We start from the raw sequence: 57177 nt of genomic DNA, 5'->3' as shown, positions 1-57177 counted from the left end.
GCCGGTCGCCGAGAAGGCGCAGCGCGGCGTGATGGAGATGCTGCTGCTCAACCACCCGCTGGACTGCCCGGTCTGCGACAAGGGCGGCGAGTGCCCGCTGCAGAACCAGGCCATGTCCAACGGGCAGGGCGAATCCCGCTTCCAGGAGCAGAAGCGCACCTTCCCCAAGCCGATCCCGCTCTCCACCGAGGTGCTGCTGGACCGGGAACGCTGCGTGCAGTGCGCCCGCTGCCTGCGCTTCTCCGACCAGATCGCCGGTGACCCGTTCATCGAGTTCTTCGAGCGCGGCGCCAAGGAGCAGGTCGCGGTCGCCGAGGGCGAGCCGTTCCAGTCCTACTTCTCCGGCAACACCATCCAGATCTGCCCGGTGGGAGCGCTCACCGGCGCGGCCTACCGGTTCCAGTCGCGGCCGTTCGACCTGGTCTCCACGCCCAGCGCGTGCGAGCACTGCGCCTCCGGCTGCTCGCTGCGCACCGACCACCGCCGCGGCAAGGTCACCCGCCGCCTGGCCGGGGACGACCCGCAGGTCAACGAGGAGTGGAACTGCGACAAGGGCCGGTGGGCGTTCACCTACGCCACCGAGCCCGACCGGCTGCGCACCCCGCTGGTCCGCAACGCCGACGGCGTGCTCGTCCCGGCCTCCTGGCCGGAGGCCCTGTCGGTGGCCGCCGCCGGTCTGGCCGGTCGCCGCGCGGGCGTGCTGGTCGGCGGCCGGGTCACGGTCGAGGACGCGTACGCCTACAGCAAGTTCGCCCGGGTCGCCCTCGGCACCAACGACATCGACTTCCGGGCCAGGCCGCACTCCGCCGAGGAAGCCGAATTCCTGGCCCACGCGGTGGCCGGGAAGGGCATCGAGATCTCCTACGCCGACCTGGAGAGCGCGCCCGCCGTGCTGCTGGCCGGGTTCGAGCCGGAGGAGGAGTCGCCGATCGTCTTCCTGCGGCTCAGGAAGGCGCACCAGAAGAAGGGGCTGCGCGTGTACGCGCTGGCCCCCTTCGCCACGCCCGGCCTGGCCAAGATGGGCGGCACCCTGATCAGGACCGTCCCCGGCGAAGAGGCCGAGGTGATCGGCGAGCTGACCAACAGCGGCGGCACGATCCCCGAGGGCGCGATCATCCTGGTCGGCGAGCGGCTCGCCGGAACCCGCGGCGCGCTGTCGGCGCTGCTCCGGCTGGCCCGCTCGACCAGCGCCAGGATCGCCTGGGTGCCCCGGCGGGCGGGCGAGCGCGGCGCGCTCGAAGCGGGCGCGCTGCCCAACCTGCTGCCGATAGGGCGTCCGGTCGGCGACGCCAACGCCCGCGCCGAAGTGGCCAGGGCCTGGAACGTCACGTCGCTCCCGGAAACCCCCGGACGCGACACCTCCGGCATCCTGCGCGCCGCCCTCGACGAGGAGCTGGACGCGCTGATCGTCGCGGGCGTCGACCCCGACGACCTGCCCGACCCCGACCTCGCGCTGCGGGCCCTGGAGAACACCCCGTTCATCGTCAGCCTGGAGATCCGGGCCAGCGCGGTCACCGACCGCGCCGACGTGGTGTTCCCGGTGGCCGCGGTCGCCGAGAAGGCCGGGACGTTCGTGGACTGGGAGGGGCGCGGGCGCTCCTTCGAGGCCGCCGTCCCCCAGCCCGGCGGGATGAGCGACCTGCGGGCCATCGTCGCGCTGGCCGACCACATGGACGTGCACCTGGCCCTGCCCGACGTCGCCGCGGTCCGCCGCGAGCTGGGCGGGCTCGGCGCCTGGAAGGGCTCCCGGCAGGCCGCGCCCGTCCTGATCGGCGGGTCCGGCGCGGTCCCGCGGGCCGGGCAGGCGGTGCTGGCCACCTGGCGGCTGCTGCTCGACGACGGGAAGCTCCAGGACGGCGAGCCGTATCTGGCGGGCACCGCCCGCGAGGCGGTCGCGCTGCTGTCGGAGGCCACCGCCGCCGAGATCGGCGCCCAGGACAAGGTCACGGTCAACGGCGTGACGCTGCCGGTGCGCGTCGCCGACCTGCCGGACCGGGTGGTCTGGGTGCCCGCGAACTCGGGCGGCGTCTCGGCCACCCGCGACCTGCGGGCCGCGGCCGGGGACCTCGTTACCATCATCGGCCAACAGGAGCGGCCATGACCTTCCTAGTCAGCCCGGCGTCCACGAGCCCCGGGCCCACGCTGGCGGACTTCGGCCACGATCCGTTGTGGATCAGCATCATCAAGGCCGTGTTCATCTTCGCCGTCCTGATGCTCGGCGTGCTGTTCGGCGTGTGGACCGAGCGCAAGCTCATCTCGCGCATGCAGCACCGCTACGGCCCCAACCGGGCGGGCAAGTTCGGTCTGCTGCAGACCGTCGCCGACGGCCTGAAGATGGGGCTGAAGGAAGACCTGATGCCGCGCAAGGTCGACAAGGTGATCTACTTCCTGGCGCCGGTGATCATCGCGGTGCCGGCCTTCCTGGCGTTCTCCGTGATCCCGTTCGGGCCGGTCGTGTCCATGTTCGGGGAGAAGACGCCGCTGCAGCTGACCGACCTGCCGGTGGCGGTGCTGCTCATCCTGGCCATGGCCTCGATCGGGGTGTACGGGATCGTGCTCGCGGGGTGGGCGTCGCGCTCGCCGTACGCGATCCTGGGTGGGTTGCGGTCCAGCGCGCAGGTGGTCTCGTACGAGATCGCGATGGGCCTGTCCTTCGTGGCCGTCTTCCTCTACGCGGGCACCCTGTCCACCTCGGAGATCGTCGCCAAGCAGGCCGACGGCGGCACGTTCCCCCTCGGCAGCCTGGAGATCCCGCTGCCGTCCTGGTACGCGATCCTGCTGCTCCCGTCCTTCCTGATCTACGCGCTGACCATGCTCGGCGAGACCAACCGGGTCCCGTTCGACCTGCCGGAAGGCGAGGGCGAGCTGGTCGGCGGCTTCCACACCGAGTACTCCTCCTCGCTGAAGTTCGCCATGTTCATGCTGGCCGAGTACGTGAACGTGTTCGTCGTCTCCGGCGTCGCGACCACGCTGTTCCTCGGCGGCTGGCGGGCCCCCTGGCCGATCTCGCTGTGGGACGGCGCCAACGTCGGCTGGTGGCCGATGCTCTGGTTCTTCATCAAGATGGTGCTGATCTTCTGCTTCTTCATCTGGGTCCGCGCCTCGCTGCCCCGGGTCCGCTACGACCAGCTGATGCACTTCGGCTGGAAGGTCCTGATCCCGCTGAACCTGGCCTGGATCCTCGCGGTCGCCAGCTTCCGCGCGCTGCGGGTGGACAACAGCCCGCTGGTGATCACGGTGATGGCGGTCGTGGTGGTGGGCGCGATGATCGTCTACTTCCGGTTCGACACCGTGCTGCAGCGGCGGCGCGAGGAGCGGGCCGCGCAGGTGGAGGAGGAGTTCGAGCGCCTTCGGGACCGGCCGGAAGCCGGCGGGTTCCCGGTGCCGGCTCTGGACCTGCCGCATTACCACGGGGCTAATCGCAAGGAGGTCCCCAGTGTCTAAGTTCTTCGACTTCCTGAATCCGGTCAAAGGGTTCGGTGTCACCTTCCATCACATCTTCAAGAAGCCGATCACGGTCAACTACCCGGAGGAGAAGCGCCCCACGGCGCCCCGCTTCCACGGGCGGCACCAGCTCAACCGCTGGCCGGACGGCCTGGAGAAGTGCGTCGGCTGCGAGCTGTGCGCCTGGGCCTGCCCGGCCGACGCCATCTTCGTGGAGGGCGGCGACAACACCGACGAGGAACGCTACTCGCCGGGCGAGCGGTATGGCCGGACCTACCAGATCAACTACCTGCGGTGCATCCTGTGCGGCCTGTGCATCGAAGCGTGCCCGACCCGGGCGCTCACGATGACCAACGAGTACGAGCTGGCCGACACCACCCGCGAGTCGCTCATCTACACCAAGGAGATGCTGCTCGCCCCGCTGATGGCCGGCATGGAGCAGCCGCCGCATCCGATGCGCCTCGGGGAGACCGAAGAGGACTACTACCGGTTGGGACGCGACAATGGGTGAGACGGTCACGTTCTGGGTGCTGGCGGTGGTCTCCGTCGCCGCCGCGCTCGGGCTCGTCTTCAGCCGCAAGGCGGTCTACTCCGCGCTGATGCTCGGCGTGGTGATGCTCTCGCTGGCGGTGCTCTACGCGGTGCAGGACGCGCCGTTCCTGGCGGCGGTGCAGATCATCGTCTACACCGGCGCGGTCATGATGCTGTTCCTGTTCGTGCTCATGCTGGTCGGCGTGGACTCCTCGGACTCGCTGGTGGAGACCCTGCGCGGCCAGCGCTTCTGGGCCTTCATCGCCGGCCTCGGCTTCGCGGCGCTGCTCGCGCTCGGCTTCGGCAACGTGGTCTTCGCCGCGCCGAAGGGCCTGGGCGCGGTCAACCAGGTCGGCAATGTGCCCTCCCTCGCCGAGTCCATCTTCACGCGGTACGTCTTCGCGTTCGAGGTCACCTCGGCGCTGCTGATCACGGCGGCGCTGGGGGCGATGGTGCTCGCGCACCGGGAGCGCGCCGAGCCGAAGGCGACCCAGAAGGACCTGTCCCGCGCCCGGTTCGCGGCGTTCGGCGAGACCGGCGCCAACCCGGCCCCGCTGCCTGGCCCCGGCACGTACGCCCGGCACAACGCCATCGACATGCCCGCGCTGCTTCCTGACGGCACGATCTCCAAGCTGTCGGTCAACCGGCACCTGACGCGGCACACGGAGGAACCCATCGAGGCCGAGGCTCCCGTCGCGGAGATCACGGAAGGGGAGAACTCCAAGTGACCACCCATTACCTGGTCCTGTCCGCGCTGCTGTTCGCGATCGGCGGCATCGGCGTGCTGACCCGGCGCAACGCCATCGTGGTCTTCATGTGCGTGGAGCTCATGCTCAACGCCTGCAACCTGGCGTTCGTCACCTTCGCCCGCCAGCACGGGAACATCGAGGGCCAGGTCATCGCCTTCTTCGTGATGATCGTGGCGGCCGCCGAGGTCGTCGTGGGGCTGGCCATCATCGTGACGATCTTCCGAACCCGCAGGTCCGCGTCCGTCGACGACGCCAGCCTGCTGAAGCACTAAGAGGTGACCGTGGAACCCGCTGAGATCATCTCGAACCCGGGCGGTGTGATCGGGGTCGGCTGGCTCATGATCGCGCTGCCGCTGCTCGGGGCCGCGGTCCTGCTGCTGGGCGGTCGCCGTACCAACAAGTTCGGCCACTACTTCGGCGTGCTGATGGTCTTGGCGTCGTTCGTGGTGGCGGTGCTGGCGTTCGTCCAGATGCTGGGGTTCGCGCCCGGGGAGCGCCGTCGCGGCGTGTCGCTGTATGAGTTCATTCCCGGCGTGGCCGACATGGGGCTGCTGATCGACCCGCTGTCGATCTCGTTCGCGTTGCTGATCACCGGGGTCGGCGCGCTGATCCACATCTACTCGATCGGCTACATGTCGCACGACCTGGACCGGCGCAGGTTCTTCGGTTACCTGAACCTGTTCGTGGCGGCCATGCTGCTGCTCGTGCTGGCCGACAACTACGTCGCCCTGTTCGTCGGCTGGGAGGGCGTCGGCCTGGCGTCGTACCTGCTGATCGGGTTCTGGCAGTTCAAGCCGAGCGCGGCGACGGCGGCCAAGAAGGCCTTCGTGGTGAACCGGGTCGGCGACTTCGGCCTGCTCATCGCGATCTTCATCATCTTCACCTCGTTCGGTTCCGTCGCCTTCGGCGAGGTCTTCGCCAAGGCCGGTGGGGCCTCGGAGGGCACGGTCACCGCGATCGGGCTGCTGCTCCTGCTCGGCGCGTGCGGCAAGTCGGCCCAGCTGCCCCTGCAGTCCTGGTTGCTGGACGCGATGGAGGGCCCGACCCCGGTCTCCGCCCTCATCCACGCCGCCACCATGGTCACCGCGGGCGTCTACCTGGTGGTCCGCTCCGGCGCGGCCTTCTTCCCGGGCGACGGCACGGCCTCCCTGGTCGTGACCATCGTCGGCGTGGCCACGCTGCTCGCCGGTGCGATCATCGGTACCGCCAAGGACGACATCAAGAAGGCCCTCGCCGGGTCCACGATGTCGCAGATCGGCTACATGATGCTCGCCGCCGGCCTGGGCCCCGTCGGCTACGCCTTCGCCATCGCGCACCTGATCACGCACGGCTTCTTCAAGGCCAACCTGTTCCTCGGCGCCGGCTCGGTCATGCACGGCATGAACGACCAGGTCGACATGCGCAAGTACGGCGGCCTCCGCACGTTCATGCCGATCACCTTCCTCACCTTCGTGATCGGCTACCTGGCGATCATCGGGTTCCCGCTGCTGTCCGGCTACTTCACCAAGGACGGCATCATCGAGACCGCGATGGAGCACAACGCGATCCTCGGCTGGCTGGCCGTCGTCGGCGCCGGCATCACCGGCTTCTACATGTCCCGGGTGGTCTTCATGACCTTCTTCGGGGAGCGCCGCTGGGAGGAGGGCGTCAAGCCGCACGAGTCCCCGGCCGTGATGACCTGGCCGCTGATCCTGCTCGCCATCGGCTCGGCCGGGCTGGGCGCCTTCCTGATCGTGGGCAACAATTTCATGATCTTCCTCGGGCCGGCGGTGGGCCAGCCTGACAGGCTGCCCGCCTTCCACCTGTTCACCCCGGTCGGCCTGGCCACCCTCGCGCTGGTCGCCGTCGGCGCCGGCTACGCCTGGCTTAAGTACGGCCGCCAGGAGGTTCCCGCCCTCGCCCCGCGCGGCTCGTTCCTCACCACCTTCGCCCGCCGCGACCTGTACGGCGACGCCCTCAACGAGGCGCTGTTCATGCGGCCGGGCCAGTGGCTGACCCGGCTCGCCGTCTGGTTCGACAACCGCGGCGTGGACGGCCTGGTGAACGGCCTGGCGGCGACCATCGGCGGCTCGTCAGGGCGGCTGCGCCGGATCCAGACCGGCTACGTCCGCTCGTACGCGCTGTCCATTTTCGTCGGCGCCGCCATCCTGGCCGGTGCCTGGTTCGTCGTAGGGACCTTGTGATGCCCTGGCTCTCCATATTGATGGGCGTGTCCGCGCTGGGCGCGCTGGGCGTGGCGTTCGTCAAGAACGACAAGCTCGCCAAGCAGGCCACCCTCGCGGTGTCGCTGGTCGTGATGGTGCTCACCATCGTCATGACCGTGCAGTTCAGCCCGAACGGCGACCGCTTCCAGTTCATAGAGACCTACGACTGGATCCCCGCCTTCGGCGTGCACTACGGGGTCGCCGTGGACGGGGTCGCGCTGGTGCTGATCCTGCTGTCGGCCATCCTGGTGCCGGTCGTGGTGCTGGCCTCCTGGCATGACGCCGAGGCGGGCAAGCGGTCGGTCCGGACGTACTTCTCGCTGCTGCTGGTGCTGGAAGCGATGATGATCGGCGTCTTCGCGGCGACCGACATCTTCCTCTTCTACGTGTTCTTCGAAGCCATGCTGATCCCGATGTACTTCATGATCGGGTCGTATGGCGGGGCGCAGCGGTCGTACGCGGCGGTCAAGTTCCTGCTCTACTCGCTGTTCGGCGGCCTGCTGATGCTGGTGGCGGTGATCGCGCTCTACGTGATCGCCGGCAAGGGCACCTTCATGTTCCCCGAGCTGATCGGCGCGATCACGGACCCGACCACGCAGAAGTGGCTGTTCCTCGGCTTCTTCATCGCCTTCGCGATCAAGGCGCCGCTGTGGCCGTTCCACACCTGGCTCCCCGACGCGGCCGCGCAGGCCCCGGCGGGCGCCGCGGTGCTGCTGGTCGGCGTGCTGGACAAGGTCGGCACCTACGGCATGCTGCGCTTCTGCCTCGAGCTCTTCCCCGAGGCCTCGAAGTGGGCGACTCCGGTCGTGATCGCGCTGGCCGTGATCGGCATCGTGTACGGCGCCATCGTGGCCATCGGGCAGACCGATATCAAGCGGCTCATCGCGTACACCTCGATCTCGCACTTCGGCTTCATCGCGATGGGCGTCTTCGCGATGACCCAGAACGGCGCCGCCGGGTCGGCCCTCTACATGGTCAACCACGGCTTCGCCACCGGCGCGCTGTTCCTCATCGCCGGGTTCCTGATCTACCGGCGCGGTTCGGCGTTCATCGCCGACTACGGCGGCGTGCAGAAGGTCGCGCCCATCCTGGCGGGCGCCTTCCTGGTGGCCGGGCTCTCCGGCCTCTCGCTGCCCGGGCTCAGCCCGTTCGTCAGCGAGTTCCTGGTGCTGCTGGGGACCTATGAGGTCTACGCCGTGCCGGCCATCATCGGCGCCACCGGCGTGGTGCTGGCCGCGATCTACATTCTGTGGATGTACCAGCGGACCATGAACGGCCCGACCGCGGAATCCGTCCGGGGCATGTCGGATCTGAACATCAGGGAACGCCTGGTGGTCGGCCCGCTGATCGCCCTCATCATCGTGCTCGGCTTCTTCCCCAAGCCGCTGCTCGACGTCATCAACCCGTCGGTCAAGGAGACGATCCACAACGTCTCGGTGGCCGACCCGGCCTCGGCCGTCGCCAAGGAGGGCCAGTGAACGCTCCCACTATCGAGTACCTCCAGCTCGCGCCGCTGCTGACCGTCTTCGGCGCGGCCATCCTGGGCGTGCTCGTGGAGGCGTTCGCCCCGCGCTACCTGCGCCGGGCGATGCACATCCCGATCACCCTGCTCTCCCTGGCGGGCGCGTTCGCGCTCGTCATCGTGCAGACGGTCAAGGGCGTGCCGACCAAGCCGTCGGCCATGGGCGCGGTCGCCGTGGACGGCCCCACGCTGTTCATCTGGGGCACCATCCTGGTGCTGGCCTTCGTCAGCGTGCTGCTCCTCAACGACGAGGACCACTTCGTTCCCGCCGCCTCGGCCGTGCCCGGCTCCGCCGAGGAGGAGCGCGCCCTCATCGAGGGCAACGTGCACACCGAGGTCTACCCGCTGGCCCTGTTCGCCATCGGCGGCATGCTCCTGTTCCCGGCCTCGAACGACCTGCTCATCATGTTCGTCGCCCTGGAGGTCATGTCCCTCCCGCTCTACCTGCTCTGCGGCCTGGCCCGCCGTCGCCGCCTCCTGTCCCAGGAGTCGGCGATGAAGTACTTCCTGCTCGGCGCCTTCTCCTCGGCCTTCTTCCTGTACGGCACCGCCCTGCTGTACGGCTTCGCCGGCTCGGTCGACCTGGCGAAGATCGGCACCGCGCTCGGCGCGGTCGGCGGCCAGGACGCCCTGCTCTACACCGGCGCCGCCCTGCTCGGCGTCGGCCTGCTCTTCAAGATCGGCGCAGCTCCCTTCCAGTCCTGGAAGCCCGACGTCTACCAGGGCGCGCCCACCCCGGTCACCGCCCTGATGGCCTCCGGCACCCTGGTCGCCGCCTTCGGCGCGCTGCTGCGGGTGTTCTGGATCGCCCTGGGCAACCTGGACTGGGACTGGAGCGGGATCATGTGGGGGGTGGCCATCCTGACGATGGTCGCCGGCGCGATCCTGGCCATCACCCAGACCGACATCAAGCGCATGCTCGCCTACTCCTCGATCGCGCACGCCGGCTTCCTGCTGGTGGGCGTGGTGGCCATCACCGCCGACCCCAAGCAGAACGCGCTCGCGCTCAGCGCGATCCTGTTCTACCTGGCCGTCTACGGCATCACCACGATCGGCGCGTTCGCCATCGTGACCATGGTCCGCGACGCGGGCGGCGAGGCGTGGCACCTGTCCCGCTGGGCCGGGCTGGGCAAACGTTCGCCCAAGCTGGCCGGTCTTTTCGCCTTCTTCCTGCTGGCCTTCGCCGGGATCCCGCTCACCAGCGGCTTCTTCGGCAAGTACGCGGTGTTCCAGGCGGCCGTCTCCGGCGGCGCGCTGCCGCTCGTGGTGGTCGGCGTGGTCTCCTCGGCCATCGCCGCGTTCTTCTACGTCCGGGTCATCGTCCTGATGTTCTTCAGCGACCCCGCCCCTGACGGTCCCTCGGTGGTTCTGCCGTCCTGGGGAACCGCGAGCGTCGTCGGCTTCGCCGCGTTGGCTACCGTAGTGCTGGGGGTCTTCCCGCAGCCTGTCCTTGACCTCGCTCAGTCGGCCGCGGGCTCGTTGTTCGTTCATTAAGGAGCTTTACCCATGGCCGCGCCGCCCGTTGTTGATCTGCCTGTTGTGGACGAGCGGCTGGCCGAGGAGCTGGTCACCGGCCTGGCCGCGGTGGAGCGCCTGCTGCGGACCTGCGTGGAGAGCGAGGACGCCTTCGTCACGGAGGCGTCCAAGCATCTCATCGAGGCCGGGGGCAAACGGTTCCGGGCCATGCTGGTGCTGCTCGCCGCCCAGTTCGGCGATCCCGCGTCCGCGGGGGTCGTGCCGGGGGCGGTGGTGATGGAGCTCACCCATCTGGCGACGCTCTATCACGACGATGTGATGGATGAGGCCGTCGTACGCCGGGGTTCGGCTTCGGCCAACGCGCGGTGGAACAACACCGTCGCCATCCTCACCGGGGACTACCTGTTCGCGCAGGCGGCCGACCTTCTCGCCGATCTGGGTCCTGAGGCCGTGCGCATCCAGGCCAGGACCTTCTCCCGGCTGGTTCGCGGCCAGATCAGGGAGACCATCGGCCCGGCCGCCGGTGTCGATCCCATCGCCCACTACCTGAGCGTTCTCGCCGACAAGACCGGCTCCCTGATCGCCACTTCTGGCCGCTTCGGGGCGCTGCTGTCGGGTGCCTCCGACGACGTCATCACCCGGGTGACCGCCGCTTGCGAGGCCATCGGGGTGGCGTGGCAGCTTGGCGACGACCTGATCGACGTGGCCTCCGACACGCTCGGCTCCGGCAAGACGCCGGGGACCGATTTGCGGGAGGGGATCCGTACCCTGCCCGTGTTGTACGCCCTGGGGTCGACCTCGCCCGCGGAAGCCCGGCTGCGGGCGCTGATTTCCGCTCCCGTGGCCGAGTCCGACGTGGATGAGGCGCTGTTATTGCTGCGCGACAGCGAAGCTCTCAAGCAGGCACGGGGGGAGTTGCTGCGCTGGGCGGATCGTGGCAAGTCGGAGCTGGAGGGCTTGCCCGACATCCCGGCCAGAACCGCCCTGATCAGCCTGTGCGACTACGTGGTCGAACGCTCCGGCTGACCGACCGGGACCAGCTCGCGCTCGACCCGCGCGGCGGGCGCGAGGCCGTTGCGCAGGCTGTCCCAGGTGAAGACGCACAGCGCCAGCCAGACGACCAGGAATCCCGCCCAGCGGCTGGCGGGCATCGATTCGTGGGCGATCAGCACGCCGACGAGGAACTGGAGCACGGGCGCGATGTACTGCAGCATGCCGACGATGCTCATCGGGACCCGGATCGCCGCCGCCGTGAACGCCAGCAACGGCACCGCCGTGACAATGCCTCCTCCCACCAGCAGCAGGGCGTGCCCGGTGCCCTGTGTCCCGAAGGTGTTCTCCTCGCCGAGCATCGCCAGGTAGGCGAGTGCGGGGACCAGCAGGACCACGGTCTCCACCGTCAGGCTCTCGGCCGCGCCCACGTTGGCGGACTTCTTGAGCAGGCCGTACAGGCCGAAGCTGAAGGCCAGGGTCAGCGCGATCCAGGGCAGGCGGCCGTACGCCACGGTCAGGATGACCACCGCGAAGCTGCCGAGACCGACGGCCACCCACTGCCAGCGGCGCAGCCGTTCCCGGAACACGACCACGCCGAACAGGATGTTGACGAGCGGGCTGATGAAGTATCCGAGCGCGCTTTCCACCACATGTCCGGTGTTGACGGCGTAGATGTAGGTTCCCCAGTTTGCGGAGATCAGTATGGCCGCGAGGGTGAGCAGGGCCAGCTGGCGTTTCGTCAGCTGGCGGATCCATGTCCAGTGGCGCCGTACCAGCAGGACGGCCACCACCGCCACGAGCGACCACACCATCCGATGCGCCAGGATCTCCACCGCCGAGGACGGCTTCAGCAGCGGCCAGTAGAGCGGAAAGAGCCCCCACATGGCATAGGCCGCAACCCCATACCAAAGACCCCGACGTGTTTCAGGCATGTGACCCAGTTTGACTGCTTACGACCTTTACCACAAATAAGCAAACCTCCTATGACTCTTAAGCACGGCTAACCCATGGAACAAACCGCCGGGTGCCACGGTTTCCCCCGTAGGACCTAAGGAGGACCCCAATGGGCTGGATCTTCGGCACCAACAAGATCACCATGATCACCCCCCAGGACGCACTCCCCGGCCGCTCCACCAGCATGCCGGTAGCACCCCGCCACCTGGTCCTGGACGCCCCCCTGGCACCCCCGTATCCCCCAGGCTCCGAAATAGCCGACTTCGGCCTCGGCTGCTTCTGGGGCGCCGAACGCAAGTTCTGGCAGACCCCCGGCGTCATCACCACCGCCGTCGGCTACCAGGGCGGCTACACCCCCAACCCCACCTACGAAGAGGTCTGCTCCGGCCGCACCGGCCACACCGAAGCCGTCCGCGTCGTCTACGACCCCACCCGCGTCTCCTACGAGGAACTCCTCAAGGTCTTCTGGGAATCCCACGACCCCACCCAGGGCATGCGCCAGGGCAACGACGTCGGCACCCAGTACCGCTCCGCCATCTACACCCACACCCCCGCCCAGGAAAAGTCCGCCCAAGCCTCCAAGGACGCCTACCAATCCGTCCTCACCAACGCGGACTACAACACCATCACCACCGAAATAGCCCCCGCCCCCGACTTCTACTACGCCGAGAACTACCACCAGCAGTACCTCGAAAAAAACCCCAACGGCTACTGCGGCATCGGCGGGACCGGCGTCGCGTGTCCTATCGGTCTGACGTCCGGTGAGGCGTGACCTGGGAGAGACGTCGTTAGGTTGGGGTGACTTGTCCGGTCGGATTGGCCGCGGCCTCAGACGAGTAGATCGCCATCCCGGGTCTCTGTCCCACCCGGCAAGGCTTATGGTGCTTCGGCAAGGCGTGGACGCATCCACGGGTATGGATCGGAGAGTGGCTCGCGCCTTGCTCGACGGCTCTCTCGTATTAGCTGAAGCGGCTTGCCAGCTGTATAGAAGCGTCCTCTTCCATTGCCGTGTGGAACAAGGAGTCCGGCGCCGGCAAGAGCTGCCAGGTCGCGAGTAGCGGTCTGGTCCTCGACGCCAGTGCGCTTCAGATAGCTGGCGCGCCGTACCCGGTAGCCCAACACGGCCTCGAACATGGCATCGATCGCGCGTTCGGGGAGCGCGTGCTCTGCGATGAGGGCGTCGAGTTCGGTCCAGGTGGTTCCAGCCTCCTGCACTCGTTGAGCCACAGTCTGGGCCTGCATGTGGTGAGCACGTAGATTGAATGAGATCCAAAGATGCGCATCATCACGAGGCCGCCATGAACCGCAGCCGGTGAGCGCCAGGGCGGCGTAATAATCATCAGTGTTTGCCCCAAGCCACTCTTCGATGCTCGAGAATTCGGGTTCGCCGATGTCCGATCTTGTGAGGACGGATGTGGCGAGGGCGCGAGCCATGCGCCCGTTCCCATCGCGGAAGGGGTGAATCATCACCAGATTCAGGTGGGCCATCGCGGAGCGCACCACAGGATCGACCTCTGGTTTCGAATGCAGGCTTTCGACGAGCGCATCCATGAGTGCAGGCACATCGGCGGCATCGGGACCCTCGTATACCACCAGATCCGAACGTTCATCATGTACGAAGACCGGGCCTTTGCGGTAGCGGCCGGGTGACTTCGCCGGTTCGTGCCTCAGCATCATGTAGTGCATTGCGCGAATCTCGGTGGCGTCGAAGGTTGAATAGTCCTCCTCACCCATTGCCAGCACGTAGCCCAGAGCGTGACGGTAGCCCTGGATCTCCAGAAAGGTTCGTTGATCAGCACCGATTGGCTCGTCATCATCGAGAGCCGCAGCGGCGTCGTCTTCGGCGACTCGATAGCCTTCGATGCTGTTGGATCCTCGGATGGCTCGGGCCAGAGCGGATCGACGCAAGCCGCCTTCCCAACGCTTGGGCGTTCGCAGCACATGGCGAAGTCTCTTGCGCATCTGGTGGATCTCGGCCAGGACTCCGCGATCCTCGGTAGTCAAGGGGGGTGTGTCGTAGATTGGGGAGTGTTGCGATGATGTCTTCATCTAGACATCCTACCCGGAACTTGACTACTTGAACTAAACATCGCCTCAAAGCTACTGTTGCTCGAGCTGTAGGAAAGACGGGCGGCCGCTCGTGCGGCTGGCCGACATGGCCACCGCTGGATCAGTACGGGATCTAGTACAGCGCGTCCCAGATAGATGACTCTTCGCTGGTGCCTTCATTTGGGATAGGGGGATGGCCGAACCAGTTGTATCCGTTGACCCAGTCGTCGAACCACTGGGCTAGTGATGGGGCGATGGTCACGATTCCCACCTCAGGTGACTGCTCCTCATGGTCCCATCCGTCGTCATCCCAGAGGCAGACGGGGTTGCCGGGTTGAGTGAGCGACATATACCAGTACATCGAGCATCCAGCGGCCACGAGAGGGAACCCCAGTATGTTGCTGACCTCTGGTTGTTCTTCGTATGTCTCGAGCGCGTCCAGACCGATCTCGTATTCCCGGTGGCCACCGGGCGGAAGACCCAGGAGATCATAGGAGGGACCGAAGCCGCCGTTGCTCACCTCGGTATAGACCCTGCGAAGGAGTTCGGGTATTTCGTGGCCGATGCGCTTCTCACAGGCCAGCAGTTCCGCGTGGGAGATCGGTGGGTATGGGGGCTCGTGTGGAGCATCGCTGAAGTACCTGGCGGCTTCGGGAGCCCCGGCCTCCAAGGCCGCATCTAGGAGATGGTCCTGAGGCTCTGGGCTCCAATAAGATTCGCCGGGCGGGACCCGTGACTTGTAGCTGTTAATGCGATTTGTGATGTTGTCACCATATTCACGCTTGAGCCAGTCCAGGGGGACGTAGACCAGGTCATGTCGGCGTGCTGGGTCCCAGGCCCGCTCTCGAATGCGCTGGATCAGATCATCGTGTGACATGGCTGACAGGATGCCAGCGATGGGTTACACAATCTTGCACGGGTTGGGACGGGCGTGGCCTGCCCGGTGGGACCGTCTGGCGAGGTGTAGACCTGCGGAGATAGCTAGATCCTGGCCCTTGATCAGTTGGTCACAGGGTGCGCCAGAAGGTGCCGTTGGCCGAGGGGTCGTCGGGGTCGCCCTGTGGCACCGTGAAGCCTGCCCCCCATACCGCCGCCGTTCCCGGTCTGCGCGCGATTGAGAACAGTACGGCGTCGGTACCGGCCTTGCGGGGGAGCGGGGTGCTTGTCCAAGCCGAACCTCTGATGTGCCACAGGGTGGAGTTCCAGTGGCTCTGCACGACCCACACGCCGCCCTTGCCGTCGGGTTCCACCTTTGTGTACGGCTGTGCGTTGGTGGCACCGATCGTGGCGATCCAGGAGTTGCCGTTCCAGCGCATCAGCAGGGTGCGGGTGAAGGTCACATCGTCGCCCTCGTCGTTGGCCCCCTCCCAGGTGACGCCGCCGACGGCCCACACGTTGCGTGGGCCCAGCACCGCGATGTCGATGATGGACGCGATGGCGTCAGGAGCGGGAAGTTTGAGGGCGGGTGTGGGCACCAGTGCCCAGGACTTCCCGTTCCACCGCATGACCGCGGGGCGGTTGCCTTTGGTTCCGGCTGCCCAAACGTCACCGGTCTTGTACGCGTCGACGGTGCTTGCGCGGCCCGGCAGTTGGAAACTCTTCCACGAGGACCCGTTCCAGTGCCTCGCTGAGGCTGCGGATCCGGCGACCGCCCAGATGTCCTTCGTGCCCGTTCCGTCGGCGTCGCTTGCCGAGAAGCTGCTGCCCAGTGAGGTGCTGGTCCACGTCCGGCCGTTCCACCGCGCGGCCTTGCCGTTACCGAAGACCCACACGTTCCTGTTGGAGGTGGCTGTTACGGCGTTCAGCTCGTAGGGCGGGCTGTTCGGGATCACTTTCCAGGACCCGCCGTCGAACCACTGAACCAGACCTCGCTGCTGCCCGTTCACAACCCGATGACCAGCCGCCCACACCGAGCCGTTGCCCAAAACGGTCACATCATTGAGGACGTCATCCCCGGGCAGCGTGTTTACCCTGGTCAACTTCCACGCCGACGCGGCCCCCTCGCCCTGGTGAGCCACACCGGCCGCTGGCATGGCCGGTACGCACGCCAGCCCGAGCACGGTCATCCCTGAGACGAATACGCTGCGCATAATCCGCTCCCTCCGTTCACTCTTACGACGCCTGGTGGAGAGGCTTCGTTCACAGAGAGACGGACCCGACGCCGGGGGTTCACTGCAGGGCTTGGGTGAGTGGGGCCAATTGTTGGCTGAGTTTGAGGACGGCCTGGATCGTTTGGGGGTCGAGGCTGGGGCGGAAGGGTGGGGTGGGGTGGGCGTTGGGGCCGATGACTAGGCCGGTTTGGTTGTTGAGTGAGGGGTCGGTTGCGGCGAGGAGTGAGGGGCGGGCGGCTGCTGAGGCGGGGCCGGAGGTGGCGCGTTCGAAGGTTCGGCGGACTAGGGGCCAGAGTAGGCGTAGGGCGGGGGAGACGATCTTGGGGGAGCGCATGGTGCCGTTGGTCATGGTGGTGGCGGCGCCGCCGGGGTCGGCTGCGAAGACCGAGATGCCGGTGCCGCGTAGTCGTTCGGCCAGGTCCAGGGTGTAGGCGAGGTTGGCGAGCTTTGCGCGGCCGTACCAGTGGAAGCCGTAGTAGCCGCCCGGTGGTTCGACGGCGTCGAAGGTGCGCTTGGCGACGCGGACCGAGCCGGAGGTGACGTTCACGATCCGGCTTGGGCTTCCGGCCCGGAGCGGTTCCAGCAGTAGTTCGGTGAGTAGGTATGGGGAGAGGTGGTTGACGGCGAATGTCGCCTCGATCTGGTCGGTTGTCTGTTGCCGGTCCGCGAACATTGCTCCGACGTTGTTGATTAGGACGTGCAGTGGGCCCTCCGCCGACAGTTGGGCGGCCAGGGCTCGTACGGCATCGAGCGATGCGAGGTCGGCCGCGACGAACCTCGCCTCTGCTCCCATCGCGCTGATCCGCTGGACCGCATGGGTGCCGCGCTCGGCGTTTCGGCCGACCACGGTAACGGCGTAACCGGCCGCGGCCAGGCCTATCGCGGTTTCGAGGCCGATTCCTCCGGTTCCCGCCGTCACCACCGCGCGTTGGCTCATGGCTTCCCCTTCCTAAGCGGATGACTATCCGGTTCCATGGGCGTACCGTACCACAATCGGATAGTTATCCGGTTTCAGCGTGGGGGGCGCAGGCCCTCGAGGAGGACGTTGAGGTAGAGCTCGGCGTATTTGGGGTTTCCGTCGCCGGTGTGGACTGCATGCACGATGCCGCAGAGTAGGCGGCGGACGTCGTCCGCTTCGATGTCATGTCGGACGACGCCGGCGTGGCGGGCACGATCAAGCAGGTCCGTGACGGCGCGCTCAAGTTCGGCCTTCATCACCGAGGTTCGTGCCTCGGCGTCGCTGGCGGATTCCAGCACAGCCGCGAATCCGGCATCGTCCAGCGCGCGTCCGAGGGCGAAACGCAGCAAACGGTGCAGACCGGTGAGGGCATTTTCGTCGGCCGCCGCGGCCTGCGCTTCGCTGACGAGTTGCTGGAAGCGTTCCACCGACAGCGCTTCCAGCAGCGCGTGCCGGTTGGGGAAATGTCGGTATACCGTCCCGACGCCGACTCCCGCGAGCCGGGCGATGGCGTTCAGCTGGAGCGAGTCGTCGCCCGCGGCCAGCTGCTCGCGAGCGACCTGCAACACCCGGGCACGATTGCGCGCGGCGTCCGCGCGCAATGCTGTCACCCGTCCGGTTTTCGGCGTCACAGGCTCAGCCTAACGACGCCCTGTCCCTTGGTAGGTTCCCGGAATGTTCTCGTTGCACGAGCCTCCACTGTTCACCCGGCTCAAGCAGGCTCAACGCGTACTGGTGGCCGGAGCCGGGGGAGGCTTCGATGTGTACGCCGGGCTTCCGCTCGCGGTGGCGCTTTGGGAGCTCGGCAAGCAGGTGCATCTGGCCAATTTGTCGTTCAGCCGGCTGCACGGGCTGGATCTCGAGGTCTGGCTGGAGCAGGATGTGGCCGCGATCGGCCCGGATACGGCGACCCGGGACTGGTATTTCCCAGAACGTTCGCTTGCTCGCTGGCTCAAAGCCCACGACCTGCCTTCCACCGTGTACGCATTCCCCAAGGTCGGCGTGAGTCCGCTTCGTGCCGCCTACCAGGTGCTGGTGGAACGGCTGGACATCGACGCCGTCGTCCTGGTCGATGGTGGAACCGACATCTTGCTGCGCGGCGACGAGGCGGGGTTGGGCACTCCGGAGGAGGATATGGCCAGCCTGGCCGCCGTACACGGCCTTGAGGTGAGGGAGAAGATCGTCGCCTGCCTTGGGTTCGGCGTGGATGCCTACCATGGCGTCAACCATGTCCAGGTGCTGGAGAATCTGGCGGCTTTAGACCGCGACGGAGCGTATCTGGGTGCGTTTTCCATCCCACGCGCCAGCCGGGAATCCGAGCTCTACCTGGACGCCGTCGCGTACGCCCAAGCCGAGACGCCGGCTCGTCCGAGCATCGTCAACGGGTCGATCGCGGCTGCCTTACACGGCCAGATCGGCGACGCGCACTTCACTGCTCGTACCAGCGGCAGCGAACTGTTCATCAATCCCCTCATGACCATCTACTTCACCGTAGACGCCGACGGGCTGGCTCGCCGCTCGCTCTACCTGGACCGCCTCGAAGGCACCACCCTGATGCGCCAGATCAGTTCGATCATCCAGAGCTTCCGCGCGGAGATCACCCCACGCTCCCCCAGGGCATTTCCGCACTGAACCCAGGCGTGTTCGGGGTCGCGGATCTTACTCTTAGCAGCCCGGTGAATTTGGGATGATCCGTGGCGTTGTTGGTGTTCGGCGTTGATGAGATCGAACCGGTGGACAGGAGAGCAGGATGACCGATCTGACGGATCAGACGATTAAGGCGCTGCGTTCGGAGTTCGATGAGCTCGCTGGGCTGGTGCGTGGGTTTAGTGAGGAGGATCTCGCTCGGCAGTCGGGGGCGGCGGAGTGGGATGTTTCGCAGGTGCTGAGTCACCTGGGGAGTGGTGCGGAGATCAACCTCGCGGCGCTTGAGGGGGCGGTGCAGGGGAGCGGTGCTCTCGGCAGGGAGTTCATTCAGGGGGTGTGGGGGCGGTGGGACGCGATGTCCCGCGTTGAGCGGGCCGAGGGGTTCGTCGGGGCGAATGAGGCGCTGGTGCGCCGCTTCGAGGAGCTGGATCCGCAGACGAGGGGGGACGTTCGCGTTCAACTCTGGTTTCCGTCTGAGCCGGTGGACGTGGGTTCTTTTGGCGCCATGCGGCTCAGTGAGGTCGCCCACCACACCTGGGATGTCAAGGTCGCGTTGGATCCGGGGGCGACGCTGAACCCGGAGACCGTCGAGTTGCTGGTGGATCGTGTTGGGTCCGTTCTCGGCTTTGCCGGCAAGCCCGCGGGGCTCGGTGGGGGGCAGGCGACCGTGGCCGTGCACATCACCTCGCCAGAGCGGTCCTTCGGGCTCGATATTCGTGAGGCGGTGGCCATCGTCGATGTTCCGGATGCGCCGGACGCGGTTCTCACCGCCCCGGCGGAGTGGTGGCTGCGTCTGGTCGTTGGGCGTCACGCTCCGGAGCACACTCCGGCAGGGGTGGAGGTCACTGGCGGCGGGGTAACCCTGGACGATTTGCGGAAGGTCTTCCCCGGGTACTGAGCCTGTCCGCTATGGGAACGAAATGCCCTGTCACTCGAAAGGTACCTGTGATGTGGGGCTCTTCGTGCCCGTGGACGCCGGCTGTCTTGTGGGAATCGCTGCCATAGGAGAGTGACTGGGCTTCGGGACCGGCTTCTGGGGAGGCGCCGTAGCCGATGCCTGGTCCTCCCCTGAGGGCTGTTCGTCAGCCTTGGGCTGTTCCGGGCGGGCTGTTTCCTCAGGTTTCTTGTAGAACGGGTGTTTGGTTTCCCAGTAGTGCCAGCCTTCCATTCTGGCGGGTACGTTGGCTATTCCGCTGGCGATCTTGACGTGGCGGCATGTGCCGAGTACCGACCAGGCTGACCAGCCGATGCGGTAGCCGAAGACGCGGTACCAGGTGTTGCCGTACATGCCTTTGCTGATCTTTCGGGTGTATTCGTGGCCGGTGAAGATCCTGTGTCGGACTTCGACGCGGGGGCGTTCCAGATCCCGGAGGTGGCGGATCACGTCTTTGGCGGTGATGGACGTTTGGCGTTCGTTCTCGAATTCGATGTAAGCGAGCACTTCGTATTCTCGTAGGACCGACACCTTCATCGAGCCGCCAGGGCCGTCGACGAAGCGAGTGCGGGGGATGAAGAAGTTTCTCGGCGTGCGCTGGCCGAACTTGTAGAAGCGGTGTGGTCCGCACTGTTCGTATCTGTCGTTATCGGCGCTGGCCGTCGCCGGGGCCGAGGTGGTGACCAGAGCTATCGAAAGGAAGCCACGCATCGCCATTCTCCTCGCCGCATGACGTGCCTTCAGCCGGGCGGTAGCGGCCGGGGTTTTTGTCCGGAGAATAGACGTGGGCATATACCGTTCCTTTCGGAATGTGATTCTTGGTCGCGGCTGACGCGTAGGTCCGAATGGGACCTACTTGTCCGGTGAGCAAGCCGACGAGACCGGTATGATGCTTACAGTTGCCGCGAGCCACCTCACAACGCAACGCCGACGTTAAATTCCCGTACCGGAAAAGAGTCGGTGAAAAAGTGTCAATGTGTCAGCGATGCTCGAATCTTGGGCTCATCCGGCTTTGGTGATCACGCGATCGGGACCCGTGCAGGCAGTGCCCGGCGTGATGGGGTATAATGCCCAGCCTGTCTCACTACGGATAAATCCTGATGTGCGTTGTTCCCCGACAGGGGCCCGCCACTAGATGACCCTGAGGCTTTTGTGGCATTTTCGCAACAGAGTCGCAACAGCCCTGATTCGGACAACGAGCGGCTGTGAGGATTGAGCCTTGTGAAGGAAGCCGGCCACGACTTCGAATGTTATTCAAGAATTTTCTTTCGCTGTCCAACACCATAGGGAGATCAATGATGAAGGTTGATATCAAGGTTGGCTCGCTGGTCATGGCCGCGGGAGTCTGCTTGGCGGCCGGTGCGGTGACGAGCATTGGGGACGGCGACAGCGAGCTTTTAAGGATGGCGTCGGTGTCCGCTTCCGCACCGCTCGCGCGCGTGCCTTCGGGACCCGGCAAGGTACGCTGCCCGCAGCCCACCAAGATCGTCGGCAACTCCTCCGCGCTCCAGCAGGCGATTAAATCGGCCCGGGCGGGCGACGTCATCCAACTGCGTCCGGGCATCTACAAGGGCAAGTTCGTCGCCCAGAAGTCGGGCACGAAGGCGAAGCCGATCTTCCTGTGCGGCACCGCCAAATCCGTTCTGGACGGCGGCGGCATCAAGAACGGGTACGGCTTCCACCTCAACAAGGTGAGCTACTGGCGGCTGGTGGGCTTCTCCGTCCAGAACAGCCAGAAGGGCGTCATGGCCGACCGGACCCGTGCCTCGATCATCCAGGGCCTCACCGTGCATAACATCGGCGACGAGGCAATCCATCTGCGCAATTTCAGCACCGGCAACATCGTGCAGTACAGCAGGATCTACAACACCGGCCTGCGCCGCGCGAAGTTCGGTGAGGGCGTCTATCTCGGGTCGGCGGAATCCAACTGGAGCAAGTACACCGGCGGGCGGATGGACCAGAGCGACAGAAACCTGGTGCGCGGAAACGTGATCCGGGCCACGGCCGAAGCCATCGACATCAAGGAAGGCACCAGCGGGGGCCGAATCGTCGGCAACATCTTCGACGGGTCCGCGCTCGTTGGGGATGACGTCAACGACTCCTGGGTCGACGTCAAGGGCAACAACTACCTGATCGAGGGCAACTCCGGAAAGACGACACCGCAGGACGGCTTCCAGACGCACGAGATCATCGATGGCTGGGGCACCGGCAACGTCTTCCGCAAGAACAGGATCGATCTTGCCGGTGGCAAGGGCGTCGGCATCAACGACACCGTGGGCGGCAACACCATCGCGTGCGACAACAAGGTCATCGGCGGCCGGCTCACGAAGAAGGGCACCTGTTCCTGACGGAGCTAACACAATGCTCACCGTTACCCGGCGCCGTTAACGCTGGTGGTGGTTCTCGCCGCACCGGCGCCACGAGCAGCAGCGGCATTCCGTTTGGTGTTCTGGCCCCCCGGCCTCAGACCGCGATGACGACCTTTCCTGGGGCGTGCCCCTTTTCCAGATAGCTGATGGCCGCCGGGATCTCCTCGAACGGGTAACGCCGGTCGATGACCGGGGTGATCTTTCCGCTTTCGATGAACTCGGTGAGCGCTATCAGGTTCTGCTTGTTCTCCGTGCATCGGACCACGTCCGCCAGGGCCGCGCGCTGGGAGGTGAACCCCGATAGCGCGACCGCCGACATCATGCTTCCCATCGGTCGTATCCATCGGCCGGACTGTCCGCCGACGATGACGCGGGCGCCCTTACGCGTCAGCGCCCGTCGGCACGCCGACATCGACCGGCCTCCCGCGACGTCCAGCAGGAGGTCGTAGCGGCGCCCATTTCGCGTGAAATCCGCGCGGGTGTAGTCGATGACGTCGCTCGCGCCAAGGGAGCGGACCAGGTCCACGTTCCTCGTGCTGCAGACGCCGGTGACCTCCCCGCCCAAGGCTCGGGCGATCTGCACCGCGAACGTTCCCACGCCCCCCGAAGCTCCGTTGATCAGGACCTGCTGTCCCGGCTGGAGCCGTCCCACGTCGCGCAGGCCGATCAGGGCGGTGTTGGCGGCCATCGGCACGGCCGCGGCCTGCTCGTACGACAGGTTCTTCGGCTTCGGCGCCAGCTCACTTTCCCGTACGCACACGTAGTCGGCGAAGCCGCCCTCTAAGAGCATCGCGAACACCTCGTCGCCGGGGCGGAACTCCGTCACGTCTTTGCCGACCGCCTCGACATTTCCCGCGATGTCCACACCCAGGATGCCGAGCTTCGGGGTGCGCAGCCCGAGCCCGCCCGGCATCAGACGCGCGAGGTACGGCTCGCCGCGCATGTTATGCCAGTCGTACGGATTGACGGAGGTGGCCACCACCCGGACCAGTACCTCGTCATCGCGCGGGACCGGCTTGTCGATGTCGGTGAGATCCAGGACGTTGGGTGGGCCGTACGAGCGCAGAACGAACGCCTTCATCGCATTCTCCTAATCCACTAATCTCCCCCGAGCGTAGAAAAGTCTCGCGAAAGGCTCATCAGCCGAAAGTACGCCCGTTTAGTGGATGATCGGCCAGCTCAGCTCCGGCTGTTCTGTCGATGAACCGGCACCGCCTCAGCCGTCACGATCAGGTCATGACACACCAAAGCGGCCAGCGGGCAGCGCGGTCGGAATGGCTCGTGCCAGCTGCGCTGATCATGCTCAGTTTCGTCCCAGTAGTCGCGGGCGCCGTCCGCCTCACCGAGCTGACGGGAGGCGCGGCGATCACGCCGGAGAACGCGCGGTTCTTCGCGGCACCGCTGCCCGTGATGCTGCACATCGTCGGCGCCACCACATACTGCATTCTGGGGGCCTTCCAGTTCGTCCCCAGGTTCCGCCGCCGCAGACCTGGCTGGCACCGCGCCGCCGGCCGCGTGCTGATCGTGTGCGGACTCCTCGCCGCGCTCACAGGCCTGTGGATGACCCTGTTCTATCCCGTCCCGGCCGGTGATGAGGGTCTCCTTTCCGTTTTCCGGATTGTGTTCGGTACGGCAATGGCGGCGTGCATCCTCCTCGGCCTGGCCGCCATCCGGCGGCGGGACATCACCCGGCACCGCGCCTGGATGATCCGCGGTTACGCGATCGGCCAGGGCGCGGGCTCCCAGGCGTTGATCCACCTGCCCGCGATGCTGATCGTCGGCACGCCTACCGGGCTCACCCGAACGCTGCTCCTGGGCGCCGCCTGGGTGATCAACCTCGCCGTGGCCGAATGGATCATCCGTTCCTGACCCGGTTGGTCTCGTACGCCCAGATGGCGATCTCCACGCGGTTGCGGACGCCGAGCTTGGCCATAAGGCTGGTGATGTGAGATTTGACCGTGCTGAGCGAGATGTAAAGCTCGTCGGCGATCTCGCTGTTGGTCCGCCCGCGTGCCACCGTGACGAGAATCTGTTCCTCCCGCTCCGTGAGCTCCTCGACCGGCCGAATCGCCGGTTCTGCGGGCCCGGAGCGGGCGAATGCCCCTAACAGGCGAGCGGTGACGCTCGGGGCGATGAGCGCGTCGCCGTTTGCGGCGGCGTGCACGGCCTGGGAGAGCAGCGCGGTTCCGGCGTCCTTGAGCAGGAAACCCCGGGCTCCGGCCCGAAGCGCGGCGTAGACGTACTCATCGAGGTCGAACGTGGTGATGACGACGACCGCGAGCGGATCCTCCACGCCCGGCCCGGCGAGCGAGCGGGTGGCCTGAATGCCGTCGACGGAGGGCATCCGGATGTCGAACAGGCACACGTCGGGACGCAGGCGGCGGGCGAGTTCGACGGCTCGCCGCCCGTCGGCCGCCTCGCCGATGACCTCGATGTCCGGCTGAGCGTTGAGTATCATCACGAGCCCCGTCCTGACGATCTCCTGGTCGTCGGCGACGATCACCCGGATGCTCATGTGGCCGCCCCGGCACGCGGCAGGACGGCGGTCACGGTCCACCCTCGATCCGGGTTCGGACCCGCCACGCAGGTGCCGCCGAGCAGGTCAGCGCGTTCCACCATGCCGATGATCCCGTATCCCTGCTGGCGAATCTGGCTGGTCTCGCCGTCGTCGCTCACCCGAAGGCGTACAGACGTCTCGTCCGCGGCGACGCGGACCTCCACGCGCGTCGCGTGGCGCGCGTGGCGCCGGGCGTTGGTGATCGACTCCTGGGCGAGGCGGTAGATCGCGGCCCCGACCGACGGCGGGACGTCGTCGACGTCGCCGAGAATCTCCACCTCGACGGACGGCCCCGCCCGCCCCCGGCTCGCGAACTGCTCGACATCGGCGATGCGTCGCCCCGGCGTCAGGTCAGCCGGTTGGTCGCGGCGGAGCACCCGAACCATGCTGCGCATCTCGGCGAGGGCACGCGACGCCTCCGCCTCGATCACCTGCAGCGCCTCGGTCGCCGCGTTCGGCTGCGCCGCCGCCGTCGCGAGGCCCGCCTGAGCCCGGATCGCCATGGCTGAGACGTGATGCGCGACGGTGTCATGCAGCTCACGCGCCAGCTGCTCCCGTTCGAGCAACTTGACCTGATCGAGCTCACGCATCCTCGCCCCGGCCCGATACCGGAACGCCGCTCCGAGGGCGATGCCCAGAAGCAGGACGGTGCTTCCGCCGATCACGTCGGCGATGCCGGTGGCGGTGTAGGTGGAGGCCAGCGAGAAGGAGGCCTTGGCGAGAACGACTGTCAGCCCGATCACCGCCTCGCGCCCGGACCCCCACCGGACCAACGCGTACACCAGGAGCAGCAGATACACCATCGTGTTCGTCTCTAATGAGTCGCTGCCCGCCAGTAGCTGGGCCACGCTGGGGACGCCGAAGGCGATCACAACCATCAGCAGCGGTCTGGTCCGGCGCCACAACAGGGTGGGCACCAGCCCGGCGGTGAGGATCACCGAAATGACCGGCCACGGAAGATCTTTCCGCAGAACCCCTTCGAGCACGGCGATCGGCACCAGCACGCCCACGAGCGCCCAGTCCCGCCACACCCGCCGCGGGGGATTGGGAGGACGAGGCTCATCCCACACAGAACGAAGAAGGGAAACCACGCCATCATGGTACGAAAACTCGCCCCACTCCGGACCGGCCCAAAGTATGAAAACGCCATCCGGTCAGGGCTTTATGAGACAACCGTCGACTGCGCTACCGGGCGGGTGGTCGTCAATTCGCGAGGGTCGAGCACTTCGATGTCGACGATCGCGGTTCTTGACGGGTTGAGGTTGAGCCAGATGACGGGCTCGTCGCCGCGTTCCAGTTCGATCAGGTCGCATCCGGCCGAGCCCGGGGGCGCGGTGAGGAGGTTGACGCAGGTGGGTGTGCAGGTGCATCTGCCCAGGTACGGCAATGCGTCGACGGTGGCCGCCAGCGGGTCGGGCGCGAGCAGGGCGACGATGTTGGCGGTGAGGTGCGGGTACACATCCGACAGCCGGAGTTCTGTGCTGATCATGGCAGGCCCTCCCGGAGGTGATCGTGGTCTAGCGGAGGTATTCGAGGATCAGGACGGTGAGAGTGGCCACGGCCAGGAACGCGCCGCCCGCGGTGAGGACCGCCGCGGAGGGGGCCATGCCGGACGCGACGCTCACGATGTAGCAGCACAGCGCGAGGATAATGGAGATCAGGCCCGCAATGGTCAAGGACGTCAGTCGCGACAATTTCGCACGCTCACTTCGTCGGATCAGGTTGTAGCGATGCCCGGAACCGCGCGAATGCCATGTGACGTCGTCGCATTGTATTCGTTGCGAAAGAGAATTATTCTCAGATCGTCGCGGTGAGCAACTGGGCGATCTTTCTACCATCGTGTGCCGGTTGAGTCCACGGATCGACCGAACTCCGGACAACAATCGCTGCCGACGGACAAGTGCGAACGTCGCCGGACATATCCGGATGGATCCGGACGGCTTCGGATGCATGCGGACTTTTGGCACCGATTGCCCCTAGGGCGGTAGTAAACCCAGAATCAGGAATTATCGGTGCAGGGCGTGCCAAGCCCCACTAGCCTGACATTTGCACCGGAGTTACCGGTGTGACTCCTGGTGGGCAAGGGCTAAACGTGCCCGATGTCCTTTTGCGTGCCGTCTGACCGTAGTCCTGAAACGGATCTTGCTCATGAGTGAAGCGAGCGCAAGTCGGTGTCATGTAGATCACTTACTTGAGAGGTCCAGGAGCCTCCATCTCGACGCGGGCCATCCGACCCTGCAGATGGTCGAGCAGGTCGCCAACGATCTCATCGAGGAGCAGCAGGGGGCCAGAATCCACATCGCATGGAAACGCCTTCCCACCTCAACCGTGTCCGAGATCCTGAGCGGCAAGTTTCGTAAGCTCCCGGACTGGCAGTTCTTTCACACCTTCGTGGCCGCGTGCCATCGTCTCGCGGTTGCGAACGAGCTCGAGGTTCCGCCGGCGAGGGAGTTGATGGCGGAGTTCGGCAGCCTCTGGAAAGCGGCCAAACTCGAAACAGGCGGCTCCCTGGGGTACGTCAGTTCGCCACGCTGGACACCCGGAGACATCCTCGAACCCACCATCCAGGAAGTACGGGTAGAACGAATTCCGTCTGTCCAGTTTCGGATGCCCCGAGCCTGGGGCAGGAGCGGCGCCGCGATTCTCCGCCGGGCCGGCATGGGCGACGCGAACGCGGCCTACCAGGCGGCCATTCTCCTCGCCTGCGAAGCGTCCATCATGGCCGACGACGCCGACAGAAAGAACTGTCTTCTGGACATGGCCGCCTTCTGGCGCGGCAAGGCCACCGGCAAGGTCGAGAAGGCCGCCGCCCTCCGCCTCAAGGGCACCCCACTCCGGCGCGCCGCCGAAGACCTCGCCCTCGGCTACAAACGATCAGGAAAGCCGTGCGTCATATTCTTCCGAGCATTCCTCCAGGTCGAATCAGCATTGCGCCGCAACAAGCTCGAGCCCCGGCCCACCCCCAGCACAATAAACTCCGCCCCCGCTGACTCCGGCACGTAGCCATCCCCCTTGACCTGGGAACTTGCATAACCCGCAAGCTATGTTGCAGGTTATGCAATGAAGTGCTGATCTTGCCTCCGACGTTGTCGCCCCCTTCCAAGGAGAGGTGATCAACGACTCACCGGTTCAGGGAGCGACCTCCCACAGGGCAGACATCGGGAGCGCGCGCATCCGGTCGCCGAATGGAAGTTTTTCCTGGCCTGAGTAGAGGACGAAACCGGCGATGAGGCGGTCGCCCACCCTGTCCGCCAGGTGACGGAGGCCCCTGAAGTCGTCTGCTCGGACAGTTTCGGCTGCCTTGACTTCGATGCCGATGATCTCGCCGGATGCCCGTTCGAGGATAGCGTCGACTTCGATATTGTCGCGGGTTCGGTAGTGGTAGAGGTGGACGGGCTCTTCTGCCCAGGTCAGTTGGCGGGCCAACTCACTTAGAGCGAAATTCTCCAGGAGTGGGCCGATCGGGGCGGTGATTCCTGCCGCGCGGGCTGGCGTGAGACCGGAGAGGTGAGCACCTAGGCCCGTATCGACCGCCAGAAGTTTCGGGGTTGCCACAGCGCGGGTGGTGGCGTTGGCGGACCAGGCCGGAATCCGTCTCACCACGTAGATCAGGTCGAGTAGATCGAAGTAGCGCTTCACTGTCGTGCGGGGGAGCCCGAGGTCGTTGCTGAGGTGGTCGATGACCAACAGACCTCCCATGCGACCGCATAGGACGTTCAGCAAACGCCGCATATCTGATGGCCGCTCAATGTCGGCCACCTGCTTCACATCCCGATTGATCAAATCGGTGATATACGACTCGAAGAATCGGGCTCGCCTCCGGTGTGTCGAGCGGTGGACGGCCTCTGGGTAGCCGCCTGTGAGCGCCCGATCGACGTAGTCGGCTCGGCGAAGCCGGGATTTTGGGACTCGGAGATCCGGACCCTCGTGGAATGCGGCGTCAATGAATCCATCGGGACAACGCTCGATCTCCCCTTGGGAGAGCGGCCAGAGTTCGATGGTCTCCGTGCGACCTGGGAGGGCGTCGGGGAGGTCGCGAAGGCCCAGAAGACGCGCCGAACCTGTCAGCAGGAAACGACCCGGTCGGGGATCGGCGTCGACTTCTCGCTTGATGGAGAGCAGGAGATCGGGCACACGCTGGATCTCGTCGATGAGGGTGAGCCCGTTGTGGTAGACGATTCCGTCCGGATCCCGGCGGGCGGCCGCGCGAACCGCCGCTTGGTCCAAGTAGATCTCACGAGAACCAGGTGATCGCTGAACGATGGCCTTCGCGAGCGTGCTCTTGCCTACCTGTCGTGCTCCATTGATGACGACGACGCGGGTGTCGGCGAGGGCTTCCATCGCCATGGCCTCCGCGCGGCGGGGGAAGACGGTCAACTCATCGATGTCCACCGCCTAAATATAGGCCTCTCTAGCACAACCGTGGTGGATCTGCCGCTAGATCGGTGGTGGTCTCGCCGTAGTCATGGTGGTGGATCTGCCGCCATGATCGTGGTGGATCTGCCGCACCACGAGTGGTGGGTCTGCCGCTGTTGCGGTGGTGGATCTGCCGGTGGTTTGGGAGGTTGGAGCACGAAGGGGCGGAGGGCCTCTGTCTACTATCCCGGTATGGGTGTGCGTGAGCTTCGGCTGGTTGTGACCGCGGACGACTACGAGAGGGCGTTGCGGTTTTATCGGGATGTGTTGGGGTTGCCTGAGTTGGCTGACTTCTCGTCGGAGGATGGGCGGGTTCGGTTGCTGGACGCGGGGCGGGCGACGTTGGAGTTGGTCGACGCGCGGCAGGCGGAGTTCATCGATCGGGTTGAGGTGGGGCGGCGGGTCGCCGGGCATATCCGGGTGGCTCTTGAGGTGGGCGATGCCGCGCGGGTGACGGCGGAACTGGCCGAGGCGGGGGCGCAGGTGATCGCGGCGCCGACGCGGACGCCGTGGGGTTCGCTGAATGCGCGGCTTGAAGGGGAAGCGGGACTGCAGTTGACGCTCTTCGAGGAGCTGGGAGAGGGATGACGATGGTTGCCGTGTTTGTCCCACCCGCCCACCCTTTGTTTGATTCCGGGCTCCGCCCGGCCCCGTGTCGCCGTGATCACCCGCACGAATCACAACCGCGTGGCCGTAGGAACCATCCGGTTCCCCGCCCTGGGGAGTAGGGAGGGGAACCGGTTTGTGCGGTGGTGGTTGGGAACCGGCCGGGCTTTGCGGCCCCAGAGGGCTGGGAGGCGGCCGGTTCCTGGGTTAGGGATGGGTCACGGGTAGGAGACGACCTTGGAGGGGATGGTGGCGGTGCCGAAGGCGGGGGCGCCGGTGTCGTTGATGACGTGGTTGATTCGGCCGTTGCCGCCTAGGGAGACCGAGAGGAGGCTGTGGAATTTGACGCCGGGTTTGATGGGGGTTTCGAAGACGCGGTCGACCTCGATGGTGGGGTCGACGTTGAAGTAGCAGTAGCTGCCCATGCCCCAGCCCTCGTGCACGTTCACGTTCGGGCCGACCTTGTAGGCGGCCCAGCCCTTGACGGTGCCGTTCATGTAGGCGGCCTGGTTGGGCGGGTCGTAGGCCTTCTCGTTCTGGAAGAAGATGGTGCGGCCGCGCTCGCCGTACCACTCGACGTCGTACTTGCGGAAGTGTTCGACGAACAGGCCGGTCGCGAGGACGTCGTCGCCGTTCACGATCATGCCGGTTTCGGCGGTGTTGACGTTCCAGCCGATGCCCTCGCCGTGGTCGCCGCGCCAGAGCCAGGTGTGGTCGATGATGACGTCATCGCTGTTGATCACCAGGCTGGTGGTGGCGTTGCCGGCGAAGGCGCCGCCGATGCGGACGAAGACGTCCTGCAGGGTGGTGGGGTTGGCGGCGTGGTCGGCGCTCGAGCCGGCGGGGCCGACCTCGATGAGCACGTCGGACTTCTGCGGGCCCGCGTCGATGAGGAAGCCGGCCAGCTTGACGCCGTCCACGTCGGCGACCTTGATCGCGGTGGCTGCGTTCTCGGGGATGATGGTCGCCAGGCCGAGGCCGAGGACCACGGTGTTCGCCCGGTTGATGTTGATGGGGGCGTTGGTGCGATAGATGCCGGGGGTGAGGAGCAGGTTGAGGCCCTGGGCGAGTGCCGCGTTGATGGTGGCCGCGGTGTCGGTGGGCTTGGCGACGTAGAAGTCGGTCAGCGGGAGCGAGGTGCCGGCGGTGGGGCCGTTGGCCCAGCTGTGGCCGCGTGCGTTGGTGCGCAGGGCGGGGACGAAGACCCGGTAGTTGCCGCCGCCGTCCACGTAGAGGTACGGCTTCTCCCGGCTGATCGGGGTGTTCTGCAGCGTGGTGTAGACCGGCTCGGGGAAGGAGTTGGCGGGCGCGCCGGCGACGCCGGAGAAGACCATGTTCCAGACGCCGTTGACCCAGCCGCCGATGGTGCTGTCCCGGGTGTACCACTGCTGCTGGGAGTACGGCCCGACCGAGCCGTCGATCTTGCTGTCCGCGATGTAGCCGCCGCTGGCCCAGCCGTACCCGGTGGGCGCCAGGTTGAGGTTGCCGCGGATGTGCATGCGGCGGAACGGCGCGGCCTGGGAGACGGCCCAGCGGTTCTCGCCGCCGGTGGGCTGCACTGCCAGGTTCTCGGTGGAGCGCCAGAAGTTCTGGGTGGCGTTGCCGCCGAACCAGCCCGCGTCCACGGTCACGCCGCCGTTGATGACGACGTCGCCGGGGTTCTGGCCGAGGCCCACGATCGAGGTGTAGAAGCCGACCCGGGCGTTGACGTTGTAGGTGCCGGGCTTGAACAGGAACGCGTGCCGTCCGGTGCCGAACTGGGCGGATTCCTGCTGGGTGAAGACGGTGTCGAGGGCGCTCTGGATGGTGGCGCTGGACATCGACGGGTCGATGACGTGCACGTTCGGGCCGAGCGAGCCGCCGCCGGGGATCGGGTCTGTCGGGGTGGTCGTGGTGCGCACCGCGAACTCCCAGAGCGAGTGGCCGTAGCCGGTGCCGCGGGCGGTGCCGAGCATCCGGACGTAGCGGCCTGAGCCGCTGACGGCGTGGGACTGCACGCCGCCGGTCGCCCCGGTGACCGACTTCAGGTCGGTCCAGGGGTCGGCGCCGTTGGCGGAGACCTGGAGCTTGAAGGCGCTCGCGTACGCGGCTTCCCAGCGCAGGTCGATGGCGCAGATGGTCTGGGTGGAGCCGAGGTCCACCTGCACCCACTGCGGGTCGCTGGCCGCGCTGGACCACCGGGTGCCGTTGTTGCCGTCGAACGCTGAAGAGGCGGGGAAGCCCGCGTTCTGGACGGAGGAGGCGCTGCTGGGCTTGTTCAGCGCGGCGTTGGCGGCCGGGCAGGGGTCGGTGGTGCCGCCGGGCTCGCCGTACACCTGGAATTCCCAGAGGGAGTAGCCCCAGCCGGTGGCGCGGGTGATGCCGAGCATGCGGACATAGCGGGCGCTGCCGGTGATGTCCCAGGTGTCGACCCCGCCGTCACCTCCGGTGACGGATCGCAGGTCGGTCCACGTGGTTCCGTTCTGGGAGCCCTGCACCTTGTACGCGGTCGCGTACGCGGCCTCCCAGTTCAGGACGACCCGGGTCAGCGGGATCGAGGACCCCAGGTCGACCTGGACCCACTGGTCGGCGGTGGCCAGGCTGGACCAGCGGGTGCCGGTGTCGCCGTCGACGGCGTTGCCGGCGGCCATGCCGGCGTTCTCGACGGAGGAGGCGGTGGCGGGCTTGCCCTGCGACACCAGGGTGTCGGCGAAGGCAGGCGTGGCAGGAAGGGTGATCAGGGCCGCCACCACCGCGGATGCGGTGAATAAGGCGGCAGTTCGGGACAGACCTCTCATGCGTGTCTCCACAGCGGAAGCGGGGGGTGAAGGTCCAACAGACGCGACTTACGACATGCCGTAAATCAACACCTTATTTCGATCCTTGATTTAACTTGCGCGGCACATGGTCGTCAAGAGTCGGACCCAAATGCTCGGCCGCGCCTGTGTCTGGACTGAGGAACGCAGGTCGCGGAGCGGCCGGAGCGACGAGGGAAGACACAGGCTGAAGGCGGCCGAGCCGCCGTGCCGGAGGCACGGCCATAAACGCAGCTACCCTGAGTGGTGTCTCTCCCTGACTGAGAAATGGCCCCCCGATGACCGAGCTTCTCCCCGCGCTGATGGCCGCCGCCGAGCGTTTCAGCATCGCCGGGCGGGAGCTTTACCTCGACTTCCTGCCGAACCTGCGCGCCTGGCACTCCATCACCGACCTGGTCGGCGCGGTGCGGCTCGGCATGTGGTTCACCCTCCCCGACGGCCGGGAGATGTCCTTCGAGGTGTCGCTGCGCCCGCAGGCCCCCGGCGCGTGGGCGATCGGCGGCGCGATCACCCTCGAAGACCAGGAATTACTCCGCCTGGAGGAGATCGAGACCGGCACGCCCGTCGCCGTGCTCAACCGGTACGCCGAGGACCTGATCATGCCCGCCCGCTGGCACCTCGACCAGGCGATTCAGAGCGCGTGCAACCCCTGAATGACCTCCCGCAGGATGCGCTCCTCCGGCAGCTGCGCGACGGTCGCGGGCGGCCGGGCCGCGATCAGGCGCAGCTCGCGGAGATCCCCCAGCAGCACGCGCACCACGTTCAGCGAAAGCCCGACATCAGAGGCGATGTCCGCCACCGAGGCCGGCGACTGGCAGGCCCGCAGGATCCGCAGCTGCTCGGGCGGCAGGCCGGTCACGTTCGAGGCCGGCAGCGCCCTGACGATCGTCACCAGGTCGAAGTCGGGCCCGGTCGGGCGGGTCCGCCCCCGGGTGAGCGTGTAAGGGCGAAGCAGGGGGCGTTCGTCGGTCACGAGTTCTCCCCGCGCAGCTGGGGTGCCAGGCTGGCCTGCCGTACGCGCCGGGGCAGGCCGTCCCCGTCGGAGGGCACGGGCGTGAGCGCGGGCTGCTGCGGGATGAGCCGCTCGACCGTGTACTCCTCCGGCTCGCCCGCCACCACGATGTCCGGCGGGAGCAGCACGATCGCGGTGGTCCCGCCGTACGGGGAGGCGCGGAGCGAGACGCGGACGCCGTGCCGCTGGGCGAGGCGGCCGACCACGAACAGGCCGAGCCGGTCGCTGTCGGCCAGGTCGAACTCGGGCGGCTCGGCCAGCCGCTCGTTGAGATGGGCCAGCTCCTCGGCGCCGATGCCGAGGCCGCGATCCTCCACCTCCAGCACGAACCCCCGCGCCACCAGCTCGCCCCGGACGAAGACCTGGGTGTTGGGCGGGGAGAAGATGCACGCGTTCTCCACCAGCTCGGCCACCAGGTGGATGACGTCGGTGACGGCGGGGCCGGCCAGCGCGGTCTCGGGCGGCACGGCGATCAGGACCCGCAGGTAGTCCTCGACCTCCTCGACGGCGGCGCGGGTGACGTCGTAGAGCGAGACGGGGTCGCGCCAGCCGCGCCCGGGCGCCGCGCCGGACATGATGATCAGGCCCTCCGCGTGCCGCCGCATGCGGGTGGTGAGGTGGTCGACGCCGAACAGCTGCTCCAGCACGGCCGGGTCGCCGACCTGCCGCTCCAGCGTGTCGAGCAGGTCCAGCTGCCGGTGCAGCAGCGACTGGCTGCGCCTGGCCAGGTTGAGGAAGACCATGCTGACGCCCTTGCGCAGCCGGGCCTGCCCGACGGCGGCCTCGACGGCGGTGCGCTGCACGGAGGCGAACGCCTCGCTGACGTCGTCGACCTCGGTGGTGTCGCGGTGCACGGCCAGCGGCGGCGTCTCGGCGGCCACGTCGACCTCCTCGCCGTTCCGCAGCCGCCGTACCACGTCGGGCAGCCGCCGGTCGGCCAGGTCGAGCGCGGCGTGCCGCAGCGCGGCCAGCTCGGTGGCGAGCTTGCGGGCAAACCGGAAGGAGAAGAACACGGTCACCACGACGGCGACCAAGCCGAGCACGCCGAGCAGCGCGACCCGCCAGAGCACGCTCTCGGCCAGCGGCGCCGCCCGTTCGGTGATCTTCCTGGCGATCTCGCCGCCGAGCTTGTCCAGCGTGATCGAGACGGCCTCGACGGTGGCCTGCCAGCGGGCGGCCTCGATCGGCAGCACCTTGCCCGGCCGGACGACCTCGCTGACGCCCTTCTCCAGGGTCAGGTAGTCGGCGTAGATGGGGGAGGCGTTCAACGCGTCGTACGGCTGGCGCAGTTCCTCGTCGAGTTGGCTCGTTCCCAGCTGGTACAACAGTCGCCGCTGGCCCACCATCTCGGCGAAGGCGGCGCGCTCGTCCTCGGTCATCTTCCCGGCGCCGAGGGTGCCCGCCAGCAGCGCGGACTGCTGGCTGACGATCTCCCGCCCGCGCCCGACCAGGATGATCGCCTTGGTCTGGGCGACCAGGTCGATGTCGGGGGAGATCATCAGCCGGTCGTAGACCTGGAAGCCGACCTCGGCGATGGAGCTGTACTCCTCCAGCGCGTCCAGCCGGGAGATGTCCCGGTTCTCGACCTGCTCGCGCACCGTGTCCAGGCGGCTGAGCTGGCGCAGCAACTCCTGGACCCGCTCCCACATGGCCGGCGGGGTCGAGCTCTCCGCCTCGGTGGCGTGCGTGGCCAGCGCCGCGGCGGCGGCGTCCGTGGTCTCCTGCTGGGTGTCCAGGTCGGCGTGGAAGGTGCTCGTGGTGCCCAGGTAGGACAGCGACCGGAGGCGCTCGTTCTGCAGCTCGGTCAGCACGACCCTGGCGGGCGACACCACATGCTCATAAACCGTGCCGATGCGGATGTACTCCATGCCCGCCTGCACGCTGATCGTGGCGGCGAAGCCCCAGATGACGGTCAACGCGACGACCGGAAGCAGCAGGATGGCGAAGATCTTGACGCGGACGGAACGTTTGCGGCCAGCCATGGGGGACCCCATACACATGCGTTAATAGTGGCGAAACACTAGCAATGTGTGAGCTGGGCCACTAGGTGACTTTCTTAACGATACGACTCCTAATCCGCATAGGAGGTGCGTCGATTGTCGGACTGTAAGACAATCAGTCCATGCGTATTATTGCCGCCGCCGTGCTCTGGGGCACGGCCGGAACCGCCGGGGCCTTCGCGAGCGCCGGATCGGTCTCCCTGGCCGCCGCCCGGCTGGTGATCGGCGGCTCCATCCTGGCCCTGCTGTTCCTCCGCTCCCGGGCCTTCGGCCGCGACCTGCTGCTCGGCGCGGTCTGCGTCGCCGCCTACCAGCTGTGCTACTTCGCGGCCGTCGCCAGGACCGGCGTGGCCATCGGCACCGTGGTGGCGATCGGCAGCGGCCCGGTCTTCACCGGCCTGCTCTCCTGGGCGCTCGACCGCACGACCCCCTCGGCCCGCTGGCTCGGCGGCACGCTCGCCGCCGTCGCCGGCTGCGCCGTGCTGGTCCTGGGCGGCGGCAGCGAGGGCGGCGCCGATCCCGGCGGCATCGGGCTCGCCCTGATCGGCGGCCTGCTCTACGCCAGTTACGCGGTGACCGCCGCCCGCGCGATCGACCGCGGCACCCCCTCCGACACGGTGATGGGCACGATGTTCGGCGGCGCGGCCGTCCTGATGCTTCCCGTGCTCCTGCTCTCGGGCCCCGGTTTCCTGGCCACGCCGTCTGGCCTGCTCACCGCGCTCTACCTCGGCGCCGCCACCACCGCTCTCGCCTACGTCCTGTACGGCCGTGGCCTGCGCACCACCCCCGTCGCCACCGCCGCCACCCTCGCCCTGGCCGAACCCGCGGTCGCCGCCCTGCTCGGCGTGGCAGTGCTCGGCGAACGCCTGACCCCGCTCTCCTGGGCCGGCCTGGCCCTGCTGGCCACCAGCCTGATCGTGGTAGCTCTACCAGAACGCCGGATCCCCATAGGCTCGGCAGCGTGAAGCTGCGCCCCGTCTCCACCGTGGAGGCCCTCGCCGACGCCCTGCGCACGAGGGTCCTGTCCGGCGACCTGGCCGCCGGCACCTCCCTGCCCGAGCAGGAGATCTCCGACACCTACGGCGTGGCCAGGCCCACCGTCCGGGAGGCCCTGGCCGCGCTCGTGCACGAGGGCCTGCTCCGCCGCGAGCGCAACCGCAGCGCGTACGTGCCGGAGATCACCACCTCCGACCTGGCCGACCTCATGTACGTCCGCGGCTCGCTCGAAGAACTCATGGCCGGCGCGCTCTACGGCCACCGCGTCCCCGCCGCCGAGGCCGCGCTGACCCGGCTGGAGGCACTCCCGCCGGACGAACCCTGGGCCGAGGTGGTCGCCGAGCACATGGCCTTCCACCAGGCGCTGATCGTCGCCGTCGCCAGCCCGCGACTGGAACGCCTCTACGCCACCCTCGCCGCCGAGACCCGCCTCGGGCTGGTACGGCTCCGCAAGGTTTACCCCAAACGCGCCGAACTGGTCGCGGAGCACCGTGACCTGCTGGCCGCGATCGAGCGCGGCCCGGCCGAGGCGGCCCGGCGCGCCGTCCGGGAACACCTGGAATGGCGCAGTTGAGGCCGTCTCTTGCCGGGAACACCCGGGAGTCGTCAGAATCGCGGCCATGCACGGCAATTCAGTGCCAGAGCCGGGCACGGATTCGCGCGTGCCGGATTCATACGTATATGTCACCGAAGAGGGTGTGACGCGTCATTATTCCGACGGCAGCGTGGAAGCGCTCGCCTGGGAAGACGTGGTCGAGGTCCGCGTCGGCGGAGCCGACCATGGGGACGCTAAGGACGCCCAGGACGACGACGCGGACGTCCTCATCGTCCTCCTCGATCGGGAGGGCGAGGGTTGCGTCGTGCCCAGATCCGCGACGGACGCCACATTTCTGGCGCGCCTGCGCTACTTGCCCGATTTCGACCTGGATCGGCTGAGCTCCGCCGTGGAGACGGCACATTCCGGATATGTCGTCGTATGGCGGAGCCCGGAGCCCCCGTCGCCGCTGCCGGATCTGGAATACGACTAGGTTCCGTGCCGTCCGGCTCCCGAGCGGAACCGTTCGACGCCGTCCAGCCCGGCCTGGAGTGAGGCCAGGCCGTAGCGGAACTCGGTGGCCATCGACTCCGCCTCCAGCGCGGAGAGGCGATCGTTGCGCAGGCACGCCTGGGGGAACGCGGCCAGCTGGGCGGCCAGGGCCTCGGCGTGCTGGCGGGCGGTGCCGCTGGGGACCACCCGGGACGCCAGGCCGATGTCCAGGGCTTCGCGCGCGGAGACCGCCCGCCCGGTGAGGATCAGGTCGAGGGCGCGGCCGGTGCCGATCAGCTGCGGGAGCCGTACCGTGCCACCGTCGATGAGGGGCACGCCCCAGCGGCGGGAGAAGACCCCGAAGGTGGCGTCGGCGGCGACCACGCGGAGGTCGCACCAGAGCGCGAGTTCGAGCCCGCCGGCCACCGCGTGGCCTTCGACGGCCGCGATGACCGGTTTGGAGAGACGCATCCGGGTCGGGCCCATCGGGCCGTCACCGTCCTCGGTGACCTGGTTGCCGCGCTCGGTGCCGATCGCGTGCAGATCGGCCCCGGCGCAGAAAGTGCCCCCCGCTCCCCACAGAATCGCGACCGAGGAGGCGTCATCAGCGTCGAAAGCCCGAAAAGCCGCCGTGAGTCCGGCTGCTGTTGGGCCATCGACCGCATTCCGTACATCTGGGCGGTCCAGAATCACGGTCGTCAAAGATCCTTGCCGTTCCACGCGTACCGTCATGCTCCCCGAACCTAGTTCGGGGACAAGTTCAACGGGGAAAGTTCTCTGTACATCTTTGGATCGTTCCGTCAAGCGACTGGGTACCCCGGTTTCGGCCGATTGTGGACAGATGTGATCGTTCCCTTGTAGGGTCTCGATCTTTAGCATTTACCTCGGGTACCCCCCTCTCCTGGTGCAACAGAGAAATAGGTCAACCAACCGGACGGGGTGCGCGTCTTGTTCATTGCGAACAACGAGGCAGCAGGTGGAGTGTCATGAGGGTGGGGCTTCAGGCGTCCGCTACGGGCGTCCCTGATCAGAAGGTCCGGACGGCGACCAGCATCTGGACTCGAACGTATGCGCGCGTCCTGCTGGCCGGAGACCTGGCCTGCGCGATGATCGCGTGCGAGACCGTTATCGGTGTGCGCCTGTGGCTCGGAGCGTGGATTCCGAAATACGAGGCGTTCCTGGGCTTATCCCTGGCCCTGGCATGGCCGATCGCCATGGCGATCGCCGGGGCCTACCGAAAACGGGTGCACGGAGAGGGCAGCGACGAATTTCGGGCCGTCTTCACGGGGGGTATGGGACTCACGGCTTCGGTCGCCATCGGTGCCTACGCCACGCAGACCACCATCGCGCGCAGCTTCGTGATGGCGATGTTCCCGCTGGCCCTCTTCCTGACCTTGTATTTCAGGTATCGCATGCGTAAGCACCTGCACCGTCGTCGGAGCGACGGCCACTATGTCCGCAATGTCGTCGCGGTGGGTCATCGCGAGGCCGTGCTCGACCTGGTGATGCAGTTCCGCCGGCAGCCGCACCACGGCATGCGCATCGTGGCGGCCTGCCTGCCTGCCCAGGGCAATCTCGACGTGGACGGCGTGCCCGTGCTGGGCGACTTCACCAACGTGGACGAGGTCGTGCTGAAGACCGACGCCGACTCGGTGGCCATCCTGGCCTGCCCGGAGCTGGACGGCTCCGCGCTGCGGCGGATGGCCTGGAGCCTGGAGGCGGCCAGGACCGACCTGTTCGTGGCCCCCGCGCTGATGGACGTGGCCGGGCCCCGGATCAGCATCCGCCCGGTCGCCGGGATGCCGCTGCTGCACCTCGAACACCCGGAGTTCGAGGGCGCCAAGCACATCATGAAGAACCTGTTCGACAAGGTTCTCGCCCTCGCCCTGCTGCTGGTGGCCGCCATTCCGATGCTGGTGATCGCCGCGCTGATCCGCGGCACCACCCCGGGCCCCGCGCTGTTCCGCCAGGCCAGGATCGGGCGCGGCGGCAAGGAGTTCCGGGTGCTCAAGTTCCGCACCATGGTGCAGGACGCCGAACGCCTCAAGCAGCAGTTGCACGAGGACAACGAGTTCGACGGCGTACTGTTCAAGATGCGGAACGATCCACGGGTGACCAGGGTGGGAGCGGTGCTGCGGCGGTACTCGCTGGATGAGTTCCCGCAGCTGCTGAACGTGTTGCGGGGCGAGATGTCGCTCGTCGGGCCGCGCCCGCCGCTCCCCGAGGAAGTCGCCCAGTACGGCGAGGACGTGCGCCGCCGCCTGGTCGTCAAGCCCGGCATGACCGGCCTCTGGCAGGTCTCCGGACGCTCCGACCTGACCTGGGAGGAGTCGGTCCGCCTGGACCTGCGGTATGTGGAGAACTGGTCGCTCATCCTGGACCTGCAGATCCTGTGGAAGACGTGGTCGGTCATGAAGAACGGAAGCGGGGCCTACTAGCTGTGAAAGCGCTCGTGCTCGCCGGAGGATCTGGCACCAGGCTCCGGCCGATCACCCACACCTCCGCCAAGCAGCTGGTCCCGGTCGCCAACAAGCCGGTCCTGTTCTACGGCCTGGAGGCCATCGCGGCGGCCGGGGTCCGGGAGATCGGCATCGTGGTCGGCTCCACCCACGCCGAGATCGAAGCGGCCGTCGGCGACGGCTCCCGGTTCGGCGTCGAGGTCACCTACCTGCGCCAGGAGGCCCCGCTGGGGCTCGCGCACGCGGTGCTGATCGCGCGCGAGTTCCTCGGCGAGGACGACTTCGTCATGTATCTCGGCGACAACTTCATCGTCGGCGGCATCAACGGCGTCATCGAGCGGTTCGTCCGGGATCGCCCGGCCGCCCAGATCATGCTCACCCAGGTGGCCAATCCCAGCCAGTTCGGCGTGGCCGAGCTGGACGGCGACGGCCGGGTGGTCGCGCTTGAAGAGAAGCCGCGCCGGCCCAAGAGCGACCTGGCCCTGGTCGGGGTGTATCTGTTCACCTCCGCCGTGCACGAGGCGGTCGGCGAGCTCAAGCCATCCTGGCGGCACGAGCTGGAGATCACCGACGCCATCCAGTGGCTGATCGATCACGACCACCGGGTGGAGTCCTCCGTCATCTCCGGCTACTGGAAGGACACCGGTAACGTCGCGGACATGCTGGAGGTCAACCGGCTGGTGCTGGAGTCGGTGGAGACCAGGATCGAGGGGTCGGTGGACGCGGCCAGCGAACTGATCGGCCGGGTGGTGGTGGAGCCGGGCGCGGTGATCGAGCGCTCCCGCATCGTCGGCCCGGCCATCGTCGGCGGGGGCGCCAGGATCCAGGACAGCTACGTCGGCCCGTTCACCTCGATCGCGGCCGACTGCGTCGTGGCGGGCAGCGAGATCGAGTACTCGATCGTCCTGCCTCGGGCCTCCATCACCGGGGTGCGCCGGATCGAGTCCTCGCTGATCGGCCACGACGTGGTGGTCACCCCCGCGCCCAGCATGCCCCGGGCGCACCGGCTGGTCCTCGGCGACCACAGCCAGGTTCAGATCAGCTCGTGACATGAAAGAAGGGCCCCGGACACGTCCGGGGCCCTTCTTTCATGTACGGGGTCAGCCGCCGCAGTCCAGCTGGCTGATGGTGGAGGTCACGTTGTAGTCGTTGTCGATGGTGACCAGCTTGTTCCCCGACCAGGCCGTGTTACGGCAATCCACGTTGAGCGGGCCGTAGTTCCAGCTGTTGTTCACGATCGCGTTGTTCCTGGCGATCGCGCCGGGGGCGGTTCTGATCTGCAGCGTGTAGGTGCCGCCGATCAGGAGGTTGTCGGTGACGACGACGCCTTCGGTGGCGTCGACGAGGAAGACGGGGGCGGTGTGGGAGGGTGCTTTGCGTTGGTCGACGGTGTTGTGGTGGAAGGTGAGGTTTTTGCTGGCGCCGACGGTTTGGATGCCGTCGGAGTGGTCGCCGGGGTTGCTGCAGAGTAGGACGTAGGAGTCGGTGATGGTGACGTTGTCGCCGGAGACGCTGAAGCCGTCGCCGTGGCCGCGGATGTGGACGCGGGTGGCGGTGAAGTTGGCGTCCAGGATGCCGGGGGCGGTGTCGCAGCGGTTCGGTGAGCCGACGGTGGAGTCCGTGACCGTGAACGAGTAGCGCTTGTCCGCGTACACGCCCATGATCTGGCCGTCGATCTGGCTGTTCCGAACGGTCACGTCGTTCGCCGTGATCAGCAGCGTGCCCGGGATGTGCACCCCGTCGAGCACCATGCCCGGTTGGGTCACCCGGTAGGAGTCACCGTCGAAGTTCAGCGCCAGCTTCTTCAGCTGGGTGCCCGGGGGCACGCCGGTGCAGGCCGCGGTGGGGAAGCCGGCGCAGGTCCGGCTGCCCGGGTCCGGGGGCAGCGGGCTCGCCGAGAAGGTCGGCGTCACCTTGGGGGTGGGTGTCGGGGTCGGTGTCGGTTTCTGGGTCGGTGTCAGTGTCGGTGTAGGCGACGGCGACGGCGACGGCGACGGGGTGGGAGTGACGGTCACGGTAGGCGTCGGTGTGGGCGAGGGGCTCGGCGTCGGCGTGACGACGGCCGGCTCGGCCGGGGTCGGGGTTACCACGGGAGCGGTGGTGTCGACCGGATTCGGCCGCCAGTCCATCCAGCGGAAGATCGGGTCGACGTAGTAGTGGTAGTTCTTCGGGTTCGACTGGCGGGGGAATCCGCTCTTGCCGTACCGGTAGACGCCGGTTCGTCTGGCGGGGGTGGCCATCGGGCCGGCCGCCAGGCCGGTGACGCCGGGCTTGCCGACGTAGGTGCCGTGGGTGCTGTGGTAGGAGATCGTGTACGTGTCCCCCGCGCGCACCTGGACCGGCGCGCCGAACCGGGCCTCCTGCCAGCCGGCGGCCGTCTCGGCGGTGAACCGGACGCTGGCCAGCTTGACGCCCTTCGAATTCCAGAGGTTGCCGGTGTGCTTGCCCTTCTCGCCCTTGGCCTTGTAGAAGCGCACGCCGGTCACCCAGCCGTCCCGCGCCACGGTGAACCGGGTGCCCAGTTCCAGCGGGGTCTTGTCCTTGTGCCGGGGCGATTTGATCGCGGTGGTCGGCGTCCAGAAGCTGACTTCCTTGACCTCAGGCGTGGCCGCCGGGGTGGCGGCGGTCAGCTTGGCGGTCTGCGCGGCCGGTCCTCCGTCGTCGCCTGAGCTGAGGAACGTCACCGAGACGGCGACCGCCACCAGCGTGCCGGACAACGCGTACGCGACGCGGGACCGGGATAGCGAGCGCCGCTGGGAGTCGCGACGGTGCGAGTGTGAATGGGCCATGTATCTGACCTCCGCGCTTTAGGCGCTCGGCTCGTTCATACTTGTATGCGTACCGGGGGACCATTGTGGCGGGTGAGGTAACGGACTCGCATCAATTTTGGCGAAATTTCCCATCATGTCGCTTTGGCTGGCCTGAACGACGTCAACCCAAGCGTCCGCTGAGGAGTCGGTACGACGTAACCGCTGCGAAGTGAACAACGAACGGCAACGACGAACAGGTTGTGAATCTCCCCGTGAAATTGCTTGTCACCGGCGGGGCCGGTTTCATCGGCTCCCATTATGTGCGCACCGTCCTGTCCGATGGCTACCCTGCCTTCGCAGGCGCCGAAGTCACCGTTCTCGACCGGCTCACCTACGCCGGCAACCTGGCCAATCTTGCCCCCGTGGCGGGCCGTCACACCTTCGTGCACGGAGACGTCTGCGACGCCCGGCTGCTGGCCGACCTGGTCCCCGGGCACGACGTGGTGCTGCACTTCGCGGCCGAGTCGCACGTGGACCGGTCGATCGAGGGCTCTGCCGAGTTCGTGCGCACCAACGTGCTGGGCACCCAGACGCTGATGGAGGCGTGCCTGACGGCCCGCGTCGGCCGGGTCGTGCAGGTGTCCACCGACGAGGTCTACGGGTCCATCGAGATCGGCAGCTGGGCGGAGGACGCGCCGCTGGCGCCGCGCTCGCCGTACTCGGCGGCCAAGGCGGGCGGAGACATGATCGCGATGGCGTACGCGACCACGCACGGGCTGCCGGTGTCCATCACCCGGTGCGGCAACAACTACGGGCCCTACCAGTTCCCCGAGAAGATCATCCCGCTGTTCGTCACCAATCTGATCGAAGGCCGCAAGGTCCCCCTGTACGGCGACGGCGGCAACATCCGTGACTGGGTGCACGTGGACGACCACTGCCAGGGCATCCAGCTGGTGGCCGAGCGCGGCGAGCCCGGGCAGGTCTACCACATCGCCGGCACCGCCGAGCTGAGCAACCTGGAGCTCACCGAGCGGCTGCTGACCGCCCTGGAGGCGGCCCCCGACATGGTCGAGCGGGTGCCCGACCGCAAGGGCCACGATCGGCGCTACTCCCTCGACGACTCCCGGCTGCGCGCGCTCGGCTACGCTCCCCGGGTGAGTTTCGAGGACGGGCTGGCCGAGACCGTGCGCTGGTATGTGGACAACCCGTCCTGGTGGAAGCCGCTGCGGTCGGGTTCGCGGTAGCCCCTGACCGCTGTCGTGCGCATCACGCTGGAGGTTCAGCACATCGCCACCACCGCTCCCCGTGCGTGGATCGTTCCTGCCCTGTGGGCGCTGCTGGTCCCGTTCGCGGCCTGGGCGGTGCTCAGGCTGACCGGTGTCGAACCGAAGTTCCGCTGGTCCCAGGCGGTGTCGTTCACCCCGTATGTGGCCGCCGCCGCACTGCTGCCACTGGCGCTGGCCGTCGCGCTGCGCCGGTGGCCCCCGGCGCTGGCCTGGCTGGCGGTGGTGGCCATGTTCGCGGTGATCGTGCTGCCCAGGGCGCTGCCGAGCGGCAATCCAGACGTCTCGGGTCCGCGCGTCAAGGTGCTGGCCCTGAACGCCTTCAACGGCACCGTGGACGCCGACGCGCTGATGGCCGCGATCCGCGCCATCCGCCCCGATGTGCTCATCCTGCTGGAGTACGCGCCCTGGCTGGCCTACGCGCTGACGGAGCGGGGCATCAGCGAGCTCCTGCCGAACCGGGTGGGGGAGCCGCTGGAGGATGCCTGGGGTTCCGCGGTGTTCTCCCGGCATCCGCTGCGGCCCGGCGACACCCCGATCCCGGGCGAGGGACCGGCCCAGATCCCCGCCGTGGTGACCCTGCCCGGGGGGCAGGAGCTGGATGTGGTTGCGGTGCACGCGTGCGCGCCGTCGAGCGGCTGGCGGGTCGGGTGCTGGGAGCCGAGCATCCGGGCACTGCCTCCCGCCCCCGCCGGCGGGCGGTTGCGGGTGCTGGCAGGGGACTTCAACTCCTCGCTCGACCACGCCGTGCTGCGCGAGCTGATCGCCACCGGCTACCGCGACGCCGCCGACGTCATGGGCAAGGGCCTGACCATGACCTGGCCCTACTACGAGCAGCCGCCGTTCTTCCCCAAGGTCGCCATCGATCACGTCCTGGCCGACCGGCGCATCGCCGTGCTGGGATTCGACGCGTTCGCGCTGCCGCACTGCGACCACCGTGCGACGCTCACCGAGCTCGCCCTTCCCGAGATAGGCAGATCATGAACCCCACCTGGCTGGTGACGGGCGCCGGCGGCATGCTCGGCGCCGATGTCGTCGAGGCGCTCACCCGGGACGGCGAGCAGGTCGCCGCCCTCGGCCGCGGCGAGCTCGACCTGACCGATCCGGACGCGGTGGCCGTCGCCGTGCGGGACCTGAACCCCCAGGTAGTGATCAACTGCGCGGCCTGGACGGCGGTGGACGACGCCGAGACGCACGAGCCGGCGGCGCTGGCCGTCAACGGGCACGCGGTGCGGTCGCTGGCCGCGGCCTGCGGTCCCCGGCTGCTGCACGTGTCCACCGACTACGTCTTCGCCGGCACCGGCTCCGAACCCTACCGGGAGGACGAGGCGACCGATCCGGTCAACGCGTACGGGCGGACCAAGCTGGCCGGGGAGCGGGCCGTGCTGGCGCACGGCGGCACGGTGGTGCGCACCGCCTGGTTGTACGGCGCGCACGGCCCCAACTTCGCCCGCACGATGATCCGCCTGGCCGGCTCACAGGACCAGGTGACCGTGGTGGATGACCAGTTCGGGCAGCCGACCTGGACCGCCGACCTGGCGGAGCGGCTGCTCCAGCTGGGGCGGACGCGGCACCCCGGTGGGATCTATCACGGCACCAGCCAGGGCAGGACCAGCTGGCACGGCTTCGCCCAGGAGATTTTCCGGCTGCTCGGCGCGGATCCGGACCGGGTGGTTCCGATCCCCTCGGCGCGTTTCCCGCGCCCGGCCCGGCGGCCGGCCAACAGCGTGCTCGGCCACGACCGGTGGGCCGCCGCGGACCTGCCGCCGATCCGGGACTGGCGGGCGGGCCTGGCCGCGGCCTGGTCGTCGCTGAACCCGGTCGCTCAGCCCGCGAGCGATCGGTAGTGGGCCAGGCAGGTGTCGTGATCCGGGAGCAGGCCGGCCGCCATGGCCTCCTTGGCGGTGGGCGCGGCGGCGTCCTTGTCCGACAGCAGCGGGGTCAGGCCGGCCGGCCAGTCGATGCCGAGGTCCGGGTCCAGGGGGTGGACGCCGTGCTCCCGGCCAGGCGCGTACGGCTGGGAGCAGACGTACAGGACGGTGGCCTGCTCGCTCAGCGCCAGGAAGGCGTGTCCGAGCCCTTCCGCCAGGTAGATCCCCCTGCGGGTGACGTCGTCGAGGACCACGCTCTCCCAGCGCAGGAACGTGGGCGAGCCCACCCGCAGGTCCACCGCCACGTCGAGCACGGAACCGGACACGCAGGTGACGTACTTGGCCTGGCCCGGCGGCACCGCCGCGAAGTGCACCCCGCGCAGGACGCCGCGACTGGAGGTGGAGCTGTTGATCTGGGCGAGCTCCATCGGGTGTCCGGCGACGGCGCGCAGGTCGGCGGCGCGGAAGGCCTCGTGGAACGTGCCACGGAGGTCGGAGTGGACGGTGGGCGTGTGAACCCAGGCTCCGTCGATGCTCAGGCGGTCCATGCACGAGAGCATCGCACAGTCGTTCGTCTATGATCGCCTGGTTGTAACGCTTGGGGGGAAGGGTCCGAATAATCCGCTGGCGAGCCGTTGGACTGGAGGGGAAATGTCGTCCTATAGCCACGCCAACCAACCCTGCCTCACCGGCGTCTTGGATACGTTGAGAAACATCAGTCACACAAGATCGGGAATGCCATGACCGTCCATGGGAACGTGCCATCCGGGGAGCCCACCGCCGTTACCTGCCGTTTGTGTGGTTCGGGCAGTTTGTCCAGTGTGGTGGACCTGGGCGCGACGCCGCCGTGCGAGCTGTTCCTGACGGCGGATCAGCTGGATGAACCTGAGATGACATATCCATTACATTTGCGGGTTTGCACGTCCTGCTGGCTCGCGCAGATTCCTCCGCTCATTACGCCCGAGGAGACATTTACGGAGTATGCGTATTTCTCGTCGTATTCGTCGTCCTGGGTGGAGCACGCGAAGGGGTTCGTGAACGACGTGGTGGACCGGCTGCGGCCGGGCTTCGTCGTCGAGGTCGCGTCCAACGACGGATACCTGCTCGGGCACATGGTGGACCGGGGGGTCCGCTGCCTGGGGATCGAGCCGTCGGCCAACGTGGGGGCGGTCGCGCGGGAGCGCGGCGTTCCGACGGTGACGGAATTCCTGTCGCCCGAGGTCGGGGCACAGGTGCGGGCGGAGCACGGGCCCGCCGACGTGGTCGTCGCAAATAATGTGTACGCCCACATTCCGGACGTGGTGGGCTTCACCCAGGGCCTGCGGGCGCTGGTCGCCGATGACGGATGGGTGTCGATCGAGGTTCAGCATCTGCTGACGCTGATGGAACTGAACCAATACGACACGATCTATCACGAGCATTTCCAGTACTACTCCGTGGCCTCGGCACGGCAGGCGCTGGCCGGCGGAGGTCTCGCCCTGGTGGACGTGGAGCTGCTCCCGACACACGGAGGTTCGATCCGCCTGTGGGCGCGGCCGATGGAGCTGGGCGCCGCGGTGAGCGAGCGGGTGGGCGAGGTGATCGCGCGGGAGCAAGCCGCGGGATTGCTGGATATATCGGGGTACGGGCAGTTCGCCGACCGCGTCGCCAAGGTTCGCCGGGATCTGCTGGCGTTCCTGGTGCGGGCCGCGGACGAGGGGCGCTCGGTGGTGGGGTACGGCGCGCCGGGCAAGGGCAACACGCTGCTGAATCACTGCGGCATCCGGCCGGATCTGCTGGCGTACACCGTCGACCGCAATCCGTACAAGCACGGCCGGTTCACCCCGGGAACGCGGGTGCCGATCTTCCCGCCGGAGCGCATCGCGGCGGACCGCCCGGATTACGTGCTGGTGCTCCCCTGGAACCTGAAGGCGGAGCTGACCGACCAGCTGTCCTATGTCCGTGACTGGGGAGGCAAGCTGGTCTTCCCGATCCCGTCCCTGGAGATCGTGTGACGGCCGGGGCGCGGATGCACGAGCTGGTCCGGCGGCTGCACCCGATCTGCCGCAGCATGACCGGCGACGGCGTCCGGCGGACCCTGGAGATCATCGGCGAGAGCATCCCGCTGGAGGTGCACGAGGTGCCGACCGGCACCCCGGTGCTGGACTGGACGATTCCCCAGGAGTGGAACATCCGGGACGCGTACGTCAAGGACCGGACCGGCCGGCGGGTGGTGGACTTCGCCGCGACCCCGCTGCACGTGGTCGGCTACAGCGTGCCGGTGCACGCCACGCTGCCGTTCGCCGAGCTGCGCGAGCACCTGCACACGCTGCCGGGGCAGCCGGACCTGATCCCGTACCGGGCCGGGTACTACTCCGGGACCTGGGGGTTCTGCCTGAGCGACAACACGCTGAAGGAACTCCAGGAGGACGAGGAGTTCGAGGTCAGGATCGACGCCACCCTCGCCGACGGCCACCTCACCTACGCCGAGCACGTGGTGCCGGGCCGGCAGGCCGACGAGGTGCTGATCGTCTGTCACACCTGCCATCCCGCGCTGGCCAACGAGACGCTGGCGGGCATCGCGGTGGCGGTCGAGCTGGCTCAGGCGCTGGCCGCGATCCCGGGCGGGCCGCGGCTCACCTATCGCTTCCTGTTCGCCCCGGGCACGATCGGCTCGATCACCTGGCTGGCCCGCAACCGGGACCGGCTCGGCCTGGTCAAGCACGGCCTGGTGCTGGCCTGCGCGGGCGATCCCGGGCCGTTGCGGTACAAGCGCAGCCGGCGCGGCGACGCCGCCGTGGACCGGGCCGCGGCGTACGCGCTGCGCGAGCTAGAGCACACGCTGGTGGACTTCACCCCGTACGGCTACGACGAGCGGCAGTTCTGCTCGCCCGGATTCAACCTGCCGGTGGGCCTGCTGACCAGGTCACCGAACGAGGGGTACCCCGAATATCACACCTCGGCGGACGACCCCGAGCTGGTCACGCCCGACGCCATGGCCGGCACCCTGGCCGCGGTGCGGGAGATCGTGGAGGTGCTGGAGGGCGATCGCGTTTACCTGAACCTCCAGCCGTACGGAGAACCGCAGCTCGGAAAACGGGGACTTTACACCTCACCGAGTCTGAACCGCGACAACAAGCAACACCAGATGGCGATCTTATGGATACTTAACTATTCCGATGGTGACCACAGCCTTCTGGACATCGCCCAGCGATCGGAGATCCCGTTCGCCGCGGTGGTGGAGGCGGCCCAGGCCCTGACCGAGGCCGGTCTCCTGATCGAGCAGTCACCAGAGGGCGGGGAGCGAACATGACCGGGGCCACCAAGGCCGTCAAAGCGCCAGAATCCCTCAAGGTAGGGGATCTGGTCGAAGTGCTCAGCGCCGAGGAGATCCTCGCGACGCTGGACGAACAGGGGGAACTCGACGGGCTCCCCTTCATGCCGGAGATGCTGGACTACTGCGGCAAGAAGCTCACCGTCTACAAGGTCGCCCACAAGCTCTGCGACACCATCGAACGCACCGGTCTGCGGCACATGCCCGACGCGGTGCACCTGACCGGGTCCAGGTGCGACGGCGGCGCGCACGGCGGCTGCCAGACCGCCTGCCTCTTCTACTGGAAGACTGCCTGGTTGCGGAAGGCGGAGGGCCCCGCGGACGATCCGCCGCCGCGCCGGTCCGGGCCGGTGGACGTCTCGATCCTGCACCGCAACACCCTCCGCGAGCCGTTCCCCGACGGCGCGCCCCGCTACGCCTGCCAGGCCACCGAGATCCTCCGCGCCGCCCCGGAGCGCCTTCCGCTCAAGGACTTCCGGCAGTACGCCTGGGACGTGCGCTCCGGCAACGCCACCACCTTCGAGACCTTCCGCGCCTTCCTGATCGGCCTGTTCAACCGCCTGCAGGGCCTCAGCCGCCGGGTGCTGCCCAAACGGCTGTGGATCAAGGGCGGGCTCGAGTGGGGGTTCCTCAGGGGCACCTCCATCGGCGGCACTCCCGTACAGACCCTCGACCTGAAACCGGGCGAGCTGGTCCGGGTCAAGTCCAAAGAGGAGATCGCGGCCACCCTCGACCCGCAGCTGCGCAACCGCGGCATGGGCTTCGAGGTGGGACTGACCCGGTTCTGCGGCCAGTCCGCGCGGGTGATCGGCCGGGTGGAGCGCTGCCTGGACGAGCCGACCGGCCGGATGCTGACCATGAAGACGCCCTGCATCGTGCTGGAGGACGTGGTCTGCCCCGGCGTCCCCAACATGAACTGCCCCCGCGGGCACCTGCCGTTCTGGCGCGAGATCTGGCTGGAACGCGTCGAGCCGCGCTGACCCACGAAAAGATCCGAGGAGAGCACAGATGTTAGTGTCCATCGGCCTGCCGGTATACAACGGCGCCGACGTCATGGAAGGCGTGGTCCGGTCGGTCCTCGCTCAGCAGCACGGCGACATGGAGTTGGTCATCACCGACAACGCGTCGACCGACTCCACCGAGGAGCTGTGCCGCGGCCTGGCCGCGGAGGACAGCCGCATCTCCTATTTCCGCCAGCCGGAGAACCTGGGGATGCTGCGCAACTTCGACTTCGCCATCCAGAACGCCAAGGGCGAGTTCTTCCGGTGGATCGGGGACGACGACCGGCTCGACCCCACCTACTCCACCAAGTGCCTGGACGCGTTCGCCGCCGATCCCCGGCTCCTGATGGTCACCACCCAGATCTCCTACACCGACACCCGGGACGGCATCGTCCGCACCGAGCGGTACGAGGAGGCCGCGCCGGGTTCCGGCCTCAACTCCGATGATCCGGCGGAGCGCGTGGCCGAGCTGTCGCGGCTGCTCAACGAGAGCTATCTGATCATCGACCCGCTGTACGGCATGGTCCGCCGCGCCCAGGTGGCCGCCATGTCCCCCCGCCGCAACATGCCCAGGGAGGACCAGGTGTTCGCCGCCCGGCTGGCCATGGGCGGACCGTGGGAGCACATCAACGAGGTGCTGGCCTCGCGGCACTGGGACATCAAGCACCGCGGCAAGCTGGCGCGCCGCCTCGGCGTGCCGACCTGGAAGGGCTACTGCTCCACGCTGCTCCAGTGCCGGGAGACCCTCTACTGGGCCCGCGCCCAGGTCTCGGACGGCACGCTGACGTCCGAGCAGTATCGCCAGATCCGGGGCGCGGTCGGCGGGCTGTACGTGCGCAGGCACCGGAATACCGCGGCGCGCCGGGTCCGCAAGGTCGCCAGGATGGCCTTCGGCCGCTCCTGACCCGGCGAAGTTCGCCGGATCGCCAACCTCCGCCGGACCCGCCGCGTCATCGATACGTCATGTCCGAAAGTGGGGAGACAGGGTAGTCTCCCGATTCCATTCCCTGGAGATCGTGTGAAGGTCGTCCTGTTCTGTGGGGGGTACGGCACCCGGATGCGCAGCGGCGCGCCGGGCGACGTCCCCAAGCCGATGCAGCCGGTAGGCCCTCGACCCCTCATCTGGCATGTGATGCGGTATTACGCGCATTTCGGCCATACCGACTTCGTGCTGTGCCTGGGGTACGGCGCCCACTACGTCAAGGACTTCTTCCTCCACTACGAGGAGACCGCCTCCAACGACTTCGTCCTGCGCGGCGGCAAGGTGGAGATGCTGTCCACCGACATCTCGGATTGGTCGATCACGTTCGCGGACACGGGCATGGACTCGCCGATCGGCGAGCGGCTGCGCCGGGTGCGCCAGTATGTGGCGGACGAGGAGATGTTCCTGGCCAACTACGCCGACGTGCTGACCGACGCCCCGCTGGACGAAATGATCGCCAGGTTCGCCGCGTCCGACGCCGGCGCCTCGATGACCGTCGTCCCCCCGTCGGGCACCTTCCACTGCATCGAGATCGGCGAGGACGGCCGGGTGGGCGGCATCACCCCGGTCAGCGACATGGCCTTATGGGCAAACGGGGGATATTTCGTCCTTCGGCAGGAGGTTTTTGATCACATTCCGGAGAACGGCGACCTGGTCTCGGACGGCTGCGTCGAACTGGCCAAGCGCGGCAAGCTCCTGGCCTACCCGCATCGCGGCTTCTGGCGGCCGACCGACACCGTCAAGGAACGCGTCGCGCTGAACGAGGAGTACGCGCGCGGCGAGCGGCCGTGGGCGCTGTGGGAGCGCGCGTGATCGGCCTCCGCGCGCCCTCCGTGACCGCCGTCGCCGCGCTGGCCGCGCACTGCGACGACCTCGCCATCGGCGCCGGCGGCAGCCTGCTCACCCTCTGCGCGGCCCGGCCGGGGCTGCGGGTGGACGCGCTGGTCCTGTCCGGCGGCGGCACCGAGCGGGAAGACGAGGAGCGGGCCGCGCTCGCCGCGTTCTGCCCGGACGCCGACCTGCGGATCACCGTGCTCAAGATCCCGGATGGGCGGCTGCCCGCGCACTGGGAGGAGGCCAAGGAGGCGGTGGCGAACCTGCGCGGCCAGATCGACCCGCAGCTGCTGTTCTGCCCCTGGCGGGGCGACGCGCATCAGGACCATCGGGGGCTGGCCAAGCTGGTGCCCACGGTGTTCCGCGACCATCTGGCGTTGTCGTACGAGATCGTCAAATGGGACGGCGACCTGGCCGCGCCCTCGGTCTACCAGCCGCTGACCCCCGAGGTCGCCGAGGCCAAGGTGAGCCTGCTCCAGCGGCACTACCCGTCCCAGCGGAGCAAACCGTGGTATGACCGGGAGGCGTTCCTCGGCCTGGCCCGCATCCGCGGGATCGAATGCCACGCCCGCTACGCCGAGGCGTTCCATGCCAACAAACTGACTCTCGATCTGGAGAACTGATGCGGGTACTGCTGACCGGCCACCAGGGCTATCTGGGCAGCGTGATGGCCCCGGTGCTGACCGCCGCCGGGCACGAGGTGGTCGGTCTGGACTCCGGCCTGTTCGCCGACTGCCTGCTCGGACCCGCGCCGGCGGAGGGCCCGTCCCTCGCGGTAGACCTGCGCGACGTGCGCCCCGAGCAGCTGGCCGACTTCGACGCGGTCGCCCACCTGGCCGCGCTGTCCAACGACCCGCTGGGCGCGCTGGCCCCCGAGCTCACCTACGACATCAACCATCACGCCTCCTCCCGGCTGGGCCGGCTGGCCAAGGAGGCCGGGGTGAGCCGGTTCCTGTACGCGTCCACCTGCTCGGTCTACGGCGCCTCCGGCGGGGACGACCTGCTCGCCGAGGACGCCCCGCTGCGACCGGTCACGCCGTACGCGGAGTCGAAGGTCCGGGTCGAGGACGATCTGCTCGCGCTGGCCGACGACGACTTCACCCCGGTGTTCCTCCGCAACGCCACCGCGTTCGGGTTCTCGCCCCGGCTGCGCGCCGACATCGTGCTGAACAACCTGGTCGGGCACGCGTACCTGTCGGGCCAGGTCAAGGTGCTCTCCGACGGCACGCCGTGGCGTCCGCTGGTGCACGCCCTGGACATCGCCGAGGCGTTCGCGGCCGTCCTGAGCGCCCCGAAGGCCGCGGTGCACGGCCAGGCCTTCAACGTCGGCACCGAGCAGAACAACCTGACCGTGGCCGAGATCGCGAACGAGGTGGTCGAGGCCGTGCCCGGGTCCGTGCTGACCATCACCGGCGAGGCCGGCGCGGACCCACGCTCCTACCGGGTGGACTTCGGCAAGATCAGAGCCGCCCTGCCCGGCTACGAGGCGAGCCGGACGGTCAAGGCCGGCGCGATCGAACTGCTGGACGCCTACCGGCGGCACGGGCTGACCGAGGACGCCTTCGTCAACCGGTTCACCCGGCTGGCCCGGCTCTCCGCCCGGCGCGCCGACGGCACAATAGACGACACGCTCCGCCCGTGACTCCCGATCGGAGCACCGACAGCACCATCCAGAGCCCTGACCAGCTCAGCTCTCGTTCGCTGCGGCGCAAGGCCGGGCGCGGGCTCGGCTGGAGCCTGCTCGGCAACCTGGTGATGAAGGCGGGCTCCTTCGTCATGGGCCTGATCCTGGCCCGTCTGGTGGCCCCCGGGGAGTTCGGTGTCTACGCGGTCGCGCTGGCCGCCACCAACATCGTGATGGTGATCAAGGACCTCGGCATCATGGCCGCCACCATCCAGTGGCGTGGCTCCGTCGAGGAGATGGCCCCCACCGCGACCCTGCTGAACCTGTTCTCGGCGACCGCGCTGTACGGCGCGTTCTGGGTGGGCGCGCCCTTCTACGCGGCCGCCGCGGGCAGCCCGGACGCGACGCCGGTGGTGCGGCTGCTGACCGCGGTCATCCTGGTCGAGGCGATCACGGCGGTCCGCACCGGCGTGCTGCTGCGCCGGTTCCAGCAGGACAAGAGCAGCATGGCCATCCTGGCCGGGTTCGTGGTCAACGCGGCCCTGGCCATCTCGCTGGCCGCCGCGGGGGCCGGGCCGTACAGCTTCGCCTGGGGTCAGGTGTCGGCGGCGGTGGTGACCGGGATCCTGGTGCTCTTCTGGGCGAAGATGCCGTTCCGGGTCGGCTTCGACCGGCCCGTCGCCGGGCGGCTGCTGCGCTTCGGCCTCCCGTCCGCGGCCGGCATCGGCCTGGAGACGCTGCTGGTCAACGTCGGGTACGTCATCGTCGGCAACATCATGGGCGAGGAGCCGCTCGGCTACTACATGCTCGCCTTCAACGTCTCCAGCTGGGTGCCCGGCCTGGTCGGCAGCGCCATCCGGCAGGTGTCGCTGGCCGGATTCTCCCGGCTGGCCGAGGGCGAGGACGACGAGCTCTCCCGGGGCGTGCAGAGTTCGGTCACGCTGCTGTTCAGCGGCGTGCTGCCGCTGGCGCTGCTGATGGGCGCGCTGGCCCACCAGATCGTCTTCGTGCTGTACGGCCCCGTCTGGGACCAGTCGGCCGGCGTGCTGCGCTTCCTGGCGCTGCTGATGCTGGTCCGCATGCTCACCTCCTTCGCCCTGGACATCCTCAACGGCCAGGGCGCCACCCGCGCCACGGTCTGGATGAACATCGGGTACGGCGTCGTCATGGTGCCCGCCGTGATCGCCTGTACCCACCTGGACGGCATCAGGGGGGCCGCCATCGGCCAGGCGGGGGCGGCCCTGCTGGTCGCGCTGCCGCTGGCCGTCGTCGCGGTGAACCGGACCGGGATCACGCTCAAGCCGATCCTGCCGGCCCTGATCCGCCCGCTGCTCGGCGGTCTGGCCCTGCTCGCGGTCGCGCTGCCGCTGGCCTACCTCACCGCGGGCAACCCGTTCGTCTCGCTGGCGCTGGCCGGCGGCGCCGGTCTGGCCACGTACGTGGCGCTGGTGGTGCCGTACGAGAAGATCAGATCTTTCGGCGCTCGGGCGACCCGCCTGATGACCTCCCGCTGATTCTGGCCCAGCGGGCCAGGATCGCGGCACGGAGCTCCGGCCAGGTCCGGTGCCGCTGGAAGGGCAGCTCGAACACGGCCGAGAAGCCCCGGGCCACCAGCAGCGCCACCGGCACGCACAGCGCCAGGGTGGCCAGGAAGGCGGGCACGCCCGGCGTCGTGTTCGGCGCGATCACCAGCGCGTGCAGCGCCACCACCAGCGGCGCGTGGGTGAGGTAGAGGCTGTAGGAGTAGGAGCCGAGCGAGCGGAGCGGCCGGGTGTCCAGCAGCCGGACCAGCCAGCCGGGGCGGCCGGCCGCGATGGCGGCCAGCAGGCAGCCCACGGCCGGTCCGAGCGCCAGGTCCACCCAGTAGAAGTTCTGCACCGTCCACACCGAGCCGCGCAGCACGATCAGGGTCAGCACCGGGACGGCCGCCAGCAGCGACAGCCAGCCCCACGGCACCCGGAGCCAGCGCCCGCCCGCCACCCCGGCCGCGACCGCGCCGATCGCGAACAGCATCGCGAACTGCGGCGTGAACCGCATCAACAGGTCCACCGCGGGGACCGCGGGCGCGAGCAGGCCGACGGCGGCCACCACCAGGCCGACCGCGCCCAGCATCACCGCCACCCCGGCCCTGCGCACCAGCAGCAGGAGCAGCGGGAAGACCAGGTACAGCTGGGCTTCGATGGCGATCGACCAGAACGCCCCGTTCGGGCTGGGCGAGCCGAACACGTCCTGGACCAGCAGCCCGTAGAACAGCACCGACTTGGCCGTGGGAGGCCCCTCACCGGGCTGTGGCACCAGCGTCCAGGCGATCACCAGGCTCATTGCCAGCGCCGGCCAGTACGGCGGCAGGATGCGCCACAGCCGCCGGTGCGCGAACCGCCCCAGGCCGCCCAGCTCCCAGTTCCTGCGGGCCGGAGCGACCGCCAGCGAGAAGCCGGAGAGCACGATGAACACGACCACCGCGAAGTGTCCGTAGAGCAGCCAGGAGGCCCAGCCGGGGCCGGTGTCGCGGGGAAAGCCGGGGAACGTGGATAACCAGCAGTGGTGCAGGACCACGAAAAGGGCGGCCAGTCCGCGGATGCCGTCCAGGCCCACGAGGCGGCGCTGCGCGGGGGCGGTCGGCGGAGCCGTCCCAGTTGCCAGCCGATCCGCAGCAGACGTCATCTGATCCTCTTCCCCCCAGTGCGATTTCTGGCCTCGAAGGGTCTATCGGCAGGGGAGCATGCGATGTAACGGTTGTGGAGAGTGCATAGAGTAGAGGTAAGCAGACAGTTCGGAGATCGTCATCGGGTGGTAGGTGGATAGTATACGGAACGTCTGTGATCGATCACTGCTCGGTTACGAATGTAACGATCAAGGAGTTGTGGGCGATTCCAACCGTGTAGGGTCGGGGCCGCCCGAGGCGCTCCCGTGCGCCATGACCTGGGCGGGGAAACTATGGATTTTTGGAAGATAATCCTCAGCCTGACCGCACGGAAGCTGGTGGGACCGCCACTGGTGCTCCTTTCGCTTGCGGTGGCTGCGGCGACTTTTTACTTTGTACCGGTCCATTACACGTCCAACGTCCTCATGGTGCTGACCACATCGGCCAAGGGGGTGTCCACCGATCCGACCAAACCGGCCGGTCTGACCAACCCGTTGCTCCAGTTCACCGACGGGCTCAAGACGACGGCGAGCATCATGATCCAGTCGATGAACGCGCCCGACATCCGGAGTTCGCTCGGCGCTCCCGTGGGGGGACCCGTCGACCTGGTGATCGACGACGGGCGCACCAACCCCGATCTGCTGGACCTCTCGGGGCCGTACATCTTCATCTCGGTGGACGCGCCCACGGCCGGGCAGGCCAAGTCCGTGGTGGACAAGACCCAGGCCCTGATCCGGAGTCAGCTGGACACCCGCCAGAAGGGTCTCGGCGCACCGCGCTCCACCTTCATCACGGTGGCCGAGGTGGTCCCGGTGTCGGTGCCGGAGATGCAGTTGGGCGGCAAGTGGCAGGGCGCGATCGCGGCGTTCGTGCTCACCCTGGCGGGCACCTTCGGGCTGGCCTACGCGGTGGTCCGGTCGCGGATGCCGAAGCGGCCGGCGGCGCGGACGGTCGCGCGGCCGACCCGGGTCGAGCCGGTGGTCGTGCCCGGCGGCTTCGCCGACATGGACGACGTCACCACCACCATGCAGTGGCGGGCGGATCAGGTGATCCGCAAGGCGCACCC

The 57177-nt window shown here is 67.8% G+C and carries 54 protein-coding genes and 1 pseudogene (1 of these 55 cut by a window edge); 34 read left to right on the top strand and 21 right to left on the bottom strand.

Going from position 1 to position 57177, the window contains the following annotated elements; genetic code table 11:
* From Aple_RS43655 to Aple_RS43615, 9 genes are all read left to right on the top strand, one after another.
* A protein-coding gene (locus tag Aple_RS43655; RefSeq protein WP_246265245.1) for an NADH-quinone oxidoreductase subunit G crosses the window boundary here: on the top strand, window positions 1-2101 show its 3' portion. It extends 251 nt beyond the left edge of the window; only the last 2101 of its 2352 coding nucleotides appear in the window; its start codon lies beyond the left edge, outside the window; it ends in the stop codon at window positions 2099-2101.
* Window positions 2098-3444, top strand: a complete 1347-nt coding sequence (nuoH, locus tag Aple_RS43650) for an NADH-quinone oxidoreductase subunit NuoH (protein WP_155350663.1) — start codon at window positions 2098-2100, stop codon at window positions 3442-3444. Before Aple_RS43655 ends, nuoH begins: the two co-directional genes overlap by 4 nt.
* The gene (gene nuoI, locus Aple_RS43645; protein ID WP_155350662.1) at window positions 3437-3955 is read left to right on the top strand and encodes an NADH-quinone oxidoreductase subunit NuoI; all 519 of its coding nucleotides are present in this window, start codon (window positions 3437-3439) and stop codon (window positions 3953-3955) included. Before nuoH ends, nuoI begins: the two co-directional genes overlap by 8 nt.
* Window positions 3948-4703 carry an NADH-quinone oxidoreductase subunit J gene (locus Aple_RS43640; RefSeq protein WP_155350661.1) on the top strand — a complete coding sequence of 252 codons (756 nt, stop codon included), beginning with the start codon at window positions 3948-3950 and terminating at the stop codon, window positions 4701-4703. The genes nuoI and Aple_RS43640 overlap by 8 nt, the downstream gene beginning before the upstream one ends.
* Complete coding sequence (gene nuoK, locus Aple_RS43635) at window positions 4700-4996, top strand: NADH-quinone oxidoreductase subunit NuoK (protein WP_155350660.1); 297 nt, start codon at window positions 4700-4702, stop codon at window positions 4994-4996. Before Aple_RS43640 ends, nuoK begins: the two co-directional genes overlap by 4 nt.
* A gap of 66 nt (window positions 4997-5062) precedes the next feature.
* The gene (gene nuoL, locus Aple_RS43630) at window positions 5063-6907 is read left to right on the top strand and encodes an NADH-quinone oxidoreductase subunit L (RefSeq protein WP_174889957.1); all 1845 of its coding nucleotides are present in this window, start codon (window positions 5063-5065) and stop codon (window positions 6905-6907) included.
* Window positions 6907-8406, top strand: a complete 1500-nt coding sequence (locus tag Aple_RS43625; protein ID WP_155350659.1) for an NADH-quinone oxidoreductase subunit M — start codon at window positions 6907-6909, stop codon at window positions 8404-8406. The genes nuoL and Aple_RS43625 overlap by 1 nt, the downstream gene beginning before the upstream one ends.
* The gene (nuoN, locus tag Aple_RS43620) at window positions 8403-9944 is read left to right on the top strand and encodes an NADH-quinone oxidoreductase subunit NuoN (RefSeq protein ID WP_155350658.1); all 1542 of its coding nucleotides are present in this window, start codon (window positions 8403-8405) and stop codon (window positions 9942-9944) included. Before Aple_RS43625 ends, nuoN begins: the two co-directional genes overlap by 4 nt.
* A 12-nt stretch (window positions 9945-9956) precedes the next feature.
* A complete protein-coding gene (locus Aple_RS43615) occupies window positions 9957-10952 on the top strand; it encodes a polyprenyl synthetase family protein (RefSeq protein ID WP_155350657.1) in 996 nt (331 codons plus the stop codon).
* Here the strand turns inward: Aple_RS43615 and rarD are convergent.
* Window positions 10928-11851, bottom strand: a complete 924-nt coding sequence (gene rarD / locus Aple_RS43610; protein ID WP_155350656.1) for an EamA family transporter RarD — start codon at window positions 11849-11851, stop codon at window positions 10928-10930. The genes Aple_RS43615 and rarD overlap by 25 nt on opposite strands.
* A 131-nt stretch (window positions 11852-11982) precedes the next feature.
* Between rarD and msrA the strand changes: the two genes are divergently transcribed.
* A complete protein-coding gene (gene msrA, locus Aple_RS43605; RefSeq protein ID WP_155350655.1) occupies window positions 11983-12645 on the top strand; it encodes a peptide-methionine (S)-S-oxide reductase MsrA in 663 nt (220 codons plus the stop codon).
* A 104-nt stretch (window positions 12646-12749) separates the two neighbouring features.
* On the opposite strand, the gene Aple_RS43600 is transcribed toward msrA, so the two are convergent.
* The 5 genes from Aple_RS43600 to Aple_RS43580 all read right to left on the bottom strand — a co-directional run bounded on the left by Aple_RS43600 (window position 12750) and on the right by Aple_RS43580 (window position 17623).
* Entirely contained in the window at window positions 12750-13922 is a 1173-nt protein-coding gene (locus Aple_RS43600; protein WP_155350654.1) for a Fic family protein, read from the bottom strand.
* 133 nt (window positions 13923-14055) lie between these two features.
* The gene (locus Aple_RS43595) at window positions 14056-14799 is read right to left on the bottom strand and encodes an SMI1/KNR4 family protein (protein WP_155350653.1); all 744 of its coding nucleotides are present in this window, start codon (window positions 14797-14799) and stop codon (window positions 14056-14058) included.
* 130 nt (window positions 14800-14929) lie between these two features.
* On the bottom strand, window positions 14930-16012 hold the full coding sequence (locus Aple_RS43590; RefSeq protein ID WP_155350652.1) for a hypothetical protein: 1083 nt from the start codon (window positions 16010-16012) through the stop codon (window positions 14930-14932).
* A 79-nt stretch (window positions 16013-16091) separates the two neighbouring features.
* Window positions 16092-16970 carry an SDR family NAD(P)-dependent oxidoreductase gene (locus Aple_RS43585; RefSeq protein ID WP_155350651.1) on the bottom strand — a complete coding sequence of 293 codons (879 nt, stop codon included), beginning with the start codon at window positions 16968-16970 and terminating at the stop codon, window positions 16092-16094.
* A 74-nt stretch (window positions 16971-17044) separates the two neighbouring features.
* Window positions 17045-17623, bottom strand: a complete 579-nt coding sequence (locus tag Aple_RS43580) for a TetR/AcrR family transcriptional regulator (RefSeq protein ID WP_218038810.1) — start codon at window positions 17621-17623, stop codon at window positions 17045-17047.
* Between the two features lie 43 nt (window positions 17624-17666).
* On the opposite strand from Aple_RS43580, the gene Aple_RS43575 reads away from it, so the two are divergent.
* Together Aple_RS43575 and Aple_RS43570 are read left to right on the top strand one after the other, a co-directional pair.
* A complete protein-coding gene (locus Aple_RS43575; RefSeq protein WP_155350650.1) occupies window positions 17667-18623 on the top strand; it encodes a DUF1152 domain-containing protein in 957 nt (318 codons plus the stop codon).
* 118 nt (window positions 18624-18741) lie between these two features.
* Entirely contained in the window at window positions 18742-19536 is a 795-nt protein-coding gene (locus Aple_RS43570; RefSeq protein ID WP_155350649.1) for a maleylpyruvate isomerase family mycothiol-dependent enzyme, read from the top strand.
* Between the two features lie 30 nt (window positions 19537-19566).
* Here Aple_RS43570 and Aple_RS43565 read toward each other — a convergent pair whose 3' ends face one another.
* Window positions 19567-20364: a hypothetical protein gene (locus tag Aple_RS43565; RefSeq protein WP_155350648.1), complete on the bottom strand. Its 798-nt coding sequence runs from the start codon at window positions 20362-20364 to the stop codon at window positions 19567-19569.
* A 503-nt stretch (window positions 20365-20867) separates the two neighbouring features.
* Here Aple_RS43565 and Aple_RS43560 point away from each other — a divergent pair.
* Entirely contained in the window at window positions 20868-21920 is a 1053-nt protein-coding gene (locus tag Aple_RS43560; protein WP_218038809.1) for a right-handed parallel beta-helix repeat-containing protein, read from the top strand.
* Window positions 21921-22035: 115 nt separating this feature from the next.
* Here the strand turns inward: Aple_RS43560 and Aple_RS43555 are convergent, their stop codons facing one another.
* Window positions 22036-23022 (bottom strand): NAD(P)-dependent alcohol dehydrogenase, encoded by a 987-nt coding sequence (locus Aple_RS43555; RefSeq protein ID WP_155350647.1) that lies wholly within the window; start codon window positions 23020-23022, stop codon window positions 22036-22038.
* 200 nt (window positions 23023-23222) lie between these two features.
* Between Aple_RS43555 and Aple_RS43550 the strand changes: the two genes are divergently transcribed.
* Complete coding sequence (locus Aple_RS43550) at window positions 23223-23810, top strand: DUF2306 domain-containing protein (protein ID WP_246265228.1); 588 nt, start codon at window positions 23223-23225, stop codon at window positions 23808-23810.
* Here Aple_RS43550 and Aple_RS43545 read toward each other — a convergent pair.
* The 4 genes from Aple_RS43545 to Aple_RS43530 all read right to left on the bottom strand — a co-directional run bounded on the left by Aple_RS43545 (window position 23797) and on the right by Aple_RS43530 (window position 26174).
* Window positions 23797-24456, bottom strand: coding sequence for a response regulator (locus Aple_RS43545; protein ID WP_155350645.1), 660 nt, complete (start codon window positions 24454-24456; stop codon window positions 23797-23799). The genes Aple_RS43550 and Aple_RS43545 overlap by 14 nt on opposite strands.
* Entirely contained in the window at window positions 24453-25589 is a 1137-nt protein-coding gene (locus tag Aple_RS43540) for a sensor histidine kinase (protein ID WP_155350644.1), read from the bottom strand. Before Aple_RS43540 ends, Aple_RS43545 begins: the two co-directional genes overlap by 4 nt.
* 71 nt (window positions 25590-25660) lie before the next feature.
* Complete coding sequence (locus tag Aple_RS43535) at window positions 25661-25987, bottom strand: hypothetical protein (RefSeq protein ID WP_155350643.1); 327 nt, start codon at window positions 25985-25987, stop codon at window positions 25661-25663.
* A gap of 28 nt (window positions 25988-26015) precedes the next feature.
* Window positions 26016-26174, bottom strand: a complete 159-nt coding sequence (locus Aple_RS43530; RefSeq protein WP_155350642.1) for a hypothetical protein — start codon at window positions 26172-26174, stop codon at window positions 26016-26018.
* 565 nt (window positions 26175-26739) lie between these two features.
* On the opposite strand from Aple_RS43530, the gene Aple_RS43525 reads away from it, so the two are divergent.
* Window positions 26740-27501: a hypothetical protein gene (locus tag Aple_RS43525; RefSeq protein ID WP_218038808.1), complete on the top strand. Its 762-nt coding sequence runs from the start codon at window positions 26740-26742 to the stop codon at window positions 27499-27501.
* Window positions 27502-27627: 126 nt separating this feature from the next.
* Here the strand turns inward: Aple_RS43525 and Aple_RS56750 are convergent, their stop codons facing one another.
* Both Aple_RS56750 and Aple_RS43520 read right to left on the bottom strand, forming a co-directional pair.
* Window positions 27628-27948 carry a DUF4143 domain-containing protein gene (locus tag Aple_RS56750; RefSeq protein WP_507768333.1) on the bottom strand — a complete coding sequence of 107 codons (321 nt, stop codon included), beginning with the start codon at window positions 27946-27948 and terminating at the stop codon, window positions 27628-27630.
* A 51-nt stretch (window positions 27949-27999) separates the two neighbouring features.
* Window positions 28000-28839, bottom strand: a pseudogene (locus Aple_RS43520) (ATP-binding protein); the annotation flags it as partial.
* Between the two features lie 267 nt (window positions 28840-29106).
* Between Aple_RS43520 and Aple_RS43515 the strand changes: the two are divergent.
* The gene (locus Aple_RS43515; protein ID WP_155350640.1) at window positions 29107-29502 is read left to right on the top strand and encodes a VOC family protein; all 396 of its coding nucleotides are present in this window, start codon (window positions 29107-29109) and stop codon (window positions 29500-29502) included.
* 236 nt (window positions 29503-29738) lie between these two features.
* Here Aple_RS43515 and Aple_RS55860 read toward each other — a convergent pair whose 3' ends face one another.
* A complete protein-coding gene (locus Aple_RS55860; protein ID WP_155350639.1) occupies window positions 29739-32297 on the bottom strand; it encodes a discoidin domain-containing protein in 2559 nt (852 codons plus the stop codon).
* Between the two features lie 296 nt (window positions 32298-32593).
* On the opposite strand from Aple_RS55860, the gene Aple_RS43505 reads away from it, so the two are divergent.
* Complete coding sequence (locus Aple_RS43505; protein WP_155350638.1) at window positions 32594-32968, top strand: hypothetical protein; 375 nt, start codon at window positions 32594-32596, stop codon at window positions 32966-32968.
* On the opposite strand, the gene Aple_RS43500 is transcribed toward Aple_RS43505, so the two are convergent.
* Both Aple_RS43500 and Aple_RS43495 read right to left on the bottom strand, forming a co-directional pair.
* Window positions 32947-33288, bottom strand: coding sequence for a DUF742 domain-containing protein (locus tag Aple_RS43500; RefSeq protein ID WP_155350637.1), 342 nt, complete (start codon window positions 33286-33288; stop codon window positions 32947-32949). The genes Aple_RS43505 and Aple_RS43500 overlap by 22 nt on opposite strands.
* On the bottom strand, window positions 33285-35309 hold the full coding sequence (locus Aple_RS43495; RefSeq protein ID WP_170321962.1) for a sensor histidine kinase: 2025 nt from the start codon (window positions 35307-35309) through the stop codon (window positions 33285-33287). The genes Aple_RS43500 and Aple_RS43495 overlap by 4 nt, the downstream gene beginning before the upstream one ends.
* A 140-nt stretch (window positions 35310-35449) precedes the next feature.
* On the opposite strand from Aple_RS43495, the gene Aple_RS55855 reads away from it, so the two are divergent.
* The 3 genes from Aple_RS55855 (at window position 35450) to Aple_RS43480 (ending at window position 37351) form a co-directional block, all read left to right on the top strand.
* A complete protein-coding gene (locus tag Aple_RS55855) occupies window positions 35450-36292 on the top strand; it encodes an EamA family transporter (protein ID WP_155350635.1) in 843 nt (280 codons plus the stop codon).
* Complete coding sequence (locus Aple_RS43485; RefSeq protein ID WP_155350634.1) at window positions 36289-36897, top strand: GntR family transcriptional regulator; 609 nt, start codon at window positions 36289-36291, stop codon at window positions 36895-36897. Before Aple_RS55855 ends, Aple_RS43485 begins: the two co-directional genes overlap by 4 nt.
* Window positions 36898-37021: 124 nt before the next feature.
* Window positions 37022-37351, top strand: a complete 330-nt coding sequence (locus Aple_RS43480) for a hypothetical protein (RefSeq protein ID WP_246265225.1) — start codon at window positions 37022-37024, stop codon at window positions 37349-37351.
* On the opposite strand, the gene Aple_RS43475 is transcribed toward Aple_RS43480, so the two are convergent.
* Complete coding sequence (locus Aple_RS43475; protein WP_155350632.1) at window positions 37348-38082, bottom strand: crotonase/enoyl-CoA hydratase family protein; 735 nt, start codon at window positions 38080-38082, stop codon at window positions 37348-37350. The two genes, Aple_RS43480 and Aple_RS43475, sit on opposite strands and share 4 nt — an antisense overlap.
* 254 nt (window positions 38083-38336) lie before the next feature.
* Between Aple_RS43475 and Aple_RS43470 the strand changes: the two genes are divergently transcribed.
* Both Aple_RS43470 and Aple_RS43465 read left to right on the top strand, forming a co-directional pair.
* Complete coding sequence (locus Aple_RS43470) at window positions 38337-39788, top strand: sugar transferase (protein ID WP_155350631.1); 1452 nt, start codon at window positions 38337-38339, stop codon at window positions 39786-39788.
* Window positions 39789-39790: 2 nt separating this feature from the next.
* Window positions 39791-40858 (top strand): glucose-1-phosphate thymidylyltransferase, encoded by a 1068-nt coding sequence (locus tag Aple_RS43465; RefSeq protein ID WP_155350630.1) that lies wholly within the window; start codon window positions 39791-39793, stop codon window positions 40856-40858.
* Between the two features lie 51 nt (window positions 40859-40909).
* On the opposite strand, the gene Aple_RS43460 is transcribed toward Aple_RS43465, so the two are convergent.
* On the bottom strand, window positions 40910-42598 hold the full coding sequence (locus tag Aple_RS43460; RefSeq protein WP_155350629.1) for a DUF4082 domain-containing protein: 1689 nt from the start codon (window positions 42596-42598) through the stop codon (window positions 40910-40912).
* Window positions 42599-42831: 233 nt separating this feature from the next.
* On the opposite strand from Aple_RS43460, the gene rfbB reads away from it, so the two are divergent.
* From rfbB to rfbD, 3 genes are read left to right on the top strand one after another with little or no spacing between them, the layout of a single operon-like run.
* Window positions 42832-43803 (top strand): dTDP-glucose 4,6-dehydratase, encoded by a 972-nt coding sequence (gene rfbB, locus Aple_RS43455; RefSeq protein WP_155350628.1) that lies wholly within the window; start codon window positions 42832-42834, stop codon window positions 43801-43803.
* Between the two features lie 15 nt (window positions 43804-43818).
* Window positions 43819-44826, top strand: a complete 1008-nt coding sequence (locus Aple_RS43450; protein ID WP_155350627.1) for an endonuclease/exonuclease/phosphatase family protein — start codon at window positions 43819-43821, stop codon at window positions 44824-44826.
* Entirely contained in the window at window positions 44823-45689 is an 867-nt protein-coding gene (gene rfbD, locus Aple_RS43445; protein ID WP_155350626.1) for a dTDP-4-dehydrorhamnose reductase, read from the top strand. Before Aple_RS43450 ends, rfbD begins: the two co-directional genes overlap by 4 nt.
* On the opposite strand, the gene rfbC is transcribed toward rfbD, so the two are convergent.
* A complete protein-coding gene (gene rfbC / locus Aple_RS43440) occupies window positions 45668-46261 on the bottom strand; it encodes a dTDP-4-dehydrorhamnose 3,5-epimerase (RefSeq protein ID WP_155350625.1) in 594 nt (197 codons plus the stop codon). The genes rfbD and rfbC overlap by 22 nt on opposite strands.
* Window positions 46262-46453: 192 nt before the next feature.
* Between rfbC and Aple_RS43435 the strand changes: the two genes are divergently transcribed.
* From Aple_RS43435 to Aple_RS43400, 8 genes are all read left to right on the top strand, one after another.
* Window positions 46454-47707: a class I SAM-dependent methyltransferase gene (locus Aple_RS43435; protein ID WP_155350624.1), complete on the top strand. Its 1254-nt coding sequence runs from the start codon at window positions 46454-46456 to the stop codon at window positions 47705-47707.
* A complete protein-coding gene (locus tag Aple_RS43430; RefSeq protein ID WP_246265222.1) occupies window positions 47704-49005 on the top strand; it encodes a DUF4910 domain-containing protein in 1302 nt (433 codons plus the stop codon). Before Aple_RS43435 ends, Aple_RS43430 begins: the two co-directional genes overlap by 4 nt.
* Complete coding sequence (locus Aple_RS43425; RefSeq protein WP_155350623.1) at window positions 49002-50006, top strand: hypothetical protein; 1005 nt, start codon at window positions 49002-49004, stop codon at window positions 50004-50006. The genes Aple_RS43430 and Aple_RS43425 overlap by 4 nt, the downstream gene beginning before the upstream one ends.
* Window positions 50007-50034: 28 nt before the next feature.
* A complete protein-coding gene (locus Aple_RS43420; RefSeq protein ID WP_155350622.1) occupies window positions 50035-50931 on the top strand; it encodes a glycosyltransferase family 2 protein in 897 nt (298 codons plus the stop codon).
* Window positions 50932-51045: 114 nt separating this feature from the next.
* Window positions 51046-51822, top strand: a complete 777-nt coding sequence (locus Aple_RS43415; protein WP_155350621.1) for a sugar phosphate nucleotidyltransferase — start codon at window positions 51046-51048, stop codon at window positions 51820-51822.
* Window positions 51819-52466: a PIG-L deacetylase family protein gene (locus Aple_RS43410; protein ID WP_155350620.1), complete on the top strand. Its 648-nt coding sequence runs from the start codon at window positions 51819-51821 to the stop codon at window positions 52464-52466. Before Aple_RS43415 ends, Aple_RS43410 begins: the two co-directional genes overlap by 4 nt.
* Entirely contained in the window at window positions 52466-53485 is a 1020-nt protein-coding gene (locus tag Aple_RS43405) for an NAD-dependent epimerase/dehydratase family protein (protein WP_155350619.1), read from the top strand. The genes Aple_RS43410 and Aple_RS43405 overlap by 1 nt, the downstream gene beginning before the upstream one ends.
* A complete protein-coding gene (locus tag Aple_RS43400) occupies window positions 53482-54981 on the top strand; it encodes an oligosaccharide flippase family protein (RefSeq protein ID WP_246265220.1) in 1500 nt (499 codons plus the stop codon). Before Aple_RS43405 ends, Aple_RS43400 begins: the two co-directional genes overlap by 4 nt.
* Here the strand turns inward: Aple_RS43400 and Aple_RS43395 are convergent.
* Window positions 54935-56131: an acyltransferase family protein gene (locus Aple_RS43395; RefSeq protein WP_155350618.1), complete on the bottom strand. Its 1197-nt coding sequence runs from the start codon at window positions 56129-56131 to the stop codon at window positions 54935-54937. The two genes, Aple_RS43400 and Aple_RS43395, sit on opposite strands and share 47 nt — an antisense overlap.
* Window positions 56132-56536: 405 nt before the next feature.
* Between Aple_RS43395 and Aple_RS52525 the strand changes: the two genes are divergently transcribed.
* The coding region (locus Aple_RS52525) for a hypothetical protein (protein WP_170321961.1) at window positions 56537-57177 on the top strand (641 nt) is incomplete at its 3' end.

Origin of the sequence: Acrocarpospora pleiomorpha, from assembly GCF_009687885.1 — a bacterium.
In the GTDB taxonomy this organism is placed as follows: Bacteria; Actinomycetota; Actinomycetes; order Streptosporangiales; family Streptosporangiaceae; genus Acrocarpospora; species Acrocarpospora pleiomorpha.
Note: the sequence above shows the minus strand (reverse complement) of the source record. Positions and strands in the feature narration are given on the sequence as shown.

Bases quoted from the DNA above. Each gene is read 5' to 3' on its own strand.
- nuoH (WP_155350663.1), top strand. From the start codon at position 2,098: ATGACCTTCCTAGTCAGCCCGGCGTCCACGAGCCCCGGGCCCACGCTG.
- Aple_RS43640 (WP_155350661.1), top strand. From the start codon at position 3,948: ATGGGTGAGACGGTCACGTTCTGGGTGCTGGCGGTGGTCTCCGTCGCC.
- nuoL (WP_174889957.1), top strand. From the start codon at position 5,063: ATGATCGCGCTGCCGCTGCTCGGGGCCGCGGTCCTGCTGCTGGGCGGT.
- Aple_RS43625 (WP_155350659.1), top strand. From the start codon at position 6,907: ATGCCCTGGCTCTCCATATTGATGGGCGTGTCCGCGCTGGGCGCGCTG.
- Aple_RS43615 (WP_155350657.1), top strand. From the start codon at position 9,957: ATGGCCGCGCCGCCCGTTGTTGATCTGCCTGTTGTGGACGAGCGGCTG.
- rarD (WP_155350656.1), bottom strand. From the start codon at position 11,851: ATGCCTGAAACACGTCGGGGTCTTTGGTATGGGGTTGCGGCCTATGCC.
- msrA (WP_155350655.1), top strand. From the start codon at position 11,983: ATGGGCTGGATCTTCGGCACCAACAAGATCACCATGATCACCCCCCAG.
- Aple_RS43600 (WP_155350654.1), bottom strand. From the start codon at position 13,922: ATGAAGACATCATCGCAACACTCCCCAATCTACGACACACCCCCCTTG.
- Aple_RS43595 (WP_155350653.1), bottom strand. From the start codon at position 14,799: ATGTCACACGATGATCTGATCCAGCGCATTCGAGAGCGGGCCTGGGAC.
- Aple_RS43590 (WP_155350652.1), bottom strand. From the start codon at position 16,012: ATGCGCAGCGTATTCGTCTCAGGGATGACCGTGCTCGGGCTGGCGTGC.
- Aple_RS43585 (WP_155350651.1), bottom strand. From the start codon at position 16,970: ATGAGCCAACGCGCGGTGGTGACGGCGGGAACCGGAGGAATCGGCCTC.
- Aple_RS43575 (WP_155350650.1), top strand. From the start codon at position 17,667: ATGTTCTCGTTGCACGAGCCTCCACTGTTCACCCGGCTCAAGCAGGCT.
- Aple_RS43570 (WP_155350649.1), top strand. From the start codon at position 18,742: ATGACCGATCTGACGGATCAGACGATTAAGGCGCTGCGTTCGGAGTTC.
- Aple_RS43565 (WP_155350648.1), bottom strand. From the start codon at position 20,364: ATGCCCACGTCTATTCTCCGGACAAAAACCCCGGCCGCTACCGCCCGG.
- Aple_RS43560 (WP_218038809.1), top strand. From the start codon at position 20,868: ATGATGAAGGTTGATATCAAGGTTGGCTCGCTGGTCATGGCCGCGGGA.
- Aple_RS43555 (WP_155350647.1), bottom strand. From the start codon at position 23,022: ATGAAGGCGTTCGTTCTGCGCTCGTACGGCCCACCCAACGTCCTGGAT.
- Aple_RS43545 (WP_155350645.1), bottom strand. From the start codon at position 24,456: ATGAGCATCCGGGTGATCGTCGCCGACGACCAGGAGATCGTCAGGACG.
- Aple_RS43535 (WP_155350643.1), bottom strand. From the start codon at position 25,987: ATGATCAGCACAGAACTCCGGCTGTCGGATGTGTACCCGCACCTCACC.
- Aple_RS43525 (WP_218038808.1), top strand. From the start codon at position 26,740: ATGGTCGAGCAGGTCGCCAACGATCTCATCGAGGAGCAGCAGGGGGCC.
- Aple_RS43515 (WP_155350640.1), top strand. From the start codon at position 29,107: ATGGGTGTGCGTGAGCTTCGGCTGGTTGTGACCGCGGACGACTACGAG.
- Aple_RS55860 (WP_155350639.1), bottom strand. From the start codon at position 32,297: ATGAGAGGTCTGTCCCGAACTGCCGCCTTATTCACCGCATCCGCGGTG.
- Aple_RS43505 (WP_155350638.1), top strand. From the start codon at position 32,594: ATGACCGAGCTTCTCCCCGCGCTGATGGCCGCCGCCGAGCGTTTCAGC.
- Aple_RS43495 (WP_170321962.1), bottom strand. From the start codon at position 35,309: ATGGCTGGCCGCAAACGTTCCGTCCGCGTCAAGATCTTCGCCATCCTG.
- Aple_RS55855 (WP_155350635.1), top strand. From the start codon at position 35,450: ATGCGTATTATTGCCGCCGCCGTGCTCTGGGGCACGGCCGGAACCGCC.
- Aple_RS43475 (WP_155350632.1), bottom strand. From the start codon at position 38,082: ATGACGGTACGCGTGGAACGGCAAGGATCTTTGACGACCGTGATTCTG.
- Aple_RS43470 (WP_155350631.1), top strand. From the start codon at position 38,337: ATGAGGGTGGGGCTTCAGGCGTCCGCTACGGGCGTCCCTGATCAGAAG.
- Aple_RS43460 (WP_155350629.1), bottom strand. From the start codon at position 42,598: ATGGCCCATTCACACTCGCACCGTCGCGACTCCCAGCGGCGCTCGCTA.
- rfbD (WP_155350626.1), top strand. From the start codon at position 44,823: ATGAACCCCACCTGGCTGGTGACGGGCGCCGGCGGCATGCTCGGCGCC.
- rfbC (WP_155350625.1), bottom strand. From the start codon at position 46,261: ATGGACCGCCTGAGCATCGACGGAGCCTGGGTTCACACGCCCACCGTC.
- Aple_RS43435 (WP_155350624.1), top strand. From the start codon at position 46,454: ATGACCGTCCATGGGAACGTGCCATCCGGGGAGCCCACCGCCGTTACC.
- Aple_RS43425 (WP_155350623.1), top strand. From the start codon at position 49,002: ATGACCGGGGCCACCAAGGCCGTCAAAGCGCCAGAATCCCTCAAGGTA.
- Aple_RS43420 (WP_155350622.1), top strand. From the start codon at position 50,035: ATGTTAGTGTCCATCGGCCTGCCGGTATACAACGGCGCCGACGTCATG.
- Aple_RS43405 (WP_155350619.1), top strand. From the start codon at position 52,466: ATGCGGGTACTGCTGACCGGCCACCAGGGCTATCTGGGCAGCGTGATG.
- Aple_RS43395 (WP_155350618.1), bottom strand. From the start codon at position 56,131: ATGACGTCTGCTGCGGATCGGCTGGCAACTGGGACGGCTCCGCCGACC.